The organism is Priestia sp. 40, from assembly GCF_049368575.1.
Classification (GTDB): domain Bacteria; phylum Bacillota; class Bacilli; order Bacillales; family Bacillaceae_H; genus Priestia; species Priestia zanthoxyli.
The window spans coordinates 1-57,671 of sequence record NZ_JBMPZA010000015.1; the positions used below are offsets into that span (position 1 = coordinate 1).

The following is a 57,671-nucleotide window of genomic DNA, read 5'->3' on the forward strand; positions in this document are numbered from 1 at the left end:
TGTTGTGCCTGTACTTGGTTCAGTTATGCAAGCCGATATTAACCCTTCTTAGAAGCTGAGGGACTGCGTTTTCGCATTTATCGTGAAACGCTTTCGCGTTTTTCGTGCGCCGCTTCAACGAGAAGCTCCTCGGTAACTTCAGTTAAAAGTGTACGAGGTGTGGTCACAAAAAATGTAAACCCCCTTGTGTCTATTACAAAAAAGAGCTCAAAATCTTGGGTACAAAATAATCGCGCCTACGGGCGAATTGACTGGCAGTGGAAAGTTGCAGCTAAAAATGCTGGAATCAAAAGACAAACCGCTTATGGTACGGCTTCTGGCGTTTCAGGCGGATCTACAGCTACAGTCAATTGATAATGAGGAATAAACGATGAAAAAAATGATGTGGTGGATTATTAGTATTACGACCGGGGTACTTTTACTAGGAATTCTGGTAGGTTATTTATCATTTTACAGCATATAAAAACAGCAGGTAATTTCGCCTGCTGTTTTTTATTTAAATGTCATATTCTTGTCATAAAATTAAAACCTCCACTTACAGTGTCTAGGTGCCTGTAAGAAGAGGTTGGGATCACAATTGTTAGTAAACCTGGTCTCTTCTTATCTTTCAAGCACTGCTTGTGGGAGTTGGCACGGTTCTATAAAGTCCGTTGCCGAGGTTTCACAGGGCCTATCCCTCCACCTCTCTTGATAAGAAGTTTGTCGAATTTTGTTGATAATTGTTGATAAGATAAATATTATGTTACATGCTGCACAAACAGATGTCAACTACTTTTCAGAAAATTGTTTTCCCTCTAAAACTATGATATCGCTACCATTACTATGACAACTAGGTTACAAATATATAAATTTTTTATATTTTTTTATTACGCTTTTACAGCTGACTTTTTCTCAAAAGAAGTAATAGCTTCATCTAGCATACGAATGCCGGCATCTATCTGTTCTTTTGTTACAGTAAGCGGAGGTACCATGCGAATAACTTCACTTGCATTTCCGCAAAAATAAAATAACACGCCTTTTTCTAAAGCTAAGTCCAGAATCTCAAATAAGGCGTCTCCATCGCCTTCTCCCGTATCCGGATTAACAATTTCAATTCCAATCATAAGTCCTAAACCACGGATATCCCCAATAACTGAATGTTTGTCCTTTAAAAGATGCAGCTTTTCTAACGCATAAGCGCCCATTTTTCTCGTGTTATCCAGCAGTTGTTCTTCTTTCATCACTTCAAGAGTTGCAAGGGCTGCTGAACATCCAATAGGATTTCCTCCAAATGTTGTACTATGTGTGCCAAGAGGCCACTGCTTCATTAGTTCTTGAGAAGCTACCGTTGCACTAAGCGGAATTCCAGAAGCAATTCCTTTTGCTATAGCCATAATATCTGGTACGACATCAAACGTTTGTCCAGCAAACCATTCGCCGGTACGGCCAAACCCTGTTTGCACTTCATCGAAAATAAGTAATATTCCATGACGATCACAAATCTCTCTTAACTTCTTCATCCAACTTTTCGGAGGAATAATATAGCCGCCTTCTCCTAATACTGGTTCCAAAATAACGGCCGCTACTTCTTCAGGCGTGACTTGGTGCTTAAAGAGTATTTCAAAATCTTTTTCAAGCTTTTCAGTAAAGTATACATCGCTGTCTAGCTCCGCAGAGCACTCTTTTGGATTGGCATATGGAATTTGATATGTCAGTCCCGAAGGCTGCTGAAATTGTCTATATTTGCTTTTCGATGTTGTAACACTTAAAGCTCCCATCGAGCGGCCATGAAAACACCCTAAAAAAGAAATAACATACGGACGTTTTGTAACATGCCTCGCTAATTTCAAGGCTCCTTCAATTGCTTCGGTGCCGCTATTTCCAAAGAAAAAGCAGTCTAAATTGCCCGGCGTTACTTTTCCTAACTCATCGGCTAATTTTAATATCGATTCGTACATAATCACACCTGAAGGACCGTGCAATAATTGATCTGCTCCGTCTTTAATTGCTTTTACTACTTTCGGATGTCTGTGTCCTACATTTGTCGTAGCGATTCCAGAAGTAAAATCGAGATATTCTTTACCATCCAATCCATAATAATAACATCCTTCTTCTTTCACAACGGGCAGATTCGGATGGTCTTTAGCCATCGTCGGTGCTAGCAACTCAGGCATTCTTTCAAATAAGTGACTCCAATCTTTTGACATACTACATCCTCCTTGAAATTATACAAATCAATTAATCTTATTCCGAAATATAGTTACTTATTAAACAATATTAGGAAATTCAGTTATACTAAACGCTTTAATAGAATAGTAATAAAACTTATTTTACTATGCATTTTTATCAAAATCAATTGTATAAATATTTATATATAAAATTAATATGCGGAGTCTCATCCCTTCCGCTTTTCACGCAGGAGTCTTCGCCTTGCCCTCCAATCAACAGTTAGAAGTACTTACATATACGAAACCTACGTTCACCATCACCATAAAAAAATCCGAACGATTAATCGTTCGGATTTCCCCTCAACTAAAATGCTACTGTCACAGCCTCTTTAAGTATATTTATTCAAGATGCTTGGCATCGTTGATCGTTTCAAGACGCCATTTTCCACTTTCATAAGCAAAAGTTGTAAGTGATGTATTTTGTAAAATAGTAGTCCCTGTTCCTTGTTCTCCGCTTGTTACATGATGAATGAATGTATTAATTGCTGCCCCGTGACTAACAACTGCTACTTTCTTTCCGATAGACTTCTTCATAATTTCCGTTAACCGCTGAACCATCCGTTCTTGAGCGGCTTCGAGTGTTTCGATATTATATAAAGGCTCTTCTCCCCAATTTGTCGCATAGTTTGGCACAAGCTCATGCAGAACTTCTACATTCTTTGATTCTAGTTCTCCAAAAGAGCGCTCACGCAGCTGCTCACAAACCTCGACTTTCTCTACTTTAGCAGCTGCTGCAATTTCCCTAGCCGTCTCCTGCGCACGAAGCAAATCGCTTGTATAGATTACATCAATATGGATATCTCGAAAACGTTCCGCTACGCGTTTAGCTTGTTGCTTTCCCGCTTCGTTGAGCGGAATATCAGCATGCCCTTGAATAAGTTTGTTTTTATTCCAATCTGTTTGGCCGTGCCTAATTAAGTAAAGCATCGTAATCCCCCTTTAATCTCGTTTTAGAAATTGATAGACAGCTTTATCAACCTCTGAGCTTTCATGTAAATCCGAATGTGCTTCATGAAACGTTTGGAGATGAATGTGTTCGGTAAACTCTTGCAGTCCGTACGCACTTTCTACTGTTACCACTCCATCTGTCTTATCTCCAACGTCTCCTGCTCCTGAAAAAACGTCGATTTCTTTTGAGAAATCTTGACGACTTTCGTACAGCTTATTTAACGCTATAGAGTGAAAAGCTAAATCACGAGCACCCATAGATTCAATATGATTGCATGCATGAGGGTACATCTCCATTAACTCCTGATAATCTAATCCTTGAATTGGCGACCCTAACGTAACTAACTTTTGAATATATTGAGGGTTAGACAAACTAACAGCTGCTGCCGTTACTCCTCCCATACTATGTCCAACTAAATCAACAGAAGATGCTTTATATGTATCACGTACATCTTGTATAATAGCTTCAATCCATTTTTGCTGCTGTGCAATACTGGCATCTGGCTTTTTAAAGACGATATGAATAAGCGGAAGTTTTCCCTCTTTTGCTTTCATAATATGCTTCCACTGAATAGCTCCATCTTTTTGAACAACGCAGTAGCCTACTTTAGTTCCCCATCCGTTTTGTTCAAATCGTTTAATCATTTTCCCTAAGCTTTTTTGACTGCCTAAATAGCCATGAATAAATAAAACCGGCACATTTTTCGATTGGGCACCTCGTTTTATTTGTGGGGCAAAAATATAAAAACAAAGCGAAATAAATAGTATGATACTGATCAATAAAATTAACAGCCGCAAGTTCTCACCCTCCGATCGTCTCGTCCATTACACTCATTAATAAAAAAATTTGGAGTAAATTTTATTCTGATACGTCCTATAAGCTGCAGAACTTGTCATCTTTTTCTTGTCAACGAGCTGCTCAAAGCGCAAACGCTTTTCCGTAAGCATCTCTGTTAGCCTTTGTTCTTCATTAGCATCTGTGCATATAGAAATCAATTCTTCTATTGTAGCCATATCTCGTTTTAGCTCTTGTTCATCACTTATCATATTTGCATTTTTTAACATTCTATATGCTTGGCGCAGTTCTTCAGGTATATGTGACAAATCTTCTAACTTTAATGGTTTTCCTTCCCCAGGCAGCTTATCAAAGTCACCGTCTTTTATTGCTTGTCTAATTCTTTCTTCAGCAATTATATACGCAATATCCAAGGAAAGACCTCCTTTAAGCAAATATAAAATTCAATCTTACCTTCTATATAAAAGATGTATAACAAACACAGCTTTTATAACCGTATTTTTTATTATACTATGATTATAAAAATTGAACTACCTTCACTTCTTGGATAGACTCCCCTCCCTTTGTGAAATAATTCCCAGAGCTTCATGCCTTTCGCTATCAAACTTTCTTAACTAGCTGAAATTCAATAAACGATTCTGCATCAGGTTTTGTTATCTTATCTTACTATATTTATACAAAAAAGCCTCCTTACGCATGTAAGGAGGTGGAAAAAGGTAATTCTAAGGTCATCATGTTATGCCTACTTTCTATAAAACCACAATTTGAGAACGTTTTCAATGTTTTTTTATCTTACTTTACTAATTTTCTTTTTATATGGTGAGGCTCCGCAAAAATAACGGAGCTGCCCACATTTCTACTCTTCTTTATCCGAAGGAATCATAATTTCTCCTTCATGCTCTTGCCTTTTCAAAAGCAGATGGAGAATCGTTTTGGATAATTTACTAGGCTGATAAGGTTTAATCAGAAACTCACACACTCCAAGCTCTAATCCTTTGCTTCTTTCGTCTAAAGCAGATGAGATTAAAATAGGAATTTTTTCTGTCTCTGTATTTTCTTTGAGATGTCTTAAAACATCCCATCCGTCTAACTTATTTTCTCCTAGCATAATATCTAGAACAACCACTTCAGGCTTTTGCTGATGAATAGAGTTTAATGCGTCTTCTCCATTGTTAAAATACCGAACGTGAAAACCGCTTTCTTTTAATTCTACCTGTAAAAGCGTCGCTAAACTTTTATCATCTTCTACAATCACTACGCTTTTACGGTTATCATTCGTACTTATCATCTCTTCATCGTACTGAACTTCATATAGAAGCGGGAGAACAACCGTGAATGTTGTTCCTTTTTTCCATTCCGATTGTACAGTAATGTCTCCACCATGAGCTTTTACAATTTCTTTTACAATTGCTAATCCTAGACCCGTTCCGCCAATTTTGCGCATATCGGAGTTATCTACTCTGTAGAATTTGGTAAACAATTGACCTAGCGCTTCACTTGGTATACCAATTCCTTCATCTTGAATATCAATATAAACAGCGTGTTCCTTTTGATACACTTTAACTGTAACGTTCCCTCCATCGGGCGAATATTTCACTGCATTGCTAATTACATTATTAAACAATTGCAGCAGCTTATCTTTATCTCCCATTACTGTAAAATGCTCTTGATCAGAAATCATATCAAATTCATGCTTATTTGTTTGTATTTTCTGGACCTCAATCACCTGCTTAATAAGCGGCAGAATGTCTTGATACTTTTTATCGTAGGTTTGTTTCCCCGCTTCCATTCTTTGGACGTCCAGAAAATCGTTGATTAAAGACGTTAACCGCTGTGCTTCCTGATAAATAGTAGTTAAATACTTCTTCTGCCTTTCTTCTTTTAATGTTTTGTTTAGCATAAGCTCAGTGAACCCTAATACGCTTGCTAAAGGTGTGCGCAGCTCGTGACTCACAGTGCTTACAAATTCCGACTTCATCTGATCAACTTCAAATTCTTTCGTAATATCACGATGAACGAACAATACGCCAAACATCTGACGGTTTCGATATACGTATTCGCTATAAACTTTTATAACTTTTCTCTTACCTTCCGTGTGCAGGTAATAAACAAAAGACTTTTCTACTTGCTCTCCCTTACAAACGGCTTCAACGTATTGTCTTAGCTGCCCTATATTTTCGACTTTTTGAGAGAGCGCATCTAGCCATTGATCGAGAGAGAGCTGAAGAAGCCCGCTTTGATGCTCATATTGAAACAATTCGCTAATCTTCGTATTCACTTGTAGAATCGTACCGCTTGTATCTACAAGCTGCATTCCTTCTTGAATCGAATTTAAAATATCTTGAGATAGCAATCGGTCGTGCTCAGACTCTTCGTAAATATAAATTTTTTCAAGAGCAATTGTGATTTGTTTGGCCAGTATTTCAAATGTCTGTAATTCATGTTCTGTGTATTCATCCGCGTAGCGGCTGTAAAACATATAGGCTAGCATATCTCCCTGTGAAGACAGCACCGGTACGATAACATCATACAAATAAAACGTTTGCTGATGATATAGGCGCTCATGTTCTGTACACTCTCTTTTTACTACCATGCATTTTTTCGTCTGCTGTACATGATCAACATAATTATTATGAAGATTTGCTACCATCTGTTGAACACTTGATGAAGAAAGCCCAAATGAGGCATGTGTCTTTTCATCAGCTAGCATAATAAAGCCGTGATCAGCTTTCATCACCCGGCTCATGTTTGTGACAGCACTCGTGAGAACTTCTTGCTTGTGAAGAGAATTTGTTAGTCCGTGCACAAATAAATTGCGCAATTCTAACTCTCCTTCTCGTTCCTTTGTCAGTTCTAATGCGTGCTGAAGTTCATCTTGCTGGCTGTGCAACTCATCTTGCTGTGCAATCAGCTCCTCGTTTTGAGCCGTTAACTCCTGTTCATTATTTTGCAAAGTCGATACCATTTTGTAAAAGGCCTGAGATAGCATACCGATTTCGTCTCTTCTATGTTCGTCAAATGTTATAGGCATTTCTTTTCCGGCAGCAATCTCGCTTGCCGTATATGCTAGCTGACTCAGTGGCTTTACAAACTTATTTAGCAGTACCCGTGTAAGTAACAATAAAATGACCACTGTAAACGCTAAAAATAAAATAAAAAGCGTTTGACTTTTCTGCATGTCACTCGACGTATCATCGTACTGTGCATTTAAGTCTTTGGCTAGTTCGTTTTGGTAATCATCAAGTTCTCTTTGCATTTGTTCAATTGATTTAGAAGCAGCTTTCCGCTCAGAGTTAGAGCGGACTCCTTCAATACCTTCTTTGTCATAAATATCTTTAAAATAAGGAAGCGTTTGATTAAAGTACGTATTTAGCATCACAGTCGCTTCATTTACAAACGTACGTTCACGTCTATCTGCAGCTAAACCTGAAAGTCGATTAAGATTTTCTTCAATGATTCTTTGCTGACTTGTAGCCTGTTTGTACATATCCTCTGAATCAAAAGCAATAAAACCACGAGCCTGCAAAAAAGCTCTGTTCATTGATTTATCAATTGTAGATAACAGCTGTGCCTTTTCTCGTACCTGTGCCCTGTACTGGGCATAATCAGCTGTAATTTCTTTTTGTCGTACGACAAGAACAGTTGAACCCGCCGCAAAAGCAAGTAAAAGGACACTTGCCAAGATAATAAACTGAGTTGAAATACTTTTTCGTTTTAGTTTAGTGTTCATGTAAAATTTCCTCAACACGTTCGGCCAGTAAAAGCGGGCTAAACGGCTTAGACATAAAATGCGTAGCCCCCGCTTCTAACACTCGACTTTGATCAGCAGCTTGATTCTTAGCTGAAAGCATCAATACTTTTGTATGGCACTTATCTTTCATTTCTTTCAGCTGCTGAATGACTTCAAGCCCGGTGAATACGGGCATCATATAATCCAAAATAATTAAGTCAAAATCACGTTCTTTAATAAACTCCAAAGCTTCTTCGCCATTTTCTGCTTCCGTCACATCATGTCCTTCATCTTCAAGCGTATCCACCACCAACATACGAAGCACTTCTTCATCTTCCGCTAATAAAATTTTGGCCATTGTTATTCCTCCGCTTGTAGTCGTCCATACGTTTTTTGCAATATGAAGTAGGACGGCTTTAGTCGTTCGTGAAAAGTTGGATACTCCCAATTTTTCCACTTGTATAAGTAAAAATCTTTTAATAAAAGTTCTCCTTTTTTCTGAGTCGGAAACGTATCTTCAACGTCATTGCTCTTCTTATTAACAGCTACGACTCCCACTTGAATTCCTTTTATTTTCTCGCTGGATTCCAATCCTTTTTTGGACCAAATATCTCCCATTATTTCTTTTTGACTCGGGTCTTTTACATTTAAAAGCGCCCAAGGAATGCGAAGTTCAGCACTTCCATTTGATTCGTTTACTTTAAAATCCGCAAGCGAATCAAATGAAGAAGAGTTAGGGTCGCTATTTCCTTCTTGGAGCTTCCCTGTTTCATAGGCGTCAAAAGGAATGGTTCTCTTATTTTCCCCCTCTCCAATCGCTAACTCTTTGTTAAGGGCGAGCCTGATTGGATTAAACATGCCGTTGTCTTTTGTATTGGTTCCTTTTACCGCCGGAATCATTTGAAGCTGATGAGCATATGAAAAATAATACGTATCGTAATAGCTGTCTATCCATAAATGACTGTCTTCTTTCCCGTTTAATTCTGCTACAAAATCAATTCCTTTTGTTTTTAAGGAAGGGATTTGAGGTATCTTTGACTGTCCCTGATTATTAATCGTGTTAAACAAGAAATAAAGCTTTTGATTTTCCAGTTCTTTTGTACTCACGTGTAGATATAAATAACCTTCATCACTTGTAATGTTCAATGCTTTTAACTTCTTAGACGGCTTATATGCCGACTTACTGTTCAGCTTTTTCCAATCATCTGATTTACCGTCTACTTTAACTTTTAGCTTCGTTCCTGGATCAAAACTCAGCAGTCCAAAATGCTGCTCTCCCGTTTGCAAATTCGTCCAAAATGGCCTTCGATTCGGATTGTCGTACTCCATCGTATTCCACGTTCGCTTAAACCATTCATCTTGCCATGTAAAGACCATACCGCCAGCCATTTTTTCTTCGACAATGTCTTCATATAAGCGTGACAGAATCTTTCCTTGTTCTTGTTCCGTGTGAAAGCCTTGATCCCATCCGTATACGTTTCTATGAGTGAGTCCTCGCGAAGCCGGAATGCCAAATTCAGCAACAAGAACGGGCATATGATGAACTTCTTTCATATTTTGCAAATAGCCTGCATAGTTATTTTTCTCTCCTCGATGATCTTTATAAGCGAGATAACGAGGTTCATAGTTTAAGAAATCAGGATAGTACGGATAAATATGATAAGAAGCAAATAAGCCCGGCTCAAATTTTTTAGTTGTGTGAATTAAATTAGGATTAACAGACACTTTATCTTCGTCTTCAGAAGGCTCATATGGATGAGTAAGCAAATCCGTCGTCACCCAGTTTGTAAAGCTCATAGGCCGCTGCCAATCATATTTATCCTGCTCATAGGAAATTGTTTTTTCCATAAGCTGAGCAAGCCAAATTTCAAAGGGGTTGCCTGTTTCGGTATAGATATACTGCCCCTTAAAATCTTTTATTCCTTTATGTTTTTCATTTGTTGAAAGAGCTACCGTGGGATCCCATTCAACTCCTATAATCCACCCCAACACATAAGGAGAAACGTCTGCTGTATACGTTCCGCTAGCATGTCCCGTTCGTTTTGGCAGTGTTGCATTTCCATGAATAACGTTTACAATCCTTTTCATTTCAGCTTCAAATTCTTTTGTATTTTCCTTTGCAAAAGCATCTTGTGAATCATAGAAAACTTCTTCATTCACCCATACCCCATGAAAAAGATAAATGGGTTTCTTGGCTTTTTGATTATACTCAGCAAGTGCTTCATAAAAGGCGGGAGGATGAATGGTGTATACGCGGATTGAGTTTGCATTCATCTTTCCAATTTCTTTAAACCAACGCAAATATTCTTCTTTCGAAATAGCAGTCTCACCGGGGAAATGTCCTGGCTTACTAATGCCCATATTCACTCCTTTAATCAACAAATTCTTCCACTTGCCATTTTGATAAACTTGTAAATAATCTTTTCCTACTTTCCCTGCTACTTTATGGTCAGCATCTTCATAAATTTCCATATTTTCATTAAAAGTAGCAGCGGCTGGCTGCGATTCGTTTTTCCGTTGCTCCACAATCTTGTTCATTAGCGGCAGGTAAACAGTCCAGTAAAATGAAGACTCATCTTCTTTTCCAATTTTCTCTGTCCACTTCTTCCAAACCGGGTAAAAAGAGGTTTGATAAATGGAAGGTACTTCTCCTTGATCTGCAAAATCTCCTGCAAAGTAATAGGTATCATATCGCTCTCTATTATGATGAACGACTGCTGGTATGGACAAAGGAATACCATTTTCCTTTAGCTTGTTTTTTCCTTCAGAATCCAAGTGAAAGACAAACTGAGCCTGCACATCACTTTTTTGATGCGGTGTAATTACGTCAAACCAATATTGATAAGCAGATTCATCCTGTAAATTCAATGTTTTCTTTCCTTGTTTTGTATATTGAAACCATACTGGATTTTCTTTTAATTCTTTTTCCGTTATAATAACGAGCTTATTAGATTCATTAACAAACAGTAAGCCTTTGCCTGTAAGGTTCCACTCTTTGTTGTACTGCTTTTTGTAAGCACTTTTCACCCAAGCAGGAACTTCTTCACTGCCGAATTCCTCAAAATAGCGGCCAATCCAGCCGGACCACGTAACATTGTACAATTCATACAGTTCTTTACGAACGTCTAAAGAAGTAGGGCTTCCAAATGTATTAAACTCTCCAATCAGCGTTTTTGTACGTCCATTCATCGCTTTCTTAACGTAGCTCACGTCTTCAGAAGTCATGCCGCCATACACCAGCTGAGAGCGATCTCCTTCTTTAGCTTTTACGCCTAAATCTTCTTTGTATACGCCGTACGTGTCCGTGATATAAATCATATCTGCAGAGTTTGTCTTTGGCAGAGATTTAATGCTGTATGTTTTATCTCCATTCGGATAAAACCCTGCATAATCTTTTGAGATTTCATAAGGCTTCCCCTCTTTCCGTACTTTCGCTTGATTCAGCATCCACATTAAGCCCTGATGTTCTCGAAACGTTTGATCCGGCACTGTTTTATCAATGACAAGCATATTCAAATCAGTCGGTTTCTTTAGCTGCCAAATAAGAAATGGGGAAGCTGTTACTGCCATAACCAAAATAATGCTGCCGATTAATAACCATTTTTTCATTGTGAAACTCCTTTTCGCTGCATGTCTCCCCAGCCTTTTTTATTGCGAATAACATCCAACAATCCATGACAGCGCCATATAACAGTTAGAGGGCGATACCAAAAGGATTCAGTCAGGGAAAAGACAAACAGCTTAGCGATATCAGATACTTTTGGATATTTGCGAAGACTCCACTCTTCTAGCAAAACGGCCGCCATCGAATAAAGAGAACCATATACAACCATTAAGAGAAAAAGCAAATAAGCAAATTCTACATAAATCCCGCCTACAACTAGAGAAATAACAATAAACAAATAGCCTAACATTTCCATGACCGGCCCGATTAGTTCAATAAACACAAAATAAGGCATAGAAATCATTCCGATACTTCCGTATTTCGGATTAAACAGCATCTCTTTATGCTTCCAAAGACTATCAAATAAACCGCGGTGCCAGCGGTTTCGCTGTCTTCGCAAATATTTGATTTCATCGGGTGCCTCTGTCCAGCATACGGGATCTGGAATATAAACAATTTGATTGTTGGCTTTTTTCTGTTTAATTAGTCGGTGCAGGCGAACAACAAGCTCCATGTCTTCGCCGACTGTATGAGAATAACCCCCAGCTTCAATTACCCAGCGCTTAGAAAATACGCCAAATGCCCCTGACACAATAAGTAATAAATTATGGCGACTGAGACCAATGCGCCCCATAAGAAAGGCACGTAAATATTCAATAATCTGCATCACAACAAGCGGCTGCGTATCAAGTCCAATCGATACGACCGCACCGTTTTCGATTTTACATCCGTTAGCAATTCGAATACTTCCCCCTGAAGCAATTACTTCTCCGTTTGAATCAATAATTGGCTTCATAACTTTTAAAAAAGCGTCTCTTTCTAACACTGAATCGCCATCGATCGAACAAAAATAAGGATAGTTGGATAAATTAATTCCTGCATTTAATGCATCTGACTTTCCCCCATTTTGTTTATCGACTACATATAAATAATCGTATAATTTAGAACAATATACAGCTTTTACTTCTTTCGTCTCCACTTGCTTTCTCACAACTCGATTCATTTTCACAAGAGAAAACTCTTCGATGAGCTTTTCTAGCGTATCATCTGAAGATCCGTCATTTACTACAATTACTTCATATTCCGGATATTCAATTCCAAGCAGCGAACGCACGCTTCCAATAATCCCGACAGATTCGTTATAAGCGGGAACTAATATAGATAACGGCGTTGTATAGCTGACCGCAAGCAAATCTTCATAAGGTTCTTCATCATTTAATTGATATTGCTTTCGCAGTTGAAAAGCAGAGATGATAAACATCATAAAATAAAAACAAAGCACAAAAATCATATATGCAAATACAGCCCATCCGCAAATGGACAATAAAAGATGCCAAACACTATTCCACAACCGTAATTCCTCCTTTTTCAAGCCATTCTGCTGCCATATCTTTCGAAAACTTGTCATCAGTCGTTTTATATACATGAACTAAGTATTCTGTACCTGTTGGGATTTTCATCATTGACTGAGCAGCATTCGAACGCACAAGAAAATGAGAATCTTTTAGCGACTGCTCGAGAAATGACAATCCCTTCTCATCTCTCGTTTTGCCTACTAGTTTTGTAGCCATCATTCTTTCTTGCCACATATCTGATTGAAGATGTTTCGTGAGCTCCTCTATTTTTAATGGAAAAGATAAAGCGTTAAGTGATTTCAACGAACGAATTCGCAGTTCTTCTGATGAACTTTTCATGTACACTTTTAAGAAATCTATATACTCTAATTTACGATTGATACCGATCATATCAATGAGTGGCAGCTGAATTTCTTCTTGCAGGTCTTCAAATTTATTAATAAATTGCTGAAACTGCTCACTGTTCATAGTTCCAAACAAAGAGCGGTACATAAATTCAGACAGCGGTTTACAGGCATTCGTCATGTATATAACAAACTCAGGGCGGTTCAGCTTAACTAAAATCTTTAAAATTTGATTTTTTTCAGCCGCTGTACTATTTTTTTTCTCATACATTTCTAGTAATTGGTCTGTTAGCGTAGTAAGACCAAAGTCTTCAATAGCATAAAGGGCATTCATTCTGACACTCCACCTAGAATGATGCAGCTCTTTTTTATATTTAGGTGTAAAAACCTTCTCCGCATAGAGCGTGATGTTATTTAGAATGTCATCGCCTTGCACGGCTGCAGAAAAGCCGCTCAATAGTTCTTCTACACCTGTCAGCTCTATTTTATTTTTAGGCTCCACCCGATGCTCTTCATCTTTTCTATATAAGTAAATGAAAAGAGATTCTTTAACACTCTCTTTATAGGATTCTACTTTTGCTCGAAAAGCGTTTAAACGCGCTTTTTGAATAAGTAAATAACTTAAAAAACAAACCAACAGCAATAGCAATCCGCTAAATAAGATATATACCACTTGAATTGACATCGCCATTTATTTCACCTTCTTCATTAAATGACGTACGCGCGCTTCAAGCTCCATTAACTTAAATGGCTTTGTCATGTAATCGTCTGCCCCAAGTTCTAATGCTCTTTGAATATCTTGTTCACTGTTTCGTGATGTAAGCATAATAACCGTGTACTGATCGTGACGTTTCTGCTGTCTTAATTTTTGCAGAACTTCCAAGCCATCCATCTTAGGCATCATTCCATCTAAAATAATAAAGTACTGATCGCTAGAGTGAATCCATTGGGACTCAAAAAATTCGATGCCGTCTTTAAACACTTCTATTTTCACTTCATAGCGATCTCCTACATCAATCTTACTTAAAAGCTCTTTCAGCATCGTTCGAATGATAGAATCATCATCGATAATAGCCATACGAAGCGTTCGCTTTTTAACCAGCTTGCTTTGAGAAGAAGCTACAATTTTTTGACGTCCTGATTCCTTCGCTATATATAATGCTTCATCAGCTTGATGAAGAGCTTTTTCTAACGGCCATTCATTGTTATGAACTTCTACAACTCCGCCGGAAAAGCTGCAATAAAACGAATCGCTTTGATGTGTGAAAACTTTTTTCACAAAGAAATCCAATAGCCTATTTAATACTGTTTCTGCCTCTTTTATATTGGTTTTTGGCAGTAAAAGAATAAATTCTTCGCCTCCATATCTAAAAATGTGATCTGTTGGACGAATTTCATGCTTCATATACTCTACAAATTCTTGCAGCACGCGGTCTCCCATAAGATGTCCATATTGATCATTTATTTTCTTAAAGAAATCTAAATCTAAAATCGCTAAACAAAAAGGATCTTTTAAGCGGTCGAAGCTCGACAGCTGCTGACTGTAGATTTCTTTTAAATACGTTCGGTTATAAGCTCCTGTTAATTCATCAAACATTAAATAGGAGTTAAACATCTGCTTTCGTTCAATATGGTGACCAATTCGAAGTAGACTTTCTTCCATATCAAGAGGTTTAACAAGGAAGTCATCGGCCCCTAATTTAAAAGCCTTCAAACGCGCCTCTCTTTGATTATCAACGCTCATCATGACAATCGGAACGAACAGTTGCTTTGTTTTATCACGTAAAAATGAAAGAATGTCAAATCCGCTACCGTCTTTCATATGTACATCTACAACAAAACAATCCGGCTTTAATTCGTAAAAAGCCGTAATGGCTTTTTCTTTAGATGCAGTTGCTAATACGTACCAGCCTTGTTTTTCAAACTGTTCTTTTAAATACATCAGCATTGAAAGATCATCGTCCACAAGTAAAATATTAGCTGTTTGTTCACTGATTTCTAGCGGTTTATTTATATCTTCTACGGATTGAATTTCATCTTGATAACAAATTTTAATAATATCTAATAAAAAAGTATTCAATTCGGCGTAATTCCAGGTTTTTTTCTGTTTTTTTTCAACAGCTTCCATTAACTCACGGGAGCGATCTCCTAAATAATGCAGTCCAATAGTTGCAGACGTTCCAGAAATTGAATGCAAAAAGCGGTACACCTCTTCATGAAGTATTTCTTCATTTTGATCAGTCCACTCTTGCAGCTGCTTACGCACATTAGCTAATAATGCAATTTGATATTTATCCATCTTATACACCCTTTGTTCGATATAGTTAACACTTACCCCATATTACTCCATCCATTTTTCTATAATATTTTGTAAGTAAATGAAATATTTTCTTACTTTTATTTTAAGTATGTTTTTTCCAATTGAAAAGTAATTACTCTTTAACCATACTTTTCCTCCAATGATTTTACTTTAAAGTGATTCTTTTTTCACCTATTATTTTTCCTTATCAATAAGTAAAATGACCTGTTACCTCCTTTATAAATAGACCTTCAAACTTATTGACAAAATTAATGAGTCTTTGTTAACCTTATACACGTTGTGAAAAATTTAAAAGTGAATGTTAAGGAAAGCAGCCGTTTTGATGAACGATCAATCAAATCAGGTTCTTTCCTTTTTATATTTTTACTAAGGTAGATACTTTATAAAGTTTCGCTTTATACACCGTGTTCTCTTTGTCATAGGCGCGTTTAGACCGAAAACAGACGGAAAGGAGTATAAAATGTTTACTCAGCTTACAGAAAAAAACCAAAATGCAGACGAACTAAAAGAAACACTTGATGATTTAGAGTTTCAGCTGTTTCGCATGCAGGATAATTTAAAAGAAATAGCCAAAAAGTATGAAGTTATTGGTGTTGATCAGCCTGAAGATAATCAGTTAGTTATTGTATCGGCACAAAATGATGGAAGTGCATGTAAAATTATGCTAAACGAATGCACAAAAGCTTATAGAGGATCTTGGGATTTTGCTATCGACGGCGTATATGAAGATAATCACACGATTTTTATCGGTGACATTAAAGGGCCTGCTAATAAAGGATATGGCTCTGTATGTATGAATTATTTAAAAGAAGTAGCGGTTGATCAAAATGTTCATGTCATTAAAGGCGATATCGCTGAGCGTGACTGGGATCATCTCGAAAGATTAATTCATTTTTATGAAAAACATAACTTTGAAGTAAATATTGATTATACGAATAAGTGCGGAGAGATTGAATGGACTCCAGCTTATCAATAAAAAACGAACAGACGCTGTCTGTTCGTTTTTTATTTGATATATGCTAAGCTTTTTTTAATACTGCTAAGAGGACTTTCTATGCACTGATCTTGTTCAACGATCCACCATTTTACGCCTGCTCTATGTCCTTCGTGCATTACAGCCTTTACATCTACTCCTCCGGTACCAAGAGGAGCAAAAAATTGCTCGCTGTCTGTTGTCATATCTTTTAAATGGATAAAAGGCGTCCGATTTTGATAATGCTTCATCCACTCCACTGGATCTTCGCCTGCTTTAGTCAGCCAATAAATGTCCAGCTCTACGTTTACCTCAGTTTCTTCTAAGATCGTGTGGAGAGCTGACTTTCCAGTTGACAATTTCTTCAGCTCAAAATCATGATGATGATAGCTAAACGACATGCCTTCTTTTTTACAATACGTATCAATATCATTTAAAGAATCAATAAGTTCGTAATACCCTTTTTCCGTTTGACGTTCAGGCACTAAATAAGGACAAACAATATGTGAATTTCCGACTTGCTGTTCAAAGTGAATCACTTGCTCTAAATTTGATTCTAATTGTTCAAGCGGCACATGACTAGAAGCTGGCTTCAGCTGCAAATCCGTTAACCATGCTTTTACTTCTTGCGCTGTATATCCTTCGTACCCTGCAAATTCTACCCCTTGGTATCCTAAAGCAGCTACTTTTTGAAGCGTCCCTTTAAAGTCTTTTTTCGTTTCTTCACGCAGCGTATAAAGCTGAACTCCTACAGGTATTTCTCCCATCTTCTCTCCTCCTGTTCATTAAGAAAGTGATTGAACTATGGCTAAATCAACCCAATCTAAAGACGAACAAATTGAACTAGTATGAATTACTTGTTACACAGCTGTTGATTTCCGTGCAAGACTTCGCTTTCCGCGGGCGGCCGATGAGCCTCCTCGTCGCTTACGCTCCTGCGGGGTCTCACCTGTTCCGCTTTTCCCGCAGGAGTCTTCGTCTTGCCCTCCAATCAACACCTAGAAGCAATTAACTACAATTAAATCTACGTTCATCCTAGAAAGGAAAAAATCCGAACGAATTTGATTCTCGATCAACAATCAGATTCTTTCGGATCCTCCTTTAACTAACATACTTTTTTCTCAACATCTGCTGCTTTTTATTTTACTGCACTTCCAAGCATTCCTGAAATAAAATGACGCTGAAGTGCCAGGAAGAAGACAATGATTGGAATGGTTGCAATCGTTACCCCCATCATTACTTGACCGTAATCAATAATCGATAAGCCAATTAAGCTTGAAAGAGCAACTGGCAATGTAGCCATTTCGTTAGATGTAGTCGCAACTAAAGGCCACATAAAGTTATTCCACTGTGTCATAAATAAGAAAATAGCTGCTGCAGCCATCGCAGGCTTCATAGAAGGAAGCACAATGGTTAAAAAGATTCTCATCTCTCCAGCACCGTCCAAACGCGCCGCTTCGATCAGTTCCGTTGGAAAAGCTAAAAAGTTCTGACGTAATAAAAAGATGGCGAACGGAAAGCACAGCTGCGGAACAATAAGAGCAAAATACGTATCAAGCAAATTAAAATTCGACATCAGCTGAAAAAGCGGAATGAGCGTTGCTTGATATGGAATCATCATGGACAATAAAAGCGTAGTGAAAATTGCGTTTCGGCCTTTGAATTCAAATTTAGATAGCGCATATGCAGCTGTAGAACAGACCATTAAAGCTACAATCACATACACGACTGAAACAAATACTGAGTTAAAAAAGACCCGCCCTAAATCAATTGAAGCATTTAAATTTTGTAGATTTGTCATAAATTGATCGCCAGGCTTCAGCGTTGGAGGGTTTGTAAACATTTTTCCTGATTCATTCGTAGCGCCGATAATCATCCAGTAAAAAGGAAAAATAGAGATAATCGTGAACAGCCCAAGCATGCTGTATAATCCTATTTTGCGCATGATGTTACTTTTCTTTTTAACCTTAGGCGCGGTAGCTACTGCAGTTGCTTCTACTCTCTCTAATACACTCATGATTTATCACCCGTAAATTTAAATTGGAAGAACGTTAAAATACCGACTAATAATACAACAACGTACGCAATGGCTGAAGCATATCCAAAATCAAAATATTTAAAGCCATTTTGATAAATATATAAGCCTAGCGTCATCGTGGAATCAGCAGGGCCGCCTTTTGTTAAGTTAAAAGGTTCGTCAAACAATTGAAGCGTGCCAATTGTTGATAAAATAGTAGCAAACAAGATAACGGGTTTTAATTGTGGAACCGTTACGTGGAAAAACTTTTGAATACGATTTGCCCCGTCTAAATCAGCTGCTTCGTAAACTTCATGAGATAAACTTTGAAGAGCTGCTAGAAAAATAACCATGTTATAACCTGTCCATCTCCAAGTCATCGCAACGATGATTGAGACTTTAGCCCAGAAAGGATCTCCCAGCCACTGAATGGCATCGATACCGAAAAATCCTAAAATAGTATTCATAATTCCTTCATCTTGAAGAATGATTGAAAACAAAATAGAGTAGGCAACTAGTGACGTTACTGCCGGCAAGAAAAATGAAACTCGGAAAAAACCTTTTAGCCTTAAAAGCTGACTGTTTAACGCGTTAGCTAGTACAAGTGCTAATAAAATCATTACGGGCACTTGAACGATTAAAATAATGCCGGTATTTCCAAGCGCTTTCCAGAAAATATCATCTCCAAGCAATCGTGTATAGTTTGATAACCCGGTAAATACATACTTTCCGCCTTCCATGCTCTGAAAGCTTAGAATAAAAGAAGAAAAAATAGGGTAGATGGTAAACAGCGCAAACAGCAAAAGTGCTGGAGCAATAAATAAGTAAGGCAATGATTTATTTGTGTTCATGATGACCTCCTAGTACCGCAAGAAGAAGAGATAGAAGGCAATTTTCTAAAAATCACCTTCTATGCTTCTTGATTATTTTTGAATTCGGTTTTCTAAGCGTTTTTGAGCTGCTTCAAGCGAGTCTTTAACGCCCTTACCATTTGTTACTTCTGACACAGCTTTGACTGCTTCACTGTTTGCAACTGAGTAATTGCCTGTAAAATTAACCGGTTTAATATCTTTCATTTCATCTGCGAATGTTTTCCAAATCGTTTGATTGTTAAAGTACTCATCTTGTGCAGTGAATAATTTTGAAGAATATACGGTATTTAATGATGGGAATAATCCACCCTTCATCGCTTCTTCTTGAACTTTATCCGTTGTTGAGAAATACTCCATAAATTTGTACGCTTGATCTGCTTTTTGACTAGTTGCTGAAATCACATAGTTGCTTCCGCCTAAGTTAGAAGCACGGTTGCCTCCTTCTTCAAACGAAGGTAATAAAAACACTCCCCATTTTCCTTTTAAATCTGGAGCCTGTTGCGTAATAGAACCGGATAGCCAAGCACCCGATGGTGAACTTGCTACTTTACCTTCTGCTAAAGCACTGATTGAAGCATCCCATCCCACTGTATTTTTAACAATGCCTGCTTCTTTTAACTTCTTATTTAATTCCATTGCTTTTTTCGCTTCTTTAGAAGTTAAATTTAATTTTCCTTTGTCATTAAAATAGAACGTACCTTGCTGTGTCAGCGTCATTCGGAATAAGCCATCGTCATTATTAAAATCTAATCCTAATAAATCAACGCCAACTTTTTCTTTAATTTTTTTACCAGCCGCAATGTAATCATCCCATGTTTTGATGCTGTTTGGATCTACACCTGCTTTTTCAAAGTAATCTGTGCGATAGAAAACCCCTGTTGGACCTGCATCAAACGGGAAGCCGTACATGTCTCCATCCTTTGATAAAAGAGCTCTCTTAAACTCTGGAAACTTATCTTCTTGTTTATCGAACCCTTTTTTAGATAGGTTTAAAAATGCTTTTGGAAATGCATCCAAGTATCCTTGGAAACGATCGTCTTCTACTAATACAATATCAGGAAGGCCTTTTCCGCCAGCTTGCAATCCTGTTGTTAATTTTGAATAAACATCTTCACGTCCCATATCCACTACTTTTAATTTAAATCCTGGGTTCTCTTTTTGGTATTCTGCTGCTGCTTTCTTTAATACCGGTACGTTAATATTCCAAGCCCATGCAACAACTTCTTTTCCACCGCTACCACTTGTTTCATTAGCGGACTTTCCTCCGCATCCTGCAAGTACTAGGGTTAAAATGAGTGCAAAACTGATTAAACTAAACCAACGTTTCAATGAATACCCCTCCTATAATCTCGTCTCCTAGTGTGGCAAGTTTTTTTGTAAACGCTCATGACTCTTTCTCCAGAGAATTATTGAAAAATAATTCTGTATATTGAAAGCGTATACAATTTACTTAATCTAAATTATATGAATGAATACCCTTTTCCTCAATGGTAAATATAAAAGGCAAAAACCTTACATTTTTGCCTTTTTCTAAATTGATTTTGTTATTATGGTTTCTATTAACTTTTTCGTTCATAAAAAAAAGCGAATGTACTGTTGTTGTTGAAACAGAACACAATCGCTTATTTAAAAAAATCCAATGTATACTATTTTTTTGCTACATAAGTAACACTTTCTTGCTTATTTGGGACGTTCTAAGGAAAATAATTGCCCTAATTTACTATAGTTAGAACCCGCAAGTCGACTGACCGGCTTCACACGTTCTGCAGAAACGCGATCGTTTTCTATCACTTTTTCACTAATATGAAACATCACAACTTCACCGATAAACAAATCTGAGCTGTATGCCTCATCCGTTCCTAATGGAACAATTTGGTGAAGCTTACATTCCATCCGAATGCTGGCTTCTTGAATTCCGGGAACTTGCACTTTTTTGCTCGGTGCTAGTGTTAACCCTGTTTCTTCGACTTCACTCACGGAAGAAGGATAAGAAGATGCCGCTTGATTCACCTGTTCCACTAAGTTTTCGTCTACAAGATGAACTACAAATTCTTTAGATGCACTAATATTTTTGGCCGTATCTTTCGTCATTTGACCTTCACTTCTCGAAACCGAAACAGCAATCAGCGGAGGCTCTGCCGCAACTACATTAAAGAAACTAAACGGCGCGGCATTCACTACACCGTCATCATTTTGACTTGTAATAAACGCAATCGGCCGGGGAATGACGACACCTGTTAGCAAATGATAATTGTCTTTTGCACTTTGTACCGCTGGATCCACGATCTTCATTTTACCCACTCCTTTTCTTCCATTTACTTTATTGTATGGTAACGAAAAGAGCATAGATTAGCTAGCAACTTGCTCACCAAACATGCAAAAAAGAGATTGAGACATACCTCCATCCACCTAATCCGAAGACGAACAACTAGGAGTAATGAGCTGGTATAGATCACTTGTGACACCACTGTTGATTTCCCTGCAAGGCTTCGCTTTCCGCGGGCGGCCGCTGAGCCTCCTCGTCGCTTACGCGCCTGCGGGGTCTCATCACTTCTGCTTTTCCCGCAGGAGTCTTCGCCTTGCCCTTCAATCAACAGCTAGAAGCAACTAACTAGATGAAACCTACGTTCACTACAACAATGAAAAAATCCGAACGATTCATCGTTCGGATTTTCCTGCAACTAAAATATTTTCAGCCTATTTCTTTAATTTAACACCGTAATTTTTACTGTACGACGTCCGAATGCTTTTGCAGCTGACTCAGAAGGTACTAATACGTCAATTCGATATCCTTTAATCGCACCGCCCGTATCACCTGCTGTTGCCACTCCGTATCCTTCTACATATACTTTTGAACCTAATGGAATAACGGATGGATCTACCGCAATAATTTTATGAGTGCCTGAACTTACATTTTGTCCAGTGGCTGTTACGCCGCTACATCCTGCACAATTAGCTGTATAAGCTGTTGCTTCTACATACATTTCTTTTCCAGAATGCTTTTGTGTGCTTTCTTCTTTTTTCGTTTCTTTTGCTTCTGAAGAAACGGCTGCTTTCTTCTCTGTAGCCGCAGCTGTTTTTACTTCTTGTTTTGGCTCTGTTTTTACTTCTTTTTTAGCTGTTGCTAATTCAGCTTGACGCTTTGCTTCTGCATCAGCCTCAGCCTTTTCAGCCGCCTGCTGTTTTGCCACTTGCTCAGCTTGCTTTTGAGCTGCTTCTTTTTCTTTTGCAATCTTATCTTGAATGCCTGTTAGTTCAGACTGAAGATTCGCTTTTTCTGAAGAAGCTGCATCAATTTCATTTACGACCGTGCTGTATTTTTCTTGCATAGTTGTTAACGTTGCTGTTTGTTTCGCAACGTTTTTATCTAATTCAGCTTGTTTAGCCGCTAGGCTACCTTTTGCTGCTTCTAATACTTTTTCTTGCTTATCGATTTCTTTTTTATCTTTTTCAATTTGATCTAAATCGTTTTGATGCTGCTTTAAAATATCATTATCTGCTGACAATAAAGTAGTGACAGCACCCATACGTGCAACAAAGTCCCCAAAGTTATCAGCATTCATTAATGTATCAATAACAACGCTTGTTTTATCGTCTTGCTGTAAAGCAACTAATTGATTTTCAATAATATCTTTACGACTTAACACTTTTTCCTGAAGCAAAACGATCTCTTTTTTCTTTTTCTCAATCATTTTGTTCGCTTCTGAAATCTGCTTTTCAGTCGATGCTAATTCTTTTTTATTGCTAGAGATTACTGTATGTAATGAATTTAATTGTGATTGAATGTTTTGAACATCTGAATTGATAGACTGTTTCTCTTTCTCTTTTTGTTGAACAGCCTTTTCTGTTTCTTTAATTTTATTTTCAGTAGTCTGGAGCGCTTCTTCATTCGATTGGGCGTGAGTCTCTGTAATGCCGGTCATGAAGAAAATTCCTGTGACTGCTGCAAGAGTCATACGCTTAAAAATTTTCATAAAGTAATAGTCCCCTTTCCTCATAGACATAGTTATACCATAAAAAACTAGCTGTTTATGTTACAATACAGTTAAAAGTTTCCCATAATCTGTATAACCAAGAATCTCTTTCTGGGAATTCATCACCAAAATCCCTTGATAGAGAGGTTTACTGTTTATTAAAAAAGATATATTTTTGTCATAAAGAGAGCAAAATCACTCTTTAAAAATCGAAATAAACGCTTATTATTACAGGTATATTACAAATTTTTCACAGAAAATTATGTGTTTTACCGTCTTTTTTCGGTGTTTTTTACTTTTTATTACATAAATTCCACCTACATAATTCCTACACTATTTATAAAGTTGTGACTTTTTCACTTCTTTTTTACACTTTATATACATAAAAAGACGCCCATAAATCAAATGAGCGTCTTTTTTCTCCACACGTATAAAACCATTATTTTTCAGAGGTTACTAGTTTTAAAGGCACGGGAATCTGCTTATCTACTTTTTTGCCTTGAAGAACATTTTTAGCAGACTTTACAGCAAGTTTACCAATTAAAACAGGCTGCTGGGCTACAGTTGCTCCTAGTTTCCCTTCTTTTACTGCTTTAATTGCATCGTCGTTTCCATCAAACCCTACTACTAATACATCTTTTCCTGAGCTGTTAATCGCTTGAATAGCTCCTAATGCCATTTCATCATTGTGAGCAAATACGGCTTTGATACCAGGGTTTCCTTGAAGAACATTCTCCATAACGTTTAAGCCTTTTGTACGGTCAAAATCAGCTGACTGTTTAGCCGTAATATCTAGCTTTTGATCTGCAACGTTGTGGAACCCTTTTCCTCGTTCACGAGTTGCTGAAGCTCCGGGCACGCCTTCAAGTTCTGCTACTTGAGCTTTTTCACCTACTTTTTTCACAATGTAATCAGCAGCCATTTGACCACCTTTTACATTATCTGAAGCTACCAGTGTTTCTACTTTTCCTTTTTCTGCTGAACGATCTAGCGTAATAACTGGAATCCCTACATTGTTAGCCGATTGTACAGCTGTTGAAATAGCAGCTGAATCCGTTGGGTTAATAAGCAGAATGTTAACACCTTGCTGCATTAAATCTTCTACATCGTTAATTTGTTTGGCTGAATCATTTTGAGCATCTACCACAACTACTTCCATGCCCAGTTTTTTTGCTTCTTTTTGTACCCCTTCTTTTAGCGAAACAAAGAACGGATTGTTTAATGTAGACACGGATAAACCAATTTTAATATCTTTTAAATTTTTACTTTCAGATGGTTTCGCCCACTCAGGAGGCTGAAGTGAACAAGCCCCTAACAGTAATAATGAAAATGATAATAGCACGAGCCAAATTTTCTTCATGTTTTTCCCTCCTAAGCTGACTTTTTGCGATCAATTAATACCGCGATTAAAATAACAATTCCTTTTACGACCATTTGGTAAAATGACGAAACGCCGAGTAAGTTCAAACCGTTGTTTAACGTTCCGATAATCAGCGCACCAATTAACGTTCCAACAATGCGTCCACGTCCTCCAGAAAGGCTTGTTCCACCCAGTACTACTGCAGCGATAGCATCTAACTCGTAAGACGTACCTGCCGTTGGCTGAGCAGAGTTCAAGCGAGAAGTCAAAATCGCTCCTGATAGCGCTGCCAATAATCCTGCTAGTGAGTAAATCATAACCTTAACTTTCGGAACTTTGATTCCTGAAATAAATGCTGCTTTTTCATTTCCACCGATTGCATATGTTCTACGGCCAAACGGTGTTTTATGCAAAATCACCCATAGGACAGCAAACGCTAGTACCATCGTAATTGCTGGAACAGGAATACCTAGAAAATAGCCGCGGCCAAATAACTGGAAGTAATAGTTTTCACCTAAGCCCGTAATCGGATTTCCATCTGTATAAACAAGCGTTAATCCTCTAAAAATTGTCATCGTCGCTAGCGTCGCAATAAACGGCGCCATTTTTCCTTTTGTAATAAGTAAGCCATTAATCATACCCATTACAGCTCCTAACACACATCCTATTAAAATAGCTAAAATAGGATCTACACCTGACACAATCATACCTGCCATTAACGCACTTGATAGAGCAAGTGTAGAGCCAACCGATAAATCAATTCCCCCTGTTAAAATAACAAATGTCATACCGAATGCAATTAAAGCATTAATAGCCACTTGACGCAGCAAGTTTAAAATATTTAAAGGTTCTAAAAAGCTTGGATTTAAAATCGATACAATGACAATAAGAATAAATAGACCTAGTAACGGACCTAGCTTTTGCATCACGTTATCAACGCGATTTTCTTTTATCGCTGTGTTTGCTTTCATTTTACTGACCTCCTGTTGCAAATGTCATAATTTTTTCTTGAGTTGCTTCTTCACTTGTCAGTTCACCTGTTATTTTTCCTTCATGCACAACCAAAATGCGATCGCTCATGCCGAGTACTTCCGGAAGCTCTGAAGACACCATGATAATAGCCACGCCTCTGTCTGTCAGTTCATTCATAAGCTGATAAATTTCACGCTTTGCCCCAACGTCAACTCCTCGAGTTGGTTCATCTAAAATCAGCACTTTTGGTCCAATGCCAATCCACTTGGCAATAACTACTTTTTGCTGATTTCCTCCCGATAAGTTAGCCGCACTCGTCTCAGACGACTCAGTTTTGATCGTTAAACGCTTAATAAGCAAATCTACAAATTGCTGCTCACTTTTTTGTTCAATAAAGCCTTTTGGCGAAAAGCTGAATAGACTTGGAAGCGCAATATTTTCTCGAATAGAAAAATCCAGGACGAGCCCTTCTGTTTTACGATCTTCTGTAATGAACCCGAGACCTAATTTAATGGCTTGGTCGGGCTTTGTGATATTCACCCGTTTGCCATTTAAGATAATTTCGCCTTTTTCTAACGGATCAAGTCCGAAGATAGCGCGCATAATTTCGGTTCTGCCAGCTCCCATTAACCCCGCAATACCAACAATTTCTCCTGATCGCACTGAAAAATGAACGTCATGAAATACACCTTTTCTCTCCAGGCCTTTTGCTTCAAATACAATATCTCCTTTAGAAGATGTCCTAGCGGGAAATTGATCCGTTAGCTCTCTTCCTACCATTTTGCGAACAACATCATCGAAGCTGGTTTCTGGAATCGGCTTTTTGTCTACCGTCTGTCCGTCACGCATGACCGTAATGGAATCACAAATAGCGAAAATCTCTTCCATACGATGTGAAATATAGACAATCGATACACCTTGTTTTCGCAGCGCATTAATTACGTCAAATAACTTTTGAATTTCTCTTTCAGTAAGCGCAGCGGTTGGCTCATCCATGATAATGACCTTTGCATTCGTCATCAGCGCTTTGGCTATTTCAATCATTTGCTGCTGTCCGACAGAACAAAGTCCCGCTTCTTGATCAAGAGGAATAGTAACAGCTAATTTTTCAAATTGCTTCTTTGCTAACGCTTTCATTTCTTTTGTTTTTAAAAAACCTAAAGATGTTTTTAATTCTTTGCCGATAAATAAGTTCTCAAGCACCGTCATTTCAGGCCAAACGTTCAGCTCTTGATGAATAAAGGTGATTCCGTTTTGTTCTGCTTCTTTTGGATTTTGAAAATACGTCTCCTTGCCATCAATCAGAATCTGCCCTTCATCTTTTTTATGAAGTCCGGTTAAAATATTCATGAGCGTAGATTTCCCCGCTCCATTTTCCCCCATTAGTGCGTGAACTTCACCTTCATGTAATTCAAAATCCACACCTCTTAGTACACGGTTTGCTCCAAAGGCTTTATGAATCCCTCTCATTGCGATGTGCATGTTGTTCACCTCTTTTAAAAAATAACTCCCGCTTGTAAAATGCAGTTTGCATAAGGAGTTGCTTCTCCTGTACGAATCACAACTTTTGCTTTGCTTGTTAGCATTTTTAATTGTTCATGAGATACTTCTTCTACTAAGATGTTTTGCTTCTCCATTAACTCATAAGCTTTTTGATTTCTTTCTTTCATTTCAGAAGCAATCACTATTTTTTCTGTAGCCATATCTTCTAACACAGCTACTACTACATCTTCAAAGCTAGGCACCCCTAGCTTTAAAGATAAATCGATTTTAGGCACGTCACTCGGAACAGGTAACCCTGCATCTGCAATGACAATAGTATCTGTATGACCTAGATCTGTTAGTATTTTCGTAATATGACTGTTAATCATTCCGTGACGTTTCATTTACAGACTCTCCTCCACTTCTTTTCGAGTCGGCATACCGCCTTGCGCACCAAATTTAGTGACAGATAGCGAAGCTGCGCGATTAGCAAACTGAATTCCTTTTTCAAAACCCATTCCTTCGGCAAGTGCTACAGCAAGCGCTGCGTTAAATGTATCTCCTGCTCCTGTTGTATCAATCGTTTCTACTTGATAAGAAGGAACCAATACTTCTTTCTCGCCGTTAAAATAGCGTACACCTTGTTTTCCTTCTGTAATAAACAATTTATTTGGATATTGTTTTAATACTTCTTCTTTTTCTTTTCCTTCAAATAAAAGCTCTGCTTCATGTTCATTTGGAGTGATGTAAGAAACTTGTTCAATCACTTCTGCTTTTAATGGTCTTGCAGGTGCTGGATTTAACAAAAGCGGTACTTTAAGTTCCTGACAAAGCTGAGCAACATATTCAACCGTTTCTTCTGGAATCTCTTGCTGAATAAGTACGATATCAGCTTCTTTAATTTTTTCTTTTGCTTTTTCTACGTAGTCGGGCGTAATATGGTCGTTTGCTCCTTTGACAACTACAATGCTGTTATCTCCTTCAGCGAGTATAATGTGAGCTGTTCCGCTGTCTGTATATGTAACCGGTTTCACATTTTCCACAGATACACCGTTTGATTTAAAATTCTCCAGGATTGCTTTTCCGTAATGATCTTCGCCCACACATCCAATCATACTCACATCCGCTCCAAGACGGGCTGCTGCAACAGCTTGGTTCGCTCCTTTTCCTCCGGGAACGGTTTTAAATGATTCTCCTAACACTGTTTCTCCAGCTCCAGGACGAATATTTGATGTTACTACTAAATCCATTGATGAACTTCCAATTACAGTTACTTTAGCCATGTTCCTCAACCTTTCGTGTCGTATTTCGTTCAATAAACGTAACGGGTAGTTGTACTTGCTTTTGAATTAAAGGTTCTTTCTTAATGCATTTCATTAACAGACCTGCTGCTTGCTTGCCCATTTCATAAGCAGGCTGACGAATTGTAGACAGCGCTGGAAACGAAAAGCGGCTTTGCGGAATATCATCAAAACCAATCACTTGAAGATCATCAGGCACGCTTTTTTCTAATCGAAACGCCTCATGTAAAACAGCTGTGGCTACAATGTCATTACTTGCAATAATCCCGTCTGTTTCAGGGTACTTTTGAAAGATCTCCTTTGCCCATTTCTGCGCATCGTCAAACGCTAGAGAATTTGTATTTAATACGTAAAAGTCTGCATCAGACTGACTCAAAACAGACAGAGAGCCTTGAAAACGTTCCTGTGCAGGCTTGACATTTACTGGACCTTTGATAAGGGTAATTCTTTTACTTCCTCTTTTGATTATTTCTTCTGCAGCAAGTTTCCCACCTTCAAAACCATCAGCATAAACGGATGGATACTGATCAGAACTTCTATCTAAAAATACCACGGGAAATGTAAGACCTTCATATAGTTTCTGAGCTAAACTTGTTGTTGCCGTGATCATTCCTACTACATGATTTTGCGTAAACGTTTGGAGATAGGTTAATTCTTTCTCTAACTGCTCATCACTATTGCCAAGGATTAAACGAAATCCATGGCTATGTACTTCATCTTCTATTCCTCGTGCAAGCTGAGGGAAAAAAGGGTTTGTAATGTCTGGAAGCAAGAGACCAATCAAACGTGATTCACGTGTATAAAGAGAACGGGCTACTTCGTTAGGGCTGTAGTTTAATTTTTGAATTGTATTCATTACTCGCACACGCGTGTCTTCTTTTACATATCCTGTACTGTTTAAAACACGCGAAACGGTCGCAACGGACACGCCTGCTTCTTTTGCTACATCGCGAATTGTTACCACTTTATTTCCCTCCTTCTATATATGTAACCGTTTACACAAATGATAACATGGAAAAGTGAAGATGACAATCTTTTTATCAAAAAAAAATCACTCCATTAAGAAGTGATTTTTCTTTCATTAGATATTAGCGTCTAGTTTCTTAAATAATTTCAAAAATTGCTCTTGATCTTTCGGTTCATAGCAAGAAAAGAAATGAGCAATCATCTTTTGCACAATTTCATTTGCTTCTTCAATCACTTGTTCACCTTTAGCTGTTAACTCAATGTTTACTTTACGGCGATCCTCTTTAGAGTGATAGCGTGAAACTAACTCTAAGTCTATTAAACGAGTAATAACAGGAGTAATTGCACTAGGCTTTACGCGCATCTCTTCTGCTAATTTGGTTACTCCAATGTGATTGCACTTACCGATAATTAATAAGATATGATATTGAAAAGGTGTAATCCCTTGTGAAAGTAACCTTTCTTTTATCTCTGTCATTACCTTTTTGTTAAGGGATATCGAAATTCTCTGGACCTCTTCAATAAATGTGAGCTGTTCCATGTTTTGACGTCCCCTTTCTTATAATCAGGGAGTCGATGTTAACATGTCAGCCCCCTGCTGCACTCCAAGCGAAACCGAACCTGGGGAGAGCGGCTGGTTTCGCGGAATGCTTATAACCTATTTTCTATCTATTTTATTCCGTACTATTATAATAGAAGAAACTCATTCACTATCGTTTTTCTTAAACGATCTTAAAGCCTTACGAAAAGCGTCATCATTCATAACGTCACGTTCTTCTTTTGTAAAAACCGTGTCGTCTTTTTCGCCTTCTCTAAACTTTTGCAGAACTTGACGATACATATCATCGTTCATGACATCTTTTTCTTTCTTATGTCTAGATGTTCTCGTTTCCGTCTTCGCCTGCGGCTCTTTTGGTTCTTCTTTTGGTGCTGCAGGTTTTTTTTCTGCCACTTTTTTCTCTTCTACTTTTGGCTCTTTAGGAGCATTTGAAGCAGCCGCTTCTTTTTTAGGTGGAACTGTACGCTGGCGCTTAGAAGATGATGCTTTAGCATTCATTGTAATAATTAGTACAACCAGAATCACAGCTACAACGATCAGTAAAATACCTAACATACTGTCACCTACTGTCCTTGTGTCATTCGTTTAGTCACTTGAACAACACGTTCTCCTAACGCTTTACCTAGCGCTTGGTCGTTCTCTGTTAATAATTCGTCACCTTCGATTGGACAAGTAATTCCCACACCGTAATAAGTACCGTACAGCGCATTTTCTGGAATGTTACCTGGTAAGCCAGCGATAACCATTCCTTGATGAAGCATCGGTGTAATTAAATTTAAAAGCGTTGCTTCTAAGCCACCGTGCGTTGTAGCTGTTGTACAGAACACCGCACCTACTTTATCAATTAATTTACCTTCTGCCCATAAATAACCTAATTTATCGATCCACGTTTTTAACCCTGAACTGATTGTTCCAAAATGCCCTGGGCAGCCCCAAATAATAGCATCCATTTCAGGCAGTTCACGTACATCTGCTTCTTCTACATGCTTTACATATACAGTTGCTTCTCCAGACAGCTCAGCGCCAGAAGCAATCGCTTTGGCTAATGCCTCTGTATGTCCGCCTTCACTATCATATACGATACAAATTTTCATCCTTTATCCCTCCGTTGCTTATGAGTTCATATCTTTTGGTGCCGGTAACATACGAATATCGTCTGTTGTTTCTTTTTCTATTTCTTCCACTTCCACTACTGGATCTTTACGAACATCACGTAGGAAGAAACTTAAAATCAATCCAATAATGGCAATGATAACTGTCCAGTAAAACGCGTCGTTAATTCCTTGTACAGTTGCTTGAGCTTGAACTTTTCCAGCTAATGTTGTTAAAGCTTGTTTTTGCGCCTCTGTTTGAGAAAGGTGAAGCGTTTGAGCAATCTTTTGAACAAATACCTGGAAGTTATTCATAAAGAATGGATCAGATGTAGTCATTGAACTGCTCATTTCATTCACATGATATGTTGTGCGATTTGTAAAGATTGTAGTCATTAAACTAATACCGATTGAACCACTCACCTGACGAAGCGTGTTCGACATAGATGTACCATGGCTGCTTAATTTTGCCGGCAGCTGATTTAAACCAGCCGTCATAATTGGCATCATTAATAATGACATACCGAATGCACGAATCATATAAATAATAACAATATGACTAAACGGTGTTTCTAACGTTAATTTTGTAAATTCAAATGTTGTTACAACCGTAATCAACATCCCGACAATCCCTAGTGGACGCGGTCCTAATTTATCAAACAGCGTACCAGAAATCGGTGACATGACTAACATAACAAGTGCACCAGGCAAGATTAATAAGCCTGAGTCAAACGCTGAATAGCCACGGATGTTTTGCAAATAAATCGGTAATAAGAACATACCAGCATACATGCTGATCGTAATGGCAATACTGATGATATTAGATAATGAGAAAATATTGTATTTAAATACTCTCACATCAAGTAATGGACTTTTAAGTCGAAGCTGCTGTACGACAAAGATAATTAATAAGACAATACCACCAATCATCGTTGATAATACAACTGAGTCCGTCCATCCATCATTTCCAGCTTCACTGAAGCCGTATAAAAGCAATGCCATACCTGCCAGAGATGTAAACACAGAAATTAGATCTACTTTTACATTTTGAGGCGGTTTAATATCTTTTAATTTAAAAGCTGCAATAATAAGTACAAGCGCGCCTAATGGCACCATTCCCGTAAATAAAATATGCCAGTCATAGTTTTGAATAACCCATCCTGAAAGCGTCGGTCCAATTGCAGGAGCGAACATCATGGCTAAACCAAAGATACCCATTCCTTTTCCGCGCATATGAGGAGGGAAAATAAATACGATAATGGTCATAACTAGAGGTGCTAGTACGCCGCCGCCGACTGCTTGAACAAGACGTCCAATTAGCATAATTGAGAAAGTCGGCGCGATTCCGCAGACAAGTGCCCCTATTGTAAAGCAAGCCATCGCAAATAAGAATAAGCGACGAACGCCAAAACGTTCAATTAAATACGCTGATAATGGAATAAGTGCACCATTTACAAGCATATACCCTGTAAGCAACCACTGTGCCGTATTAGCCGTAACGCCAAATTCTGTAATCAAATGCGGGATCGCAACGTTTAGCAGCGTTTGGTTTAAAATTGCTAAGAACAATCCAAGCATAAGTACGACTAGCAGCGGAATATGCTTTTTAACTGAGTGTTCCTCTGGTTGTATCGTGTTTGCTGACATCAGTTCCTTCCTCCTTTCTTCTCTTCTTAATCATGTACGTTCTTAGTTTTTAGAGATTTTTACTTCTGCGTTCATACCTGGTAGTACGTTTTCAGAGTAGTTAGAAATAGAGATTTTAACAGGAACTGTTTGTGATACTTTAGTATAGTTTCCGTCTGAATTAGAACTTGGCATTAATGAGAAAATTGAGTTTGTTGCATAACCGATTTCTTCTACTTTTCCATCGATTGTTGTTTTAGTATCTCCGTCAACTGTTACATCAACGTCATCGCCAGCTTCAATATCTTTTAATTTGTCTTCTTTAATGTTTGCAATGATGAATAGGTTATTCATATCTACTTCGCTAGCAATTTGTTGACCAGCTTGAACCATTTGATTTTCTTTCACCTGTGTTTTGATGATTTTACCGTCTTCTGGTACTGTAACTGTTTTTTCTCCATCTTCTGATTGGATTTTAGCTACCTCATCGTCTTTTGAAACATCTTTACCTTCTTCAACGTTCCAGCTTGCTACCTTACCTGCTGCTGGCGCTACTACTGTATAAAGGTCGCCGGACACTTTTGCATTGTCTGTGGATACATAATTAGATTTTTGAATATAATAGTATCCCCCACCAATAATTAAAGCTAATACTACAATAATTCCGATAAAGTTCATTAAAATTAAACGCCCTCTTGACATTTATTTTACCTCCTTAATATTTCATTCAGTTAAGTATTACGCTAGATAACTTTATCACAAAGATATTTAGTTGTAAATAACTTTGATTTTAATTTATTTTTAAAACTAAACATTTATGTTTCATAAAGTTTTCCCGACTGAATACTTTACTACATCTTTAACTGAAATACAACTTAAAAGTTTTGGTTTCTTTACAAGTACTTTACTTTACTTTAAAGTTAGATATATAAGCATAGAGTTATACACAAAAACAGCTTCTTTTTTTGGAACAAACTCCCTATATACATAAACCACAATAGGTAACTAGCAGCAATTGTTTAACACCTATAATGATAAAGAAAAGGTGATTATGATGGATCAGCAGTTAATAGATAAACTAGAAAAACTTGACCAAGTTAAAACCTCATTATTTGAACTCAAGCGAACGCTCTTAGAAGATAAAATCAATGAGCAGCCCTATAATTTAACCATTACGAAATTTTTAATTTTAAAATTCATCGGAGTCAGCTCTAAACGTATGGTAGCCGAAATTTCTTCAAATCTAAAGCTAACCTCCGGGGCTACTACCATTTTATTAAATCAATTAGAAGATGATGCACTCGTTCAGCGTGTACGTGACCAAAAAGACCGCCGAATCGTATGGATATCCTTAACAGAAGCTGGTGAAACATTAGTGAACTATGTAATTGAGCAGCGAAATTTATTTTGGCAAGACATGCTTTTTGCTCTAACTCCTGAAGAACAGGATGAGTACCTCCGCATGCTTGAAAAAATGGAAAAAAGAATTAGACAAACTGTAGATCGTTAATGCTAAAAAGCGTGTGTTCATTTATTTTATGGACACACGCTTTTTATGACCCGCTACTATTGACGACTTTAGGAAGCTTTTTGTTTCCTGCCTTTAAAATTCAGGATTATTTTTCAAAAATCTATTCCAAGCCTGTGCTGTAGCTTTCTCAATTTCTTCTTTGGAAGCTTGAAGCCTCTTAGCGCTGTCTCCATAGCCAATTTCGATTTTACCTTTTTTCAATTCTTCAAATATTGAATCAGCAAAGTCATCAAGCGGTGCTCCAAATGTATGAAGTCCCGGTCCTCCTAAATCCGTGTTCACGGCTGGAGGAAGAATTTCTATCACTTCGGTATTTGTTTCTTCTACTTGATGTCTTAAACTAATCGTAAACGACCTTAACGCCGCTTTTGTTGCGCTGTAGATTGGCACCCATGCTCCAGGTGTTAAAGACAGCCCGGACGTTACGTTAATAACCGCAGCACGTTCTTGTTGAACAAAATGAGGAATCAATAGCGAAGTTAAATGAATAGGAGCACTTACATTACTCATTAGTTCTTTTTCGTAATACTGCCACTCTTCGTGCATGTGTAAAAGATTTACGCGCTGCTGAATGCCTGCATTATTCACAATAACATTTAATTTTGGGAACGTTTCGGTCGCCCATTTTACTAGCTCTACTCTGCTTTCTTCTATTGATACGTCGCACACTTTTGTATGTAACGAAGGAAATCTTTCTTTTGCTTCTTGCAGCTTTGATTCCCTTCTTCCACAAATAATGACTTCATTTCCTTCATTTAAAAACCGTTCTGCAAGCCCCAACCCAATTCCAGACGCTCCGCCCGTAATCAAAATAGTGTTTCCTGACATTTTCATTACTTTTCCTCCTCGTTCAACCATCACATTTCCTATTTAATAAACAAAGCGCTACTGCATGAATGACAATAGCGCTTTGTTTATTATTTATCTTCCAAGACGTTTTAGTCTTGATTTAAAATTAAAAGTCAAAATTATCCGGATCTGGACCTACGCGATGATTTTGATTTAATGCGTTAATTTTTTCAACTTCTTCTGCATTTAATTCAAAATCAAATACGTCTGCATTTTGGATAATACGATGTTCTTTTGTTGACTTAGGAATTGTTACTACTTCGTTTTGTAAGTCCCAGCGTAAGATAACTTGAGCAGTTGATTTTCCGTGCTTTTCAGCAATTCGAGTTAACACTTCGTTATCAAGCAGCTCACCTTGTGCAAGCGGTGACCATGCTTCCACTTGGATTCCTTGTTTTTTGCAGTATTCACGCACTTCTATTTGTGTTAAAAGTGGATGAAATTCGATTTGGTTTACCATCGGCTTAACTTCTGCATCTGCAATTAAGTCTTCTAGATGATGAACTTGGAAATTCGATACGCCAATTGCACGAATTTTCCCGTCTTTATAAAGCTTTTCAAGTGCTTTCCACGTATCTTTATACTTACCTTCAACCGGCCAGTGAATTAAGTATAAATCTAAATATTCAAGACCTAGCTTGTTTAAGCTTGTTTCAAACGCTTGAAGAGTTGTATCATATCCTTGATCTGCATTCCACACTTTTGATGTAACAAATAGCTCTTCGCGAGAAACACCTGATTCTTTAATCGCTTGTCCAACGCCTTCTTCATTTTCATAAATTTTAGCCGTATCAATGCTTTTATATCCAGCTTTGATTGCATATTTAACTGAATCTACAACTTCTTGACCATCTTCTACTTTATAAACACCTAAACCTAACCAAGGCATTTTAACGCCGTTTGCTAAGGTCGTCGTTGACTGTAAGTTTTCCATGTTGCTGTTCATCCCCTTTTTTACTATTGAATTATTCGTAAAGAGTAATTGCTTGTGAAATTTGTTCTGCGCACTGTTTAACAAGTGCAGCATGTTCTTCGTCTTTCTCTTGTGAAATACGAAGCGATGGACCTGATAAAGCAATAGCCGCCATTATTTTTCCTTTTCTGAAAATAGGGGCTGCAATACAGCGAACGCCAGGCTCCCGTTCTTCATCATCGACAGCATATCCTCTTTCTTTACTTAAAGCCAAATCAGCTTCAAGCTCGTCCAGCTCGGTAATCGTTCGATCTGTATAAGCTTCAAGCGAAAGTTCGTGAAGAATAGATTTTTGTACGCTGTCCTCTTGATAAGCAAGAATACACTTTCCAATAGCATTTGCATGAAGCGGCTTTTTATTTCCTACTTCGGAATGCGTACGAGTGCTATATTGCCCGTTGACCACCTGAGTTGTAACCATTTGTTTATGATGGAGAATTCCCGCGTAAATGGTCTCTTTGGTCTCTTCACTCAGCTTCTGCATAGCAGGAACAGAGAGCCAATTCATTTCATAGTTCGTATGCATCGTATTTTGCACGAGTGCCAACACCAGTTGTGGTGAAACCGTATAGCGGTTAGACGGGTTTCTTACAATAAATCCATTTTGCTCAAGCGTGCTCACAAGACGATACATCGTACTCTTATTAAAACCGAGCGCTTCCATCATTTCTGGAATAGTCATATTCGGACGGTTTAAAAGCAAAGAGAAGATATCTAATCCTTTTTTTAAAGTTCCAACCTCGGACATGCCCTTCTTCCTCCTTTTATCCGAACAACAATTTTATTATAAAACAAAGCTCTTTATCGTATCAAATAAGGAAACTCACCTAAGTTATTTTCCCTATATGAGAGAATACATGACGTAATTGTTCTTCTTAATCTATTCCACTGTTTTTTCTATTTAAACATAAAAAAAGCCTTAACAATAGAATTTTTTTACAGTTTTTTAAAATTAGTTTTGCTTTTCACTCTTTAACTTCTTCAAATCGCTTCAGCTGCTCCAGCTGATTTTCCTTTTTCATAATTTCTTTCTGACGCTCGCCTAGTAAATCGAAATGAGGATAGCCGGATCGATTATCAATATACTTAGCGGGAATACCATACTTTTTTCCCCACTTAATCAGCTTATTTAAGTCACTGCAACCTACTTTTGTTACGGTAGTTGCATGTGGAAAACGCTCATCAAGCCAATAATGAGTTAAAAATGCGATCTCTCCTCGCTTAACAGCTGCTTTCCATGCGTTTAGTTCCGGGCGTTTAATTCCAAATGCCATTCTTTCACCTTTTCTCTTTTATATAAGTAGTCACATTGTTTGTTTACTATAAAGAAAAACTATCATTCATTATAGAAATCTTTCATAATATCTTGTCTATTTATAACCATCTCTAAATAATAGCGTACTTTCTTTACCTGTTTTCTATTTAACATTATTGTGTGCTTATGATTTTATCATCATCTTCTTTTACTTTTCAAAAGATCAAACAAAAAAATGACGTTTAAATAATAAAGAAAAGCCTTATATGTAAAAGAAACTAAGGGTTAATTTCAACATTTCTGTTGCGAATGATTTTTCCTTTATATTGAATGTTGTTCTTTTTTTATTATGGCAGTATGCATTTAGTTTGAACCTTTAGTATATTAAAAAACTTCCAAAGTTACCATTCTCACAAAAAGACAGAATTTACTTTTTATTCCGAAAATAATATAATTCAAGTGATATGAAGCTTTTTGCTTCATTTACTTATTATCAAAGGGGGAATTCCGCTTGGCGATGAATGAAAATTCTTTAAAGAAGGTAAACAATGCTTCTTCCTCTCCTGATTACACAGAAATTGTACATTCTGCTTCATTTCAAAAGCTTTTGAAACAAAAACGCAATTTTATTTTACCGCTCTCTCTGTTTTTTCTTGCTTTTTATTTTACCTTGCCCATCTTAACGGCTTACACAACCGTCTTAAACAAACCAGCTTTTGCTTCTATGACTTGGGCGTGGGTATTTGCTTTTGCACAGTTTGTGATGACATGGGCCCTATGCGTCTTATACACAAAAAGAGCCTCGAAATTTGATGAACTTGTTGACACGATAAAAAAAGAAGCTGCAAATTGAATAGGGGGTTAAATGAATGAACGTACTAGCTTTTTCACTTTTTTTAGCCATTGTAGGTCTTACGCTAATCATTACGTATGCGGCATCCAAGCGGACAAAAACAACCAGTGACTTTTATACAGCAGATGGAAGTTTAACCGGCTGGCAAAACGGCATGGCGATTGCCGGAGATTATATGTCTGCTGCCTCATTTTTAGGCATAGCTGGAATGGTAGCGCTTTCTGGATTTGACGGTTTTTTTTACAGCATCGGCTTTTTAGTTGCCTATCTCGTTGTGTTATACATTGTCGCTGAACCACTTCGCAACTTAGGAAAGTACACGATGGCAGATATGATAGCAGCTCGTTTTAACGAAAAGAAAGTGCGGGGAGTTGCTGCGTTAAACACGATCACCATTTCCATTTTTTATATGATTGCACAGCTTGTTGGAGCAGGAGCATTAATTCATTTATTACTTGGTCTAGATTACGTGTATTCTGTCTTGATTGTCGGCGTCTTGATGACGGTGTACGTTGTATTTGGAGGGATGACGGCGACTAGCTGGGTGCAGATTGTCAAAGCCTTGCTTCTAATGATTGGTACGTTCATTATTTCCATTATTGTATTTTCAAAATTTGATTTTAGCTTAGCTAAAATGTTTTCTGAGATGAAAACCGCAACTCCTCTTGGTGACGGCTTTTTAAATCCAGGAAATAAATTCAAAAATCCGCTGGATATGATTTCGTTGAATTTAGCTCTTGTTCTTGGTACAGCAGGCCTGCCTCATATCCTTATTCGTTTCTTTACAGTAAAAGATGCCATCACCGCACGAAAGTCTGTTATTTATGCAACGTGGATCATTGGCGTTTTTTACATTATGACAATCTTTTTAGGATTCGGTGCTGCTGCATTCGTAGGGTACGATGATATTATCAAAGCAAATGCAGCAGGAAACATGGCAGCTCCCCTGCTCGCTCAAGTTCTTGGCGGAGACTTTCTCTTTGCGTTTGTCTCAGCTGTAGCTTTTGCTACGATTTTAGCTGTTGTAGCTGGGCTGGTGCTCTCAGCAGCTTCAGCATTCGCACACGACTTCTATAGTCATATTCTCCGTAAAGGAGCTGCAACTGAAAAAGAACAGGTAGTAGCTGCACGATGGGCTTCTATTGGGGTATCCATTCTATCTATTATTCTTGCATTATTTGCTCAAAACATGAACGTAGCATTTTTAGTTGCACTTGCCTTTGCCGTAGCAGCGAGCGCTAACTTGCCAATTATTCTTCTTACTATTTTTTGGAAACGCTTCAATACAGCAGGAGCAGTCACTGGCATGCTGGTTGGACTATTCAGCTCACTTTTTTTAGTTGCCATTAGTCCAAACGTGTGGGCACCTGAGCCTGGAGCTGCTATCTTTGTAGGTGAACCGCTCATCACATTAACAAACCCTGGTATTATCTCTATTCCTCTAGGCTTCTTAGCTGCTTTTATAGGAACACTTCTTTCGTCTAAAAAAGCAGACGAAAAGAAATTTGATGAGATTTTAGTAAAAGCAAATACAGGTATGGGAATCGAAGAGCCTGTCAAACATTAATGCCAAAAAGCCTTGAAGCAGTTTGCTTCAAGGCTTTTTACTAGAATAAATCTTCTTGTAAGCCAATAGCGGCAATTTGTTCATTTCTAAACTTTACAGCTAACATATGCTCTTCTTCCCACGTACATTCAAAAAACAAACCAAGTTCTCTTGTATCATGAGGTGCTTCAGGAACAAAGATTTGAATACACTCAACTAAAAAACCGATGTCTTTTCGCTTTTTTACATTCGGAACTAATAAGTCTACCACGTCTTTTTCAACTTGAGTTCTGTATTCATCTCGCACCTTTTGATAATAATCAAAAAGAGCTTTTTCCGTCCTCTTTAACAATAATTCACTTTGAAGCCAAAATGCTTGAAAAGCCTCTTCTTGCCGTTTTTGAAATGGCTTCTCTTTATCTCCATCAATTGTCAGCAACACGTGTTGTTTTTGTCCAAAGAAAGTGACCTGTTTTTCTCCAACCCAGGCCGAGTCATATAACAAAGATCCAAAAAGTGGATGGTGTACTCGTAATGTTTGATTCATTGCATACCTGACCCTCTCAAAAAGTGGATTTCTGCTTGCATTGGCGTATAATAAATGGTGCTTGAAACAAACTTCTAAACTTATTCTATGTTACCATATTTTTTACAGAAAGGAGTGCCACAATGTGTGAATACAATTAAATCTTTGTACCCTTACTTAAAACCTTACAAATGGCTCGCGCTGTTTGCCCCGCTATTGATGGTAATTGAAGTGTTAGCTGACCTTCTTCAGCCTACTATTATGCAGCATATCATTGATTATGGCATTGCAAACAATAATCAAACATATGTTATCACCCGAAGTATCCTTATGCTCATGTTAGCAATCATTGGCTTAGCTGCTGGTATCGTCTGCGCCATTCTTAGTACAAAAGCGGCAGTAAACTTTTCGACCGATATTCGGAAAGCGCTGTTTGAAAAGATTGAAAACCTCTCAAACAGCAACAGAGACAAACTAGGAACCGGTCACTTAATTACGGTCATGACAAATGATGTAACGAGTGTTCAAAACGCATTGAATATGACGTTAAAAGTCTTAGTGAGAGGTCCTTTACTTTTTGCAGGAAGTATTGTGATCGTGTTATTAACCGCTCGTTCTTTGTTTCCTATTATCGTCGTGGTCGTCCCTATTTTATTTTTATGCATTTGGTTTGTGATCACAAAAGCTGGAAAACTTTTTAAAAAAGTTCAGCAAAGCGTTGATCGTGTAAACACAAAAGTCCAAGAGAATTTATCGGGGATGCGTGTAGTAAAAGCGTATGTAAGAGAATCATATGAAATCGATCAATTTAAAGAAGCAAACAGCTCCTTGACGCGAGCTAATATGAGTGCTGTTCAGCTTATTTCGCTTTTAATGCCCGTTATTTTATTTGTCGTAAATATCGGAATGGTAGCTACTCTATGGCTGGGAGGGCTTCAAGTCGAAGCAGGAAAAATTGAAGCAGGTGTGATTTTAGCTTTTATTAATTACTTAACGATTATTTTAAACGGACTTATGTCAAGCAGCATGGTGCTGATGCAAATTACACGCGCATTCCCTTCAGCTGAACGAATCGATTCTGTATTAAAAACAAAAATAGACATCCCTCCAGCAAACTCTGCTGCTCAAATCAACAGACTTAAAGGTGATCTATCGTTTCAAAACGTTACATACAGCTATAGTAAAAATGGCGAAAACGTATTAAAAGATATTTCATTTACTGCTAAACACGGGGAAACCATTGGCATTATCGGCTCTACTGGAAGCGGGAAGTCGACGCTTGCAAAACTTATTTCCCGCCTATATGATCCCGATGACGGCGAAATCTTCGTGGATGGAAAAAATCTTACGGACTATGACGTAAAAGTGCTTCGCTCATCCATTGGGTTTATTCCTCAAAAAGCTACGCTGTTTACCGGCACGATTGATATGAATATTCGCATGGGAAAAGATCATGCTTCTCCCTCAGAAATTGAAGATGCTGCAGCTTTTGCATGCGCAACGGAGTTTATTGAAAAACTCCCAGAAAGATATAAGTATCCTTTAACGCGAGGGGCGACCAATTTATCAGGAGGGCAAAAGCAGCGTCTTTCAATCGCGCGTGCATTTGTTAGAAAGCCCGCTATCCTGGTTATCGATGATGCAACTTCAGCATTAGACGCTGTCTCAGAAGCACAGGTACTAACACATTTAAAAGAAGAGTTTGCTGATGCGACCGTTATCATTATTGCTTCTAAAATTTCGTCTCTTCTCCACGCTGATCATATTGTCGTCATGGATGAAGGTAAAATTGCTGAACAAGGGACTCATGAAGAATTGCTTCGTTATCGCTCTCTTTATTACGACATTTATCTTGCACAAGGCGGAAAAGAGGTGTTGCCTAGTGAATAATCAAGGTAAAAATCAAATGAGCTCTATTCGCGGCCCTAGAGGAATGATGAAAGGTCCTGTAGTGAAGCCAAAGAATGCGAAAAAAACACTGCACAGAATCTGGTCATATATGGGGAAACGAAAACCTCCGCTTGCGGCTGCGATCATCTTAGTTATTGTGACTTCCCTGCTTAATTTATTAGGCCCTTATTTAATTGGGGTTATTATTGATGAGCATATTATTCCCAAAGATATCAGCGGAACGATACGAATGTCACTTATTCTTGCAGGAATTTATATTACGACATCTTTATTAACATGGCTGCAAACCTATTTAATGGTGAACGTTTCGTTTACGACCATCGGAATGCTCCGCCAAGATTTATTTGCAAAGCTTCAAACTCTCTCTCTTCGCTTTTTTGATAAGCGAGCTCACGGAGAGTTAATGAGCAGGGTTACTAATGATATTGATAATCTAAACAACGCTCTGAGTCAAAGCGTCATTCAGGCTCTGTCGTCTATTTTATCTCTAGTCGGTATTACCATTGCGATGTTCTTGCTCAACTGGATTCTTGCCATTATCACGCTGATTGTTATTCCATTGATGGTTATAATCGTTCGACAAATATTAAAACGAAGCAGTGAAAATTTTGTCAAACGCCAAAAAGACTTAGGTGAGCTAAACGGCTTTGTAGAAGAAGCAATCTCTGGAGGAGAAGTTGTTACGCTTTTTAGTAAGGAAAAAGATTTTTTAACTGTTTTTAATGAACGAAATGAACAGCTGAGAAGTTCAGCAACAAAAGCGGAAACATTTTCAGGCTTTTTAGGTCCTGTGACAAACTTCATCAACAACTTAGGCTTAGCACTAGTGATCGGAGCGGGAGCATTTATGGCTGTTCAAGGCAGCGTTACCGTTGGGATGATCGCTTCATTTGTTAACTACTCACGTCAGTTCTCTCGCCCAATCAGTCAAATGGCAAACTTAGTAAACACCATTCTTTCGGCTATTGCCGGCGCAGAGCGCGTGTTTGCGATTATGGATGAGCAGCCGGACGTCACAAACAAGCCAAACGCTCTTTCTATTACAAAATTTGCAGGAGACGTTGCTTTTGAGAACGTATCATTTGGCTATAACGATGAAAAAATGATTTTGAAAAATGTTACACTGACCGCAAAAAAAGGTGAAATGGTTGCTTTGGTTGGTCCGACGGGCTCTGGTAAAACAACAATCATAAACTTGCTCACACGATTTTATGACATTGCAAACGGAGACATTAAAATTGACGGCCGCTCCATCAGTGACTATAAAATACATGATTTAAGAAACCGAATCGGCATTGTTCTTCAAGATACCTATTTATTTTCCGGTACGATTGCGGACAACATTCGATTTGGCCGATTAGATGCCAACGATGAAGAAGTGAAAAGCGCGGCAAAAATGGCAAATGCTCATTCGTTTATCAAGCATCTGCCGCAGCAATACGATACCGTCATTTCAGCCGGTGGAGGAAATTTAAGTGAAGGCCAAAAGCAGCTTTTATCGATTGCTCGAGCGATGCTTTCTGACTGCGATATTTTAATTTTAGACGAAGCTACTTCCAATATTGATACAAAAACAGAAATTGATATTCAACGAGGAATGAGCAATCTATTAAAAGGAAAAACAAGCTTTGTAATTGCCCATCGACTCAAAACGATTGAAAACGCAGATCAAATTCTTGTCTTAAAAGACGGACAAATTATTGAAGAAGGAAATCACCTTGAGCTGTTAGAGAAACAAGGTTTCTACCACAAACTCTATACGCAGCAGTTTACGATTTAAAAAGGCAAGCACATTTATTGTGTTTGCCTTTTTCGTTCTATCATTTATCTATTACAGCTACAATTTTCCCTTTTACTCGACGAGTCGCCAGTTCATCTAATGCCGCCGGCACTTCATCTAGTGAAATAACTTTTTCCACAAGAGCATTCAGCTTATTTTCTTGTAAAAGCGAAAGCATACTATTGCCCATCTCAGCAAGTTTTCGCTGTTCTTTTACGTTATTAGACTGATGTACACTTCCTAATGCAACTTGATGAAACGATAGTGGATGCGCAAACGAAATTGCATCGTTTACATTAGGAGGTCCTGCGATAAATGCAATTTGACCATTAAAAGCAAGAGCCTTCACCGATTCGTCTGCATTGTCACGTCCAACGGTATCTAGAACTAAATCTACACCGAGTCCATCGGTAAGCTCCAGCACTTTTTTCACAAAATCTTCTTTACGGTAGTCGATTGCATAGTCAGCACCTAAACTTTTCACAAACTCATGATTGGCAGAAGATGCAGTTGTAAGCACTGTAAGCCCTGCATTTTTGGCAAGCTGAATAGCAAAGCCTCCAACCCCTCCAGCACCTGCGTGAATTAAAATCGTTTGTCCTTTTGAAGCGTTCATTTTGTGAAACAATGCTTGATATGCTGTATATCCCGCACATGGAATAGCCGCAGCGTCTTCAAATGAAACCCCTTTTGGAATAAGAGAAACTGTATGAGCTGTTGTCACTCCGTATTGTGCAAACCCGCCTTTTTTCGATAAATCGCTATGATATACAACGTGGTCTCCCACTTTAACAGTTGTCACTTCTTCTCCCACTTCCTCGACAACGCCAGCTGAATCAAGTCCTAATACGTGAGGATATGTCCAACTAGGATTACCGCCATTTCCTGTTTTATAATCTACAGGGTTTAGGGCAGTAGCTTTAATTTTAACTAAAATTTCACCTTTAGCTGGATGCGGCTTTTGGATATTTCCGACTTTCATCTCACTTACTTTCCCTTTGCCTTCTAGCAGTAAAGCTTTCATCAAGATCTCCCCTTTTACATTTCTTCCTTCAATTAAAAGTTCTTTTTCAGTATAATAAATACATGTTGTTTACAAAAGAAGGCACTTTCATGTAACCAGGTACCTTCCCGGTAACCTAGGTCTATGGATATTAAATTATTATATCCATATTTCATATCTGTTTATGAATGGAGGATTAGCGGTGAAAGCACCCCACTATAATGTACCTGTTGAAGCAACGCTTGAAGTAATCGGCGGGAAATGGAAAGTCGTTATTTTATGCCTATTAAAAGAAGGCGAAAAACGTTTTAGCGAACTTCAGCGAGCTATGCCTGCTATTACCAAAAAAATGCTGTCTCAACAGCTAAAAGAATTAGAAAAAGACGGTGTAGTTAATAGAAAAGTATACAATGAAGTTCCTCCTAAAGTAGAGTACTCACTCAGTGAAGAAGGCGAAACCTTACGAGAAATTTTAAATATGATGTGCGCATGGGGAGATAGAAGAATGGGAAACACTCCAAATTGCAGCTAAGTTCTCCTAGCAGCTTTGTTAAAACAACCGAATAGCTGCTGGGAAGACCTATTCGGTTGTTTTATCTATTTCCCTACTCTTTCTTCTGGGTCGCCCTTGTGTAAGAACATCTGACAACACTATAGAATTCTTTCGCATTTTCATATATGATGATGTCGAACGATGCAGCCAGAATTGTCGAAATAAAACTCAAGAATGATAGGTGATTCAATGATGCAATTAGGTTTAGATTTATCTCAAAAACAACTATTAAAATTGGCCATGACACCTGAATTACGTCAGTCTATCAACATTTTAAATTATTCTACGGCCGATTTAGTTCATTATCTTCATGAGCAAGTCAATGAAAATCCTGTAATTAAACTGTCTGCTGGCGATCCTCAGCAAAAAAATTCATTTAACACTCGAGAGCAGCGTTCATATTCAAAAGGTCACATCGATGACGAGTATAATCCGTTTAATTATATATCCGATCAAACTGTGACATTAGAGAGCCATTTATTAGAGCAGCTTTCTATGTTAAATCATTTACACTCACAGCAAAAACACATCGTTCAATTTCTAATTGGAAACTTAAATAAAAACGGCTTTTTAGCAATTGAGCCAAAATTGGCAGCCGAACTGCTGAACGTTTCAATTGACGAAGTCAACGATATGATTCACGTTTTACAAAGCTTTGATCCAATCGGAGTGGGCGCTCAAAACTTTGTCGATTCACTGCTTATTCAAATTAAGTCCAAAAAATCAAAGCCTCCTCTTTTATACGATGTGGTGAAACACGATATTGAAGATATTGCTAACAAAAAATATCGGAACATTTCAAAAAAATACTCTATTTCGATGCGCGAAGTACAAGAAATTGTTGACTGCTTGCGGACATTGAATCCTCGTCCAGCAGGAGATTTCTACGTTCCGCTTACGAAGTACATTTCGCCTGATGTAACGGTACAAAAAATAGACGGCCGCTATCATGTTATTCTTCATAGCGAGCTGCTTCCGCCCATCGAAATTAACAGCACCTACCAAAAGCTGGTTCATCGCTCTGCATGCGTAACAACCGATCGATACGTACAGGAAAAAATGCACGAAGCTACTTGGCTAATTAATAGTATCGAGCAGCGTAATGCGACGATTTACAACGTGTCTAAAGCCATTGTGGAACATCAGCAAGGATTTTTCGAAGTAGGTATCTCGGGGCTAAAGCCGCTTACCTTAAAAGATATTGCTCAAAAATTAAACTGTCACGAATCAACGGTAAGCCGTGCAACCAACGGAAAGTATATTCAAACGGCGCGCGGACTGTTTGAATTAAAATACTTTTTCACTAATTCTTTAGAGAGAACCGATGGCGAACAAAGCAATTCTACTGCCTTTATAAAAGAGAAAATTAAAACATTAATTGCCGAAGAAAATAAATTAAAGCCTCTTTCAGATCAAAAGCTCATGTCTCTTCTTTCCAGCGAAGGAATTCAAATTTCAAGAAGAACAGTAGCTAAATACCGTGAAGAAGCAGGGATTGAAAGTTCTTCTAAGCGGCGACGATTTTAATATTACTTATCCTAAACCAAAGCTTTATCACTACTAAAAAGAACCCGTTGATTTTACTCAACGGGTTCTTTTTATCGGTTTCCAATAAATAAAAGCCATATGATATTGATACGTATATTCATATATACCATTTACTTTTTTTACATGCTGTAAAATAATCTTCTCAGTTTCTAATTTGTCAACATCTTTCGAAAGCAGCTTTGTGGAGTTCTTCTTGATGAGATCTTCGTACGTCTCATACGTTACCGTTTTGGTTATAGGAACCAGCTTACAATCTGCATAAATGCCCAGTTCATATAAAATATTTAGTAAGTCAATATATTCCTTACGGCGCCATTTAATCTCGTACCCAAGTTTTCTATGTAACTCTATGTAATGAGGCTTTTCTGGACCCGTTGACATGCCGATAACCGCCAAACGATTAGCCGAATCATTCATATTTAAGAGACCATCGACAATATTATGCATACGGTAAAAGCAGTTTATTCCTACTACGACATCATAGTTATCTGTTAGACGCTCATACTCCCATTTACCTTCTATGAACTTTAGATTAGAGCGGGCATCTGATTGCGTTTGTAAGTAGCGGATGATGCTGGGCGAACAATCCATACACGTAAGTTCTTTTACATGATCCGCAATCGAAAACGTATAATTTCCCCAGCCAGGGCCAATTTCCATAACAGAGTCGTTTGGATTCAAAAAAGCAAGAAGTTCTTGTTGAAGCTGTTTTACTACAGAATCATTTTCTGAATTAAAAGACATTTTTTCTACATACCGCTGCCAAAATTCATCTTCAGCTCGGTCATTTATCATCCGTTCCGATATTGAGCCATCCCACTCTTTTAACCCTTCCTGCCACTTTCTTACCTGATCACTTTCATATACCGAAAATTTTGTAAGCTGCATGCATTCACATTCCCCTCTTTTATACGTAAACCTATACTAACATAAAGAAAAAGAGAGTTCCTTTTTAAACTGGAACTCTCTTTTTATATTAATTAAATTATGCTGCTGCCTCTTCCTCTGTGTGATGCTTCTCTTTTCTGGCATTGATATAAAACATTATCAATGAAAGAGTGATGAAGATTGCTGCAAAGATTCCAAGTACGCCAGCCTGATGCCATACATAGCCGAAATCATCACCAATTGAAATGATTTCACGGAAACCGCGAATTGCATAGGTCATAGGCAAGTATGGATTGATTGCCTGGAAGAATTCCGGCACAAGTGCTTTAGGGAATGTACCTGCACTGCCGCCAATTTGAAGCAGCAGAATAATAAACGCTAAATACTGCCCTACTTTCCCTAGCCCTGTTGTTAAGAACAAGATCAGTGTAAAGAACGTTACACCTGTAATCATGGTGAAGATATAGAAGTGCCAAATGCTTGTTACGTTTAAATGCAAGCCCCATAGAAGAGCTGTAACAGCAATCGCCGCCTGCAGCATACCTACAATAGTGATGACACTAAACTTACTTAAGAACCACGAAATACCTGATGTCGGTCGAATTGATGGCTCTTTCATTGGGTACACCGCTGAAAACATTAATGTTCCCGCAAACAAGCCAATACATAAGATGTATGGAGCTAATCCAACACCGTACTTATCTACGTTGTTTTGTTTATCTGATTTTAAATCCGTTGGATTTGAAAACATACTGTATGTTTTATCGTCCGCTTTAACATCTTTTGCATCTTTTGCACCGTCCGCTAAAGATGAATGAAGCTCGCTTGTTCCATCTGATAATTTAGATGAACCATCATATAGTTTGGACGAACCATTCGTTAACTCTTTAGATCCGTTTGCTAGTTTAGTTGCCCCGTTTTCTAGCTGCGTTAAACCATTTGCTAGCGCTGCGCTTCCTTGTTCAGACTTCTTAAGTCCATCCACAATTTGCTGCTGCCCGTCAGCAAGCTTTCCAGCCCCTGTATGAGCATCAGCAATACCGCTGTTGAACTCGGCAAATTTACTGTTGAACTGCTTTTCTCCGTCTGCTAGTTTAACAGCACCGTTGTATAATTGAGTTTGACCATTATATAACTGAGTTTGTGCGTTGTATAACTGAGTTTGGCCATTATACAGCTGACTTTGTCCATCAGCAATTTTATTAATAGCGCTTTGAATATCTTCTCCGCCTTTAGACAGCTTTTGCAGCGCCGCAGATAACTCTTGCACTTTATCTACTTTTGCTTTTAGCTGCTCTGCTTTTTGCTGCTGTTCATCCATAAACTGCTGAGACGTCAGCTTTTTAATTCCTGCAATCAGCGTTTGTTTTTGCTCATCGGGAATGGACTCGTTGCTGTTAATGCTGTCAATGAGGGCTTGCTGCTGCTGTTCAAACTCTGCTTTTTTTGAATCGACCTGCTGTTTAATCTGCGTAATTTCCTGTTCCGCTTGATTAATTTGCTGCGTAACGCTGCTCACTTCAGCGTCCACTTGGTTTAAGCCGCTCGTGAACTGCGGTAGTTTCCCTTGAAGTGTTTTTGTTCCTTCATTAAGTTGCTTTGTAGCATCCTGGAGTTTTTTGGTCCCACCTTGCAGTTTTTCAGTTCCGTCTTGTAGCTTTCCTAATCCAGTGCTAAGCTTTCCTGCACCTGTTTCAAGTTCTTTAGAAGCCGCGTACAGCTGACCGCTTCCATTCTCTAGCTTCCCTAAACCGCTGTTTAGGCTGCCTAAGTTTTCATTGATTTTATCCGCACCGTTTAGTAGCTTAGCTGTACCAGCATTTAAATCTGTTGCTCCTTTACGTGCATCCGTTAATCCACTTGCTAATTTAGCTGTACCGTCTTCAAACGTAACTGTGCTGTCTGCTAGTTTCTTCATGTTATCTCGCAGCGTTTTCGATCCGTTTTCTAGATCACCTGCACCGTCACTTGCTTTTTGAAGACCGTCCGCTACTTGCTTAAAGCTGTCAAATACCGTTTCAGCATACTGCTTTGTGACTGCTTCTTTAATCTGATCATTGATTTTAGCCACTGCATTTGAGCTAATTTGAGCGCCTGAATAGTTCTTTCCGGCATTTGTATGATAGATAAATTTCATCTTTTTAGGATTCTCATCCATTAATGTTGTTGCATTTTTAGAGAAATTCTTTGGAATTTCTAAAACTAAATAGTAGTCCTCATTCTTTAAGCCTTCTAACGCTTTTTCTTTGTTCGTGAATTTCCAGTCAAATTTATCGTTTTTCTTTAAATCATCAACAAAATCACGACCGACATTCAATTTCTTTCCATCTAACGTAGCACCTTTATCTTCATTTACCACTGCAACTGGAATTTGATCTGTTTTTCCATATGGATCCCAGTAAGCAGATAAAAAGATGACATTATAAAGTAATGGAACAAATAACAATCCGCAAATCACAACAATAGTCATTGGTTTGGAAAAGATTTTTTTCCATTCTCCTTTAATCATATTCATGTTTTTTAGCCTCCAATAATCCTTACTTCCGCCTGACTGTTTGACCGAAAAACATTTTCGGTCATTAAGTTCTGATTAATGTTACCATATTCACAAGAACAAGGTCAATCGTTATTCTGTAATTAAAAGCTGATTTTAACAGAAAGTTTAAAATCAGCTTTTTTTAAGATAACGTTCATGCTATAGGCTTAAATCATTAGCTTCATCCGCATCGTTTTTAACAAATGCCCTTCAAATTCATCGTCAAATTCATCCACGAGCTGGAAACCTTTTGATTGATAAAAAGCACGGCCTATTCCGTTTTCCCTTTCTACGTTAATGTAAACGATTTTTAATTCCTTCGAGCGCTTCATTCCTTTTTCTAACAATTGCGAACCGATTCCTTTTCCTTGATAAGCAGGCAGTATATAGATAGATCCTAGTTCTATTTCCCCTCTGTTTTGCAGTCGGAAAAAGTTAGCGTATCCTACGATTTTCTCATCAATAGTTGCTACATAAATGAAAGAATTGTGCAAGCGCCACAGCAGCCTTTTATTGGAGTATGCTTCTGAAAGAAACCGATTCTGAACGCTCCTAGGAATAATTCCTTCATATGTATCGTACCAGCTCATCTTTGCGACGTATTGAACAGACGTAATATCTTCTTTTCTCATTTTGCGAATGATTACCTCCACTCACATCCCTCCTGACAATTTGCTGCTAAAATCGTACATAATTTCACCTGAAAAATATAGTTATAAATATATATTTTTAATTGTAACGCTCTAGAAGCATTGATTGATTTTAGAACCTTATGTATAATCGAGATAGATACAAATTGAAAATGATTATCATTAACAGGAGTGCTGAATGATGAATTTAACTACCGTGAGTATTGGCGACAAAGTAAAAGTTAAAAACATTGAATTTTTAGATAGATCATTAGAACGCCGCCTTCTTTCTTTTGGAGTAAAAAAAGGCTGTGAACTATGCATGAAGCAAAAAACCATCTTAGGAGGACCTTGTATTATTGAATGTCAAGGTCAAATGATTAGCATCCGAAAACGCGATGCGGCTAAAATTGAGGTTGAGACAGCATGAGTACAATTGCACTTTTAGGAAATCCAAACACAGGAAAAACTTCTTTATTCAATATATTAACAGATTCCTATGAATACGTAGGAAACTGGAGCGGTGTAACCGTTGAAAAGAAAGTTGGGTCTATTAAAAAGCAAAACAGCCAGCTGGTTGATTTGCCGGGTGTGTATGATTTTACTCCTCTTTCTTCAGATGAAGCAGTGGTAACTAACTTTTTGTTAACCGGAGAATTTAACAGTATGCTGAATATTGTAGACGCTTCTCAGTTTGAAAGAAGCATGCATCTCACTATTCAAGCATTGGAATATGGAAAGCCATTAGTAATCGGCTTAAATATGATTGATGTAGCGGAAAAACGCGGATTGACTTTTAATTTGGAGAAGCTTAGCAAATCATTACATATTCCGGTTTCAGCGATTATTGCCCGCAATGGAAAAGGAATTAATGAGCTTCTCACCACTTTGAAGCAAGATTTAAAAGCCCCTTCATTTCAATTAAATTATGGGGAAACCGCTGAACAAGCAATTCATATGATTCAAACAAAAGCGGACGTCAGCAGATGGATTGCCATTCAATTCTTAGCGGAAAATAGCGTAATCGAATCAACATTAAAAGAAAAAACGAGTTACCCAGAGCTGCTTGAGCTTCGAAAAGCCGCTGCACAAAAATTAACCAAGCCGCTTAGCGAGCATTTCTTCGACGTGCGTACAGCATTTATTGAGCGCATTTCCAGCGAGTGTATCGTAAAAGGCAGCGAAACACCGCTAACCTTCACAGATCGAATCGATCGAATTGTGACGCATAAGTGGCTTGGTCTCCCTATTTTTCTTGGCTTAATGTATTTGATTTTTAATATTACGTTTACGTGGATTGGCGTTCCGCTTTCTGATAAACTGGACGGCTTCTTTGGTGGAACGCTTAGTGAAGGCGCTGATTCTCTTTTAAATGCAGCTGGTGCCGCTCCATTTATTCACGATTTAATTGTGGATGGCATTATTGCAGGAGTAGGCGGCGTACTAGTATTTGTACCACAAATTTTTGTCCTGTTCTTTTTCATTTCACTGCTTGAAGATTCAGGATACATGGCTCGAATTGCTGTAGTAATGGATCGTATCATGGAATTTTTCGGTTTGAACGGAAAAGCATTTATTCCGATGATTATTAGCTTTGGATGTAACGTACCGGGGATAATGGCCGCGCGTACAATTGAACAGCGAAAAGAGCGCCTTATGACCATTTTAGTCAATCCATTTATGAGCTGCTCAGCACGTCTTCCTGTATACGCTTTGTTTGTAGGTGCGTTTTTTGTGCAAAACGGAGCAGCTGTGGTGTTTTCTATGTACTTGCTTGGCATTATTTTAGCACTTGTTGTAACGAAAATTTTATCAGTAACGCTTCTTAAAGACGAACAATCAACTTTTATTGTTGAACTTCCTCCTTACCGCGTACCTCAAGCCAAGACTCTTTGGAGAAGCACGTGGGAAAAAGGCCGAAATTTCGTCCGAAAAGCAGGTACGGTTATTTTAGCTGGCTCTGTATTTATCTGGCTATCATCTTACGCTGGTCCTGGCGGTTTTGGAGTAGATATGGAAAATAGCTTTATGGCTATTATTGGAGGTGCTATCGCTCCTCTATTTATCCCTTTAGGTTTTGCGACATGGCAAGCTGTAGCATCACTGATTACAGGCTTCCTAGCAAAAGAAGTGGTTGTTTCAACTATGAGCATCATTTATAAAGTACAAGAAGGACAGCTTGGCGACACAATGAAGACATTCTTTACACCGCTAACAGCCTATACGTTTATGGTGTTTGTTCTTCTTTATGTTCCGTGTCTAGCAACCGTCGCTGTTATTCGACGAGAAACCGGCTCATTAAAATGGACAGCATTTGCTGTGGCCTATCCTTTAGTTGTCGCTTATCTCGTAGCTTTGCTTGTACACATGGTTGGAAAAATACTTGGGTTTTCTTAAAAGGAGTGACTAACATTGATTATTAATATTTTAATTGGGGTTTTAATATTTGGGTATGCCCTTTATCATATGACAAAATTCTTCCGCAAGAGCACTCAGGGAAAATGCGCAAGCTGCGGACAGCAATCTTCTTGTACAACGGATGATTGCGGTATTGATTGGGATAAAACAATTCAAGAAGCTCAAAATCAATCATCTTAATACATTAAAAAAGCATCCTGATAGCGGGATGCTTTTTTAATGTTACGCAACTAGTTTTAAAATGAGATGAGAAAGAACTTCTTTTTCCTCTTCACTGCTGACTTTCCATAACTCATGAAGGACTTTTTCTTCTCGGTTTCGAGGTTCCTCATTTTTGGCTAAATAGCTAGCCACTTTTTTTGTAGCGGCCGTTAATTGTTCCTCACTTAACCCGAGCTTTTTCCCGACATAAACTTTTTGACTTAAATAATCAGTAAACGTATCAAAATTCTGCAAAATTGCTTCTTTCTTCTCCGTCCCTAAATTATCTGCCGTTTCTTCAATTTTATTCATGTCTTTTGTGGTGCCTTCATTCATTTGACTCACAGTAAACATCTCCTTTTTAGTGAATAGATTGGTATGTTCTTTCACGCTCAGCTTCTGGTTTTTCGTCTGGGGTCATTTTGTCCTTACTAATTTCAGAAGTTGCATCTTTCACTTTTTCACCAATTTGCTGTAAATCACTTTTAGCATCTTCTACCGTCGATTTTGCATCATGCGTAACGCTTTTCACATCCTCTGCTTGCTTAAAGAAATCTTCATTTACACGCTCGTACAAATGTTTGGCATCATTAATTGCATCTTTTAAAAGATTCGATGCATTTTTCATTTGTTGCACCATTTTTTCCTTTGTTTCTTGAGGGTTCTCTTTTACTTGATTAATCATGTTTGCAGAGGAGTCCTTTAATGTAACGGCTCTTCTTTTAACAGATGAGCGAGTTTTATTATCAAGCAATGTTATACATCCACCCACAACTGCTCCGACAACAACACCTTTTACTAGCTTGCTGCTGCAGCTTTTTCCAGTGTTAACAGCAGCAGTGCTATTAGCTGTCTGTGGATTGTTATTAATTCCTACATCGTTGTTAATGCCTGCGCTGTTGCTTAAAGCAGGGTTTTGTAATTCAGATTGGTTTCTTTCCATTTTTACTGCCTCCTTTAGCATCGTTATTGAGTGATTTCCCATCTTTTTTTATATTTAAACAATTGAATTCCTTAAAAATAAAAAACATGACTAAAGGCCACCTTTTACACCTCACTAGTCAAGAATAACTATATAGTAAGAAAAGCTAAGTTTTTTAATGGAAAGATACAAGCCGGATTTTTGTAAAAGGATTGTCAGCACCGGTATAATAAGAAGTACTGTAAAAGAAATTTTATACTATTGGTCATAGGGGTGAAACAATTGAGCCAGCTTAATAAGGAATTTAACTGTGAAAAAGAATTAACGCTTGCTATTATCGGCGGAAAATGGAAGATGCTGATACTATGGCACTTAGGACGTGAAGGAACAAAACGGTTCGGGGAACTAAAATCGCTTATTCCTGATATTACGCCGCGCATGCTGGTTAACCAGCTGCGGGAACTGGAAGAAGATCTAATTGTTAACCGTAAAGTTTATCCTGTCGTACCACCTAAAGTCGAATACTCACTTACAAAAGAAGGAGAAAGTTTAATGCCTATTTTGACAGCCATGTACGATTGGGGTAAAAATTACCGTGATACAGTGCTGATCAATCAAGAACAAAAGGCAGAAACGTTAATTAAATGATGGAAACTAATCCTTCTATTTCATAGTTTTTATTTTTTATGCGGATGATATTAATCAATATCATCCGTATTTTTAATGAAAATTAAGCGGTTACAAGACTGATATGTCCATTAGTATACTTCTGTATACTATCATTCCCCACACTATTTGTGGGAAAAGTGCGTACTTTTAAGAACCTCAAACTGCGGGTACAATAACTACACCAGCTGCTTTTTATGTAAAAAAGCACAAAAGGTATCTATAGATTTCTGTAAGGAGTGGAGTAGAATGGAATTACAATTAGCGTTAGATCTTGTTAATATTTCTCAAGCAAAAGAGGTAGTAAAAGAAGTTGAAGAACATATTGATATCGTGGAAATCGGTACACCTGTTGTAATCAATGAAGGGCTTCGCGCCGTTAAAGAAATTAAAGAAGCATTTCCTAATTTAAAAGTATTAGCTGACCTAAAAATCATGGATGCAGCTGGTTATGAAGTACAGCAAGCTTCTCAAGCTGGAGCAGACATCATTACCATCTTAGGTGTAGCTGAAGATATGTCAATTAAAGGTGCAGTTGAAGAAGCGAAAAAACAAGGTAAAAAAATTCTAGTCGATATGATTGGTGTAAAAGATATTAAAGGACGCGCAAAAGAGCTAGACGAATTTGGCGTTGACTATATCTGTGTACACACAGGATACGACCTTCAAGCAGTTGGCCAAAACTCTTTTGAAGATTTAGTAACAATCAAAAGCGTTGTGAAAAATGCAAAAACAGCTGTTGCTGGCGGCATTAAATTAGAGTCTTTACCTGAAGTAGTAAAAGCACAGCCTGATCTTGTTATCGTTGGCGGAGGAATCACGAGCCAAGACGATAAAAAATCAGTTGCTTCTCAAATGAAAGAGCTTATTACAAATTAAGGAGCTTTCTATGCAGACGAGCGAACATTTAAAAACGGTTATGAATGAGCTTTTACAAACAACAGCTCTAATCGCTGACGATGAAGCTGAACAGCTTGTAAATGGCATCATCTCATCTAAAAAAGTGTTTGTCACCGGAGCAGGCCGTTCAGGTCTTATGGGCAAGTCATTTGCTATGCGTATGATGCATATGGGCATTGATGCGTATGTCATTGGAGAAACCGTGACGTCAACTTTCACGAAGGATGATTTATTAATCATCGGATCAGGTTCTGGCGAGACGAAGAGCTTGATTCCTATCGCTCAAAAAGCAAAAGAACTTGGAGGAAAAGTTGGAGTAGTTACAATTTCTCCCGATTCCAAGCTTGGCAAGCTGGCTGATTTTATCGTGAAGCTGCCCGGTGCTCCGAAGGATCAAGAACAAAGCAGTTATCAAACAGTGCAGCCTATGGCGTCACTGTTTGAACAAACGCTTCTTCTCTTTTACGATGCGCTGATTCTTCGCTTCATGGAGAAGAAAGAACTTGATACCCATACAATGTACGGAAAGCATGCAAATTTAGAATAAAAAAAGGTCTTGCTCTAGGCAAGACCTTTTTTGTTTTGAAACTTTCTATCTCACCAAATATTTATTTATCGCATAACTAAATGTACTTTATCGTTAACTTTTTCCAAAAACCCTATTCCAATTTTGTTGCATCTCCATAAAACGGCTGCCCTGCGACTTTAATGGATTCTGTTGGGCATCCTTCATACGCTTCCATCATCTCATCTTGCTGATGTTTAGGAACCTCTTTTGTTCCTTCGTTGTTATCTAGCACTGCATAAGCAAGACCTTCTGAATCGTAATCATAAAGATCTGGTGCACTCCCTCCACATGCTCCGCAAGCAATACATGTTTCCTTATCTACTATCGTAAAAGCCATAAAAAAACCTCCTTTACCTTTTCACTTTCTCGTTCAGAAAGTTACGTTCAGTATAAGAAGGTTTTTTTAAATTTGTTTTAAATTATTTAATTGGATTCTACAATATTCTCAAACATTTCAGCTACATTTGCCTTTTTCTTAATTAATCCTGACTCTTTTAACCAGTCCACATTTGACTGCCATGATTCTTTCGTTTGACTGCCAAATCCTTGTTCAGACTTCATTTTAGGAAGTAAAATATTTAAACTTTTTGTTTCCACGTCTTTTTCAAGAGGGAAGTTTGATTTATCTTGGTTATCTAATAGAATTTGAAGTGATTCTTTTGGATGTTTCTCTGTGTACTCATACCCTTTTGTCGCGGCACGCCAAAACGCTTTAATCGTATCAGAATCTTTTGCCCACGTTTGATCCCCAGTAACTGCCACTAGCTCATAGTACGATGGCACGCCGTAATCCGAAGGATCAATGTCAACTGTTTTGTACCCTTTTTTGTGAAGCAATGGTACTTCGTGATTAATATATGCCCCTATTACGGCATCTACTTTTTTACTAATCAGCGATGAATTTAACTCAAATCCTACGTCTACTAATTTTACCTTATTCGGATCTCCTCCATCGCTTTTTACCATTTTCTTTAGAACAGATTCACTTAATGGTGTTCCGCTGTAGCCTACTACTTTTCCCTCTAAATCTTTAGGACGCTTAATACCGCTATCTTTCA

57 protein-coding genes and 1 riboswitch (1 of these 58 running past the window's edge) are annotated in these 57,671 nt (G+C 38.0%); of the genes, 15 read left to right on the forward strand and 42 right to left on the reverse strand.

The genetic code is table 11. The features are described from left to right. The first annotated feature begins 159 nt into the window (after nt 1-159). Entirely contained in the window at nt 160-354 is a 195-nt protein-coding gene (locus tag ACO1DI_RS14935; protein ID WP_423145432.1) for a hypothetical protein, read from the forward strand. Between the two features lie 243 nt (nt 355-597). Beyond that, a riboswitch (SAM riboswitch) is annotated at nt 598-697 on the reverse strand. A gap of 169 nt (nt 698-866) precedes the next feature. On the opposite strand, the gene ACO1DI_RS14940 is transcribed toward ACO1DI_RS14935, so the two are convergent. The 10 genes from ACO1DI_RS14940 to ACO1DI_RS14985 all read right to left on the reverse strand — a co-directional run bounded on the left by ACO1DI_RS14940 (nt 867) and on the right by ACO1DI_RS14985 (nt 15,343). Continuing rightward, nucleotides 867-2,186: an aspartate aminotransferase family protein gene (locus ACO1DI_RS14940; RefSeq protein ID WP_423145433.1), complete on the reverse strand. Its 1,320-nt coding sequence runs from the start codon at nt 2,184-2,186 to the stop codon at nt 867-869. A 360-nt stretch (nt 2,187-2,546) separates the two neighbouring features. Beyond that, nucleotides 2,547-3,134 carry a histidine phosphatase family protein gene (locus tag ACO1DI_RS14945; RefSeq protein WP_423145434.1) on the reverse strand — a complete coding sequence of 196 codons (588 nt, stop codon included), beginning with the start codon at nt 3,132-3,134 and terminating at the stop codon, nt 2,547-2,549. 12 nt (nt 3,135-3,146) lie between these two features. Then, on the reverse strand, nt 3,147-3,953 hold the full coding sequence (locus ACO1DI_RS14950; protein ID WP_371905388.1) for an alpha/beta fold hydrolase: 807 nt from the start codon (nt 3,951-3,953) through the stop codon (nt 3,147-3,149). Between the two features lie 36 nt (nt 3,954-3,989). Then, a complete protein-coding gene (locus ACO1DI_RS14955) occupies nt 3,990-4,364 on the reverse strand; it encodes a DUF1992 domain-containing protein (protein ID WP_014461362.1) in 375 nt (124 codons plus the stop codon). 443 nt (nt 4,365-4,807) lie between these two features. Continuing rightward, the gene (locus tag ACO1DI_RS14960) at nt 4,808-7,681 is read right to left on the reverse strand and encodes an ATP-binding protein (RefSeq protein ID WP_423145435.1); all 2,874 of its coding nucleotides are present in this window, start codon (nt 7,679-7,681) and stop codon (nt 4,808-4,810) included. Further along, nucleotides 7,671-8,039, reverse strand: a complete 369-nt coding sequence (locus ACO1DI_RS14965) for a response regulator transcription factor (RefSeq protein ID WP_115653157.1) — start codon at nt 8,037-8,039, stop codon at nt 7,671-7,673. Before ACO1DI_RS14965 ends, ACO1DI_RS14960 begins: the two co-directional genes overlap by 11 nt. Before the next feature lie 2 nt (nt 8,040-8,041). Beyond that, complete coding sequence (locus tag ACO1DI_RS14970) at nt 8,042-11,290, reverse strand: hypothetical protein (protein ID WP_423145436.1); 3,249 nt, start codon at nt 11,288-11,290, stop codon at nt 8,042-8,044. After that, the gene (locus tag ACO1DI_RS14975; RefSeq protein WP_423145437.1) at nt 11,287-12,696 is read right to left on the reverse strand and encodes a glycosyltransferase family 2 protein; all 1,410 of its coding nucleotides are present in this window, start codon (nt 12,694-12,696) and stop codon (nt 11,287-11,289) included. The genes ACO1DI_RS14970 and ACO1DI_RS14975 overlap by 4 nt, the downstream gene beginning before the upstream one ends. Further along, nucleotides 12,686-13,735, reverse strand: a complete 1,050-nt coding sequence (locus tag ACO1DI_RS14980) for a HEAT repeat domain-containing protein (protein ID WP_423145438.1) — start codon at nt 13,733-13,735, stop codon at nt 12,686-12,688. The genes ACO1DI_RS14975 and ACO1DI_RS14980 overlap by 11 nt, the downstream gene beginning before the upstream one ends. Then, nucleotides 13,736-15,343 (reverse strand): GGDEF domain-containing response regulator, encoded by a 1,608-nt coding sequence (locus ACO1DI_RS14985; RefSeq protein WP_014461368.1) that lies wholly within the window; start codon nt 15,341-15,343, stop codon nt 13,736-13,738. A 481-nt stretch (nt 15,344-15,824) separates the two neighbouring features. Between ACO1DI_RS14985 and ACO1DI_RS14990 the strand changes: the two genes are divergently transcribed. Next, on the forward strand, nt 15,825-16,340 hold the full coding sequence (locus ACO1DI_RS14990; RefSeq protein ID WP_014461369.1) for a GNAT family N-acetyltransferase: 516 nt from the start codon (nt 15,825-15,827) through the stop codon (nt 16,338-16,340). Nucleotides 16,341-16,369: 29 nt separating this feature from the next. On the opposite strand, the gene ACO1DI_RS14995 is transcribed toward ACO1DI_RS14990, so the two are convergent. The 19 genes from ACO1DI_RS14995 to ACO1DI_RS15085 form a co-directional block, all read right to left on the reverse strand. Next, nucleotides 16,370-17,104, reverse strand: coding sequence for a sugar phosphate isomerase/epimerase family protein (locus ACO1DI_RS14995; protein WP_014461370.1), 735 nt, complete (start codon nt 17,102-17,104; stop codon nt 16,370-16,372). 93 nt (nt 17,105-17,197) lie between these two features. Continuing rightward, nucleotides 17,198-17,332 carry a hypothetical protein gene (locus ACO1DI_RS15000; RefSeq protein ID WP_255266897.1) on the reverse strand — a complete coding sequence of 45 codons (135 nt, stop codon included), beginning with the start codon at nt 17,330-17,332 and terminating at the stop codon, nt 17,198-17,200. Nucleotides 17,333-17,475: 143 nt separating this feature from the next. After that, nucleotides 17,476-18,282 (reverse strand): carbohydrate ABC transporter permease, encoded by an 807-nt coding sequence (locus tag ACO1DI_RS15005; RefSeq protein ID WP_013055640.1) that lies wholly within the window; start codon nt 18,280-18,282, stop codon nt 17,476-17,478. Between the two features lie 68 nt (nt 18,283-18,350). Further along, the gene (locus ACO1DI_RS15010) at nt 18,351-19,205 is read right to left on the reverse strand and encodes a carbohydrate ABC transporter permease (protein ID WP_423145439.1); all 855 of its coding nucleotides are present in this window, start codon (nt 19,203-19,205) and stop codon (nt 18,351-18,353) included. A gap of 72 nt (nt 19,206-19,277) precedes the next feature. Beyond that, nucleotides 19,278-20,555, reverse strand: coding sequence for an ABC transporter substrate-binding protein (locus ACO1DI_RS15015; RefSeq protein ID WP_014461373.1), 1,278 nt, complete (start codon nt 20,553-20,555; stop codon nt 19,278-19,280). 351 nt (nt 20,556-20,906) lie between these two features. Further along, nucleotides 20,907-21,518, reverse strand: coding sequence for a flavin reductase family protein (locus ACO1DI_RS15020; protein ID WP_014461374.1), 612 nt, complete (start codon nt 21,516-21,518; stop codon nt 20,907-20,909). A 23-nt stretch (nt 21,519-21,541) separates the two neighbouring features. Further along, entirely contained in the window at nt 21,542-21,820 is a 279-nt protein-coding gene (locus ACO1DI_RS15025; protein WP_148262933.1) for a hypothetical protein, read from the reverse strand. 111 nt (nt 21,821-21,931) lie between these two features. Beyond that, complete coding sequence (locus tag ACO1DI_RS15030) at nt 21,932-23,200, reverse strand: PcsB-like coiled-coil domain-containing protein (protein ID WP_423145440.1); 1,269 nt, start codon at nt 23,198-23,200, stop codon at nt 21,932-21,934. Nucleotides 23,201-23,639: 439 nt separating this feature from the next. After that, entirely contained in the window at nt 23,640-24,560 is a 921-nt protein-coding gene (gene rbsB, locus ACO1DI_RS15035; protein WP_014461376.1) for a ribose ABC transporter substrate-binding protein RbsB, read from the reverse strand. A gap of 11 nt (nt 24,561-24,571) precedes the next feature. Then, on the reverse strand, nt 24,572-25,531 hold the full coding sequence (rbsC, locus tag ACO1DI_RS15040) for a ribose ABC transporter permease RbsC (RefSeq protein WP_014461377.1): 960 nt from the start codon (nt 25,529-25,531) through the stop codon (nt 24,572-24,574). A 1-nt stretch (nt 25,532) separates the two neighbouring features. After that, nucleotides 25,533-27,014 (reverse strand): sugar ABC transporter ATP-binding protein, encoded by a 1,482-nt coding sequence (locus ACO1DI_RS15045; RefSeq protein WP_423145441.1) that lies wholly within the window; start codon nt 27,012-27,014, stop codon nt 25,533-25,535. Between the two features lie 14 nt (nt 27,015-27,028). Continuing rightward, nucleotides 27,029-27,418 carry a D-ribose pyranase gene (gene rbsD, locus ACO1DI_RS15050; protein WP_013055631.1) on the reverse strand — a complete coding sequence of 130 codons (390 nt, stop codon included), beginning with the start codon at nt 27,416-27,418 and terminating at the stop codon, nt 27,029-27,031. Then, nucleotides 27,419-28,297 carry a ribokinase gene (gene rbsK, locus ACO1DI_RS15055; RefSeq protein WP_423145442.1) on the reverse strand — a complete coding sequence of 293 codons (879 nt, stop codon included), beginning with the start codon at nt 28,295-28,297 and terminating at the stop codon, nt 27,419-27,421. Beyond that, complete coding sequence (locus ACO1DI_RS15060) at nt 28,290-29,279, reverse strand: LacI family DNA-binding transcriptional regulator (protein ID WP_013081939.1); 990 nt, start codon at nt 29,277-29,279, stop codon at nt 28,290-28,292. Before ACO1DI_RS15060 ends, rbsK begins: the two co-directional genes overlap by 8 nt. 117 nt (nt 29,280-29,396) lie before the next feature. Next, on the reverse strand, nt 29,397-29,822 hold the full coding sequence (locus ACO1DI_RS15065; protein ID WP_014461381.1) for a MarR family winged helix-turn-helix transcriptional regulator: 426 nt from the start codon (nt 29,820-29,822) through the stop codon (nt 29,397-29,399). Nucleotides 29,823-29,984: 162 nt separating this feature from the next. After that, the gene (locus ACO1DI_RS15070; RefSeq protein ID WP_013081938.1) at nt 29,985-30,395 is read right to left on the reverse strand and encodes a hypothetical protein; all 411 of its coding nucleotides are present in this window, start codon (nt 30,393-30,395) and stop codon (nt 29,985-29,987) included. An 8-nt stretch (nt 30,396-30,403) separates the two neighbouring features. Beyond that, nucleotides 30,404-30,934 carry an NAD(P)H-dependent oxidoreductase gene (locus tag ACO1DI_RS15075; RefSeq protein WP_014461382.1) on the reverse strand — a complete coding sequence of 177 codons (531 nt, stop codon included), beginning with the start codon at nt 30,932-30,934 and terminating at the stop codon, nt 30,404-30,406. Between the two features lie 18 nt (nt 30,935-30,952). After that, the gene (locus ACO1DI_RS15080; RefSeq protein ID WP_014461383.1) at nt 30,953-32,578 is read right to left on the reverse strand and encodes a DHA2 family efflux MFS transporter permease subunit; all 1,626 of its coding nucleotides are present in this window, start codon (nt 32,576-32,578) and stop codon (nt 30,953-30,955) included. A 42-nt stretch (nt 32,579-32,620) separates the two neighbouring features. Beyond that, entirely contained in the window at nt 32,621-33,259 is a 639-nt protein-coding gene (locus ACO1DI_RS15085; RefSeq protein WP_013055624.1) for an HlyD family efflux transporter periplasmic adaptor subunit, read from the reverse strand. Nucleotides 33,260-33,611: 352 nt separating this feature from the next. Between ACO1DI_RS15085 and ACO1DI_RS15090 the strand changes: the two genes are divergently transcribed. Then, nucleotides 33,612-34,067: a MarR family winged helix-turn-helix transcriptional regulator gene (locus ACO1DI_RS15090; protein ID WP_042992296.1), complete on the forward strand. Its 456-nt coding sequence runs from the start codon at nt 33,612-33,614 to the stop codon at nt 34,065-34,067. A 93-nt stretch (nt 34,068-34,160) separates the two neighbouring features. Here the strand turns inward: ACO1DI_RS15090 and ACO1DI_RS15095 are convergent, their stop codons facing one another. The 4 genes from ACO1DI_RS15095 to ACO1DI_RS15110 all read right to left on the reverse strand — a co-directional run bounded on the left by ACO1DI_RS15095 (nt 34,161) and on the right by ACO1DI_RS15110 (nt 37,184). Next, nucleotides 34,161-34,922: an SDR family oxidoreductase gene (locus ACO1DI_RS15095; RefSeq protein WP_042992298.1), complete on the reverse strand. Its 762-nt coding sequence runs from the start codon at nt 34,920-34,922 to the stop codon at nt 34,161-34,163. Nucleotides 34,923-35,043: 121 nt separating this feature from the next. Next, on the reverse strand, nt 35,044-35,871 hold the full coding sequence (locus ACO1DI_RS15100; protein WP_042992300.1) for an aldo/keto reductase: 828 nt from the start codon (nt 35,869-35,871) through the stop codon (nt 35,044-35,046). Between the two features lie 31 nt (nt 35,872-35,902). After that, nucleotides 35,903-36,658: an IclR family transcriptional regulator gene (locus ACO1DI_RS15105; protein WP_014461387.1), complete on the reverse strand. Its 756-nt coding sequence runs from the start codon at nt 36,656-36,658 to the stop codon at nt 35,903-35,905. 217 nt (nt 36,659-36,875) lie between these two features. Continuing rightward, entirely contained in the window at nt 36,876-37,184 is a 309-nt protein-coding gene (locus ACO1DI_RS15110) for a hypothetical protein (protein ID WP_014461388.1), read from the reverse strand. A 492-nt stretch (nt 37,185-37,676) separates the two neighbouring features. On the opposite strand from ACO1DI_RS15110, the gene ACO1DI_RS15115 reads away from it, so the two are divergent. Next, a complete protein-coding gene (locus ACO1DI_RS15115; RefSeq protein WP_226700943.1) occupies nt 37,677-38,018 on the forward strand; it encodes a DUF485 domain-containing protein in 342 nt (113 codons plus the stop codon). Between the two features lie 16 nt (nt 38,019-38,034). After that, complete coding sequence (locus ACO1DI_RS15120; protein ID WP_013081928.1) at nt 38,035-39,585, forward strand: solute symporter family protein; 1,551 nt, start codon at nt 38,035-38,037, stop codon at nt 39,583-39,585. A gap of 40 nt (nt 39,586-39,625) precedes the next feature. Here the strand turns inward: ACO1DI_RS15120 and ACO1DI_RS15125 are convergent, their stop codons facing one another. Further along, nucleotides 39,626-40,111: a DUF6985 domain-containing protein gene (locus ACO1DI_RS15125; protein WP_014461390.1), complete on the reverse strand. Its 486-nt coding sequence runs from the start codon at nt 40,109-40,111 to the stop codon at nt 39,626-39,628. 126 nt (nt 40,112-40,237) lie between these two features. Here ACO1DI_RS15125 and ACO1DI_RS15130 point away from each other — a divergent pair, with 126 nt between their 5' ends. Continuing rightward, nucleotides 40,238-41,980, forward strand: a complete 1,743-nt coding sequence (locus ACO1DI_RS15130) for an ABC transporter ATP-binding protein (RefSeq protein WP_423145443.1) — start codon at nt 40,238-40,240, stop codon at nt 41,978-41,980. 16 nt (nt 41,981-41,996) lie between these two features. Continuing rightward, on the forward strand, nt 41,997-43,781 hold the full coding sequence (locus tag ACO1DI_RS15135) for an ABC transporter ATP-binding protein (protein WP_423145523.1): 1,785 nt from the start codon (nt 41,997-41,999) through the stop codon (nt 43,779-43,781). A 40-nt stretch (nt 43,782-43,821) separates the two neighbouring features. On the opposite strand, the gene ACO1DI_RS15140 is transcribed toward ACO1DI_RS15135, so the two are convergent. Beyond that, nucleotides 43,822-44,805, reverse strand: coding sequence for a zinc-binding dehydrogenase (locus ACO1DI_RS15140; protein ID WP_116742208.1), 984 nt, complete (start codon nt 44,803-44,805; stop codon nt 43,822-43,824). A 163-nt stretch (nt 44,806-44,968) separates the two neighbouring features. Here ACO1DI_RS15140 and ACO1DI_RS15145 point away from each other — a divergent pair, with 163 nt between their 5' ends. Continuing rightward, a complete protein-coding gene (locus tag ACO1DI_RS15145) occupies nt 44,969-45,316 on the forward strand; it encodes a winged helix-turn-helix transcriptional regulator (RefSeq protein ID WP_014461394.1) in 348 nt (115 codons plus the stop codon). A 213-nt stretch (nt 45,317-45,529) separates the two neighbouring features. Next, nucleotides 45,530-46,864, forward strand: a complete 1,335-nt coding sequence (gene rpoN / locus ACO1DI_RS15150) for an RNA polymerase factor sigma-54 (RefSeq protein ID WP_423145444.1) — start codon at nt 45,530-45,532, stop codon at nt 46,862-46,864. Nucleotides 46,865-46,921: 57 nt separating this feature from the next. Here rpoN and ACO1DI_RS15155 read toward each other — a convergent pair whose 3' ends face one another. The 3 genes from ACO1DI_RS15155 to ACO1DI_RS15165 form a co-directional block, all read right to left on the reverse strand. After that, entirely contained in the window at nt 46,922-47,773 is an 852-nt protein-coding gene (locus tag ACO1DI_RS15155) for a class I SAM-dependent methyltransferase (RefSeq protein ID WP_140451615.1), read from the reverse strand. 97 nt (nt 47,774-47,870) lie between these two features. Next, on the reverse strand, nt 47,871-50,288 hold the full coding sequence (locus ACO1DI_RS15160) for a YhgE/Pip family protein (RefSeq protein WP_423145445.1): 2,418 nt from the start codon (nt 50,286-50,288) through the stop codon (nt 47,871-47,873). Nucleotides 50,289-50,476: 188 nt separating this feature from the next. Next, the gene (locus ACO1DI_RS15165; RefSeq protein WP_014461398.1) at nt 50,477-50,962 is read right to left on the reverse strand and encodes a GNAT family N-acetyltransferase; all 486 of its coding nucleotides are present in this window, start codon (nt 50,960-50,962) and stop codon (nt 50,477-50,479) included. A gap of 175 nt (nt 50,963-51,137) precedes the next feature. Between ACO1DI_RS15165 and ACO1DI_RS15170 the strand changes: the two genes are divergently transcribed. The 3 genes from ACO1DI_RS15170 to ACO1DI_RS15180 are packed head-to-tail and all read left to right on the forward strand — an operon-like array spanning nt 51,138 to nt 53,536. Beyond that, nucleotides 51,138-51,368: a FeoA family protein gene (locus tag ACO1DI_RS15170; protein ID WP_013055605.1), complete on the forward strand. Its 231-nt coding sequence runs from the start codon at nt 51,138-51,140 to the stop codon at nt 51,366-51,368. After that, nucleotides 51,365-53,335 (forward strand): ferrous iron transport protein B, encoded by a 1,971-nt coding sequence (gene feoB, locus ACO1DI_RS15175; protein ID WP_423145446.1) that lies wholly within the window; start codon nt 51,365-51,367, stop codon nt 53,333-53,335. The genes ACO1DI_RS15170 and feoB overlap by 4 nt, the downstream gene beginning before the upstream one ends. A 15-nt stretch (nt 53,336-53,350) precedes the next feature. Next, nucleotides 53,351-53,536 (forward strand): FeoB-associated Cys-rich membrane protein, encoded by a 186-nt coding sequence (locus ACO1DI_RS15180; RefSeq protein WP_014461400.1) that lies wholly within the window; start codon nt 53,351-53,353, stop codon nt 53,534-53,536. A gap of 42 nt (nt 53,537-53,578) precedes the next feature. Here ACO1DI_RS15180 and ACO1DI_RS15185 read toward each other — a convergent pair whose 3' ends face one another. Together ACO1DI_RS15185 and ACO1DI_RS15190 are read right to left on the reverse strand one after the other, a co-directional pair. Further along, nucleotides 53,579-53,902: a DUF3243 domain-containing protein gene (locus tag ACO1DI_RS15185; RefSeq protein ID WP_014461401.1), complete on the reverse strand. Its 324-nt coding sequence runs from the start codon at nt 53,900-53,902 to the stop codon at nt 53,579-53,581. Between the two features lie 16 nt (nt 53,903-53,918). Beyond that, a complete protein-coding gene (locus tag ACO1DI_RS15190) occupies nt 53,919-54,500 on the reverse strand; it encodes a hypothetical protein (protein WP_014461402.1) in 582 nt (193 codons plus the stop codon). Nucleotides 54,501-54,761: 261 nt separating this feature from the next. Here ACO1DI_RS15190 and ACO1DI_RS15195 point away from each other — a divergent pair, with 261 nt between their 5' ends. The 3 genes from ACO1DI_RS15195 (at nt 54,762) to hxlB (ending at nt 56,592) form a co-directional block, all read left to right on the forward strand. After that, the gene (locus ACO1DI_RS15195) at nt 54,762-55,127 is read left to right on the forward strand and encodes a winged helix-turn-helix transcriptional regulator (RefSeq protein WP_013055600.1); all 366 of its coding nucleotides are present in this window, start codon (nt 54,762-54,764) and stop codon (nt 55,125-55,127) included. Between the two features lie 267 nt (nt 55,128-55,394). Then, nucleotides 55,395-56,024 (forward strand): 3-hexulose-6-phosphate synthase, encoded by a 630-nt coding sequence (gene hxlA / locus ACO1DI_RS15200; protein ID WP_013055599.1) that lies wholly within the window; start codon nt 55,395-55,397, stop codon nt 56,022-56,024. Nucleotides 56,025-56,034: 10 nt separating this feature from the next. Then, nucleotides 56,035-56,592, forward strand: coding sequence for a 6-phospho-3-hexuloisomerase (hxlB, locus tag ACO1DI_RS15205; RefSeq protein WP_182420897.1), 558 nt, complete (start codon nt 56,035-56,037; stop codon nt 56,590-56,592). Between the two features lie 112 nt (nt 56,593-56,704). On the opposite strand, the gene ACO1DI_RS15210 is transcribed toward hxlB, so the two are convergent. Then, complete coding sequence (locus ACO1DI_RS15210; RefSeq protein ID WP_371905377.1) at nt 56,705-56,950, reverse strand: ferredoxin; 246 nt, start codon at nt 56,948-56,950, stop codon at nt 56,705-56,707. Between the two features lie 86 nt (nt 56,951-57,036). Next, a protein-coding gene (locus ACO1DI_RS15215) for an ABC transporter substrate-binding protein (RefSeq protein WP_243548807.1) crosses the window boundary here: on the reverse strand, nt 57,037-57,671 show its 3' portion. It continues 376 nt past the right edge of the window; the window shows 635 of its 1,011 coding nt (coding positions 377-1,011); its start codon lies off the right edge, out of view; it ends in the stop codon at nt 57,037-57,039.

What these genes read in the sequence shown, in the direction of transcription:
- ACO1DI_RS14940 (WP_423145433.1), bottom strand. Translation starts at nt 2,186, where the DNA reads ATGTCAAAAGATTGGAGTCACTTATTTGAAAGAATGCCTGAGTTGCTA.
- ACO1DI_RS14945 (WP_423145434.1), bottom strand. Translation starts at nt 3,134, where the DNA reads ATGCTTTACTTAATTAGGCACGGCCAAACAGATTGGAATAAAAACAAA.
- ACO1DI_RS14960 (WP_423145435.1), bottom strand. Translation starts at nt 7,681, where the DNA reads ATGAACACTAAACTAAAACGAAAAAGTATTTCAACTCAGTTTATTATC.
- ACO1DI_RS14965 (WP_115653157.1), bottom strand. Translation starts at nt 8,039, where the DNA reads ATGGCCAAAATTTTATTAGCGGAAGATGAAGAAGTGCTTCGTATGTTG.
- ACO1DI_RS14970 (WP_423145436.1), bottom strand. Translation starts at nt 11,290, where the DNA reads ATGAAAAAATGGTTATTAATCGGCAGCATTATTTTGGTTATGGCAGTA.
- ACO1DI_RS14980 (WP_423145438.1), bottom strand. Translation starts at nt 13,735, where the DNA reads ATGGCGATGTCAATTCAAGTGGTATATATCTTATTTAGCGGATTGCTA.
- ACO1DI_RS14985 (WP_014461368.1), bottom strand. Translation starts at nt 15,343, where the DNA reads ATGGATAAATATCAAATTGCATTATTAGCTAATGTGCGTAAGCAGCTG.
- ACO1DI_RS14990 (WP_014461369.1), top strand. Translation starts at nt 15,825, where the DNA reads ATGTTTACTCAGCTTACAGAAAAAAACCAAAATGCAGACGAACTAAAA.
- ACO1DI_RS14995 (WP_014461370.1), bottom strand. Translation starts at nt 17,104, where the DNA reads ATGGGAGAAATACCTGTAGGAGTTCAGCTTTATACGCTGCGTGAAGAA.
- ACO1DI_RS15005 (WP_013055640.1), bottom strand. Translation starts at nt 18,282, where the DNA reads ATGCGCAAAATAGGATTATACAGCATGCTTGGGCTGTTCACGATTATC.
- ACO1DI_RS15010 (WP_423145439.1), bottom strand. Translation starts at nt 19,205, where the DNA reads ATGAACACAAATAAATCATTGCCTTACTTATTTATTGCTCCAGCACTT.
- ACO1DI_RS15020 (WP_014461374.1), bottom strand. Translation starts at nt 21,518, where the DNA reads ATGAAGATCGTGGATCCAGCGGTACAAAGTGCAAAAGACAATTATCAT.
- ACO1DI_RS15030 (WP_423145440.1), bottom strand. Translation starts at nt 23,200, where the DNA reads ATGAAAATTTTTAAGCGTATGACTCTTGCAGCAGTCACAGGAATTTTC.
- rbsB (WP_014461376.1), bottom strand. Translation starts at nt 24,560, where the DNA reads ATGAAGAAAATTTGGCTCGTGCTATTATCATTTTCATTATTACTGTTA.
- rbsC (WP_014461377.1), bottom strand. Translation starts at nt 25,531, where the DNA reads ATGAAAGCAAACACAGCGATAAAAGAAAATCGCGTTGATAACGTGATG.
- ACO1DI_RS15045 (WP_423145441.1), bottom strand. Translation starts at nt 27,014, where the DNA reads ATGCACATCGCAATGAGAGGGATTCATAAAGCCTTTGGAGCAAACCGT.
- rbsD (WP_013055631.1), bottom strand. Translation starts at nt 27,418, where the DNA reads ATGAAACGTCACGGAATGATTAACAGTCATATTACGAAAATACTAACA.
- rbsK (WP_423145442.1), bottom strand. Translation starts at nt 28,297, where the DNA reads ATGGCTAAAGTAACTGTAATTGGAAGTTCATCAATGGATTTAGTAGTA.
- ACO1DI_RS15065 (WP_014461381.1), bottom strand. Translation starts at nt 29,822, where the DNA reads ATGGAACAGCTCACATTTATTGAAGAGGTCCAGAGAATTTCGATATCC.
- ACO1DI_RS15070 (WP_013081938.1), bottom strand. Translation starts at nt 30,395, where the DNA reads ATGTTAGGTATTTTACTGATCGTTGTAGCTGTGATTCTGGTTGTACTA.
- ACO1DI_RS15075 (WP_014461382.1), bottom strand. Translation starts at nt 30,934, where the DNA reads ATGAAAATTTGTATCGTATATGATAGTGAAGGCGGACATACAGAGGCA.
- ACO1DI_RS15080 (WP_014461383.1), bottom strand. Translation starts at nt 32,578, where the DNA reads ATGTCAGCAAACACGATACAACCAGAGGAACACTCAGTTAAAAAGCAT.
- ACO1DI_RS15085 (WP_013055624.1), bottom strand. Translation starts at nt 33,259, where the DNA reads ATGTCAAGAGGGCGTTTAATTTTAATGAACTTTATCGGAATTATTGTA.
- ACO1DI_RS15090 (WP_042992296.1), top strand. Translation starts at nt 33,612, where the DNA reads ATGGATCAGCAGTTAATAGATAAACTAGAAAAACTTGACCAAGTTAAA.
- ACO1DI_RS15095 (WP_042992298.1), bottom strand. Translation starts at nt 34,922, where the DNA reads ATGAAAATGTCAGGAAACACTATTTTGATTACGGGCGGAGCGTCTGGA.
- ACO1DI_RS15100 (WP_042992300.1), bottom strand. Translation starts at nt 35,871, where the DNA reads ATGGAAAACTTACAGTCAACGACGACCTTAGCAAACGGCGTTAAAATG.
- ACO1DI_RS15105 (WP_014461387.1), bottom strand. Translation starts at nt 36,658, where the DNA reads ATGTCCGAGGTTGGAACTTTAAAAAAAGGATTAGATATCTTCTCTTTG.
- ACO1DI_RS15110 (WP_014461388.1), bottom strand. Translation starts at nt 37,184, where the DNA reads ATGGCATTTGGAATTAAACGCCCGGAACTAAACGCATGGAAAGCAGCT.
- ACO1DI_RS15120 (WP_013081928.1), top strand. Translation starts at nt 38,035, where the DNA reads ATGAACGTACTAGCTTTTTCACTTTTTTTAGCCATTGTAGGTCTTACG.
- ACO1DI_RS15125 (WP_014461390.1), bottom strand. Translation starts at nt 40,111, where the DNA reads ATGAATCAAACATTACGAGTACACCATCCACTTTTTGGATCTTTGTTA.
- ACO1DI_RS15135 (WP_423145523.1), top strand. Translation starts at nt 41,997, where the DNA reads ATGAGCTCTATTCGCGGCCCTAGAGGAATGATGAAAGGTCCTGTAGTG.
- ACO1DI_RS15140 (WP_116742208.1), bottom strand. Translation starts at nt 44,805, where the DNA reads ATGAAAGCTTTACTGCTAGAAGGCAAAGGGAAAGTAAGTGAGATGAAA.
- ACO1DI_RS15145 (WP_014461394.1), top strand. Translation starts at nt 44,969, where the DNA reads ATGAATGGAGGATTAGCGGTGAAAGCACCCCACTATAATGTACCTGTT.
- rpoN (WP_423145444.1), top strand. Translation starts at nt 45,530, where the DNA reads ATGCAATTAGGTTTAGATTTATCTCAAAAACAACTATTAAAATTGGCC.
- ACO1DI_RS15155 (WP_140451615.1), bottom strand. Translation starts at nt 47,773, where the DNA reads ATGCAGCTTACAAAATTTTCGGTATATGAAAGTGATCAGGTAAGAAAG.
- ACO1DI_RS15160 (WP_423145445.1), bottom strand. Translation starts at nt 50,288, where the DNA reads ATGAATATGATTAAAGGAGAATGGAAAAAAATCTTTTCCAAACCAATG.
- ACO1DI_RS15170 (WP_013055605.1), top strand. Translation starts at nt 51,138, where the DNA reads ATGATGAATTTAACTACCGTGAGTATTGGCGACAAAGTAAAAGTTAAA.
- feoB (WP_423145446.1), top strand. Translation starts at nt 51,365, where the DNA reads ATGAGTACAATTGCACTTTTAGGAAATCCAAACACAGGAAAAACTTCT.
- ACO1DI_RS15190 (WP_014461402.1), bottom strand. Translation starts at nt 54,500, where the DNA reads ATGGAAAGAAACCAATCTGAATTACAAAACCCTGCTTTAAGCAACAGC.
- hxlA (WP_013055599.1), top strand. Translation starts at nt 55,395, where the DNA reads ATGGAATTACAATTAGCGTTAGATCTTGTTAATATTTCTCAAGCAAAA.
- hxlB (WP_182420897.1), top strand. Translation starts at nt 56,035, where the DNA reads ATGCAGACGAGCGAACATTTAAAAACGGTTATGAATGAGCTTTTACAA.
- ACO1DI_RS15210 (WP_371905377.1), bottom strand. Translation starts at nt 56,950, where the DNA reads ATGGCTTTTACGATAGTAGATAAGGAAACATGTATTGCTTGCGGAGCA.